Source organism: Pseudoalteromonas sp. T1lg75 (assembly GCF_002964705.1).
Taxonomy (GTDB): Bacteria; Pseudomonadota; Gammaproteobacteria; order Enterobacterales; family Alteromonadaceae; genus Pseudoalteromonas.
On sequence record NZ_PQCD01000022.1, the window covers coordinates 1 to 57,671 of the forward strand.

General features: G+C 49.4%; 47 protein-coding genes, 4 tRNA genes and 1 pseudogene (1 of these 52 running past the window's edge). 33 read left to right on the forward strand and 19 right to left on the reverse strand.

Going from position 1 to position 57,671, the window contains the following annotated elements; all coding sequences use genetic code 11:
* The first annotated feature begins 98 nt into the window (after positions 1–98).
* From C2M36_RS05400 to C2M36_RS05415, 4 genes are all read left to right on the forward strand, one after another.
* Positions 99–629 (forward strand): hypothetical protein, encoded by a 531-nt coding sequence (locus C2M36_RS05400; protein WP_158678859.1) that lies wholly within the window; start codon positions 99–101, stop codon positions 627–629.
* Positions 630–718: 89 nt separating this feature from the next.
* A complete protein-coding gene (locus C2M36_RS05405; RefSeq protein WP_105254050.1) occupies positions 719–931 on the forward strand; it encodes a hypothetical protein in 213 nt (70 codons plus the stop codon).
* Positions 932–1,097: 166 nt separating this feature from the next.
* Positions 1,098–2,102 carry a hypothetical protein gene (locus tag C2M36_RS05410; protein ID WP_105254051.1) on the forward strand — a complete coding sequence of 335 codons (1,005 nt, stop codon included), beginning with the start codon at positions 1,098–1,100 and terminating at the stop codon, positions 2,100–2,102.
* 130 nt (positions 2,103–2,232) lie between these two features.
* On the forward strand, positions 2,233–2,853 hold the full coding sequence (locus tag C2M36_RS05415; protein WP_105254052.1) for a TetR family transcriptional regulator: 621 nt from the start codon (positions 2,233–2,235) through the stop codon (positions 2,851–2,853).
* Between the two features lie 27 nt (positions 2,854–2,880).
* Here the strand turns inward: C2M36_RS05415 and C2M36_RS05420 are convergent, their stop codons facing one another.
* The 4 genes from C2M36_RS05420 to C2M36_RS05435 form a co-directional block, all read right to left on the reverse strand.
* On the reverse strand, positions 2,881–5,973 hold the full coding sequence (locus C2M36_RS05420) for an efflux RND transporter permease subunit (RefSeq protein ID WP_105254053.1): 3,093 nt from the start codon (positions 5,971–5,973) through the stop codon (positions 2,881–2,883).
* A gap of 2 nt (positions 5,974–5,975) precedes the next feature.
* Positions 5,976–7,115 carry an efflux RND transporter periplasmic adaptor subunit gene (locus C2M36_RS05425; protein ID WP_105254054.1) on the reverse strand — a complete coding sequence of 380 codons (1,140 nt, stop codon included), beginning with the start codon at positions 7,113–7,115 and terminating at the stop codon, positions 5,976–5,978.
* A gap of 214 nt (positions 7,116–7,329) precedes the next feature.
* On the reverse strand, positions 7,330–8,394 hold the full coding sequence (locus C2M36_RS05430) for a DUF3083 family protein (protein ID WP_105254055.1): 1,065 nt from the start codon (positions 8,392–8,394) through the stop codon (positions 7,330–7,332).
* Between the two features lie 82 nt (positions 8,395–8,476).
* Complete coding sequence (locus C2M36_RS05435; protein ID WP_105254056.1) at positions 8,477–8,932, reverse strand: CBS domain-containing protein; 456 nt, start codon at positions 8,930–8,932, stop codon at positions 8,477–8,479.
* Between the two features lie 90 nt (positions 8,933–9,022).
* On the opposite strand from C2M36_RS05435, the gene C2M36_RS05440 reads away from it, so the two are divergent.
* The 4 genes from C2M36_RS05440 to C2M36_RS05455 all read left to right on the forward strand — a co-directional run bounded on the left by C2M36_RS05440 (position 9,023) and on the right by C2M36_RS05455 (position 14,094).
* On the forward strand, positions 9,023–9,415 hold the full coding sequence (locus C2M36_RS05440; RefSeq protein ID WP_105254057.1) for a VOC family protein: 393 nt from the start codon (positions 9,023–9,025) through the stop codon (positions 9,413–9,415).
* Between the two features lie 346 nt (positions 9,416–9,761).
* Positions 9,762–11,429: a glutamine--tRNA ligase gene (gene glnS / locus C2M36_RS05445; protein WP_105254058.1), complete on the forward strand. Its 1,668-nt coding sequence runs from the start codon at positions 9,762–9,764 to the stop codon at positions 11,427–11,429.
* Positions 11,430–11,542: 113 nt separating this feature from the next.
* On the forward strand, positions 11,543–11,905 hold the full coding sequence (locus C2M36_RS05450; protein WP_105254059.1) for a VOC family protein: 363 nt from the start codon (positions 11,543–11,545) through the stop codon (positions 11,903–11,905).
* A 161-nt stretch (positions 11,906–12,066) separates the two neighbouring features.
* Positions 12,067–14,094, forward strand: a complete 2,028-nt coding sequence (locus tag C2M36_RS05455) for a methyl-accepting chemotaxis protein (protein ID WP_105254060.1) — start codon at positions 12,067–12,069, stop codon at positions 14,092–14,094.
* Positions 14,095–14,422: 328 nt separating this feature from the next.
* On the opposite strand, the gene C2M36_RS05460 is transcribed toward C2M36_RS05455, so the two are convergent.
* The 4 genes from C2M36_RS05460 to C2M36_RS05475 all read right to left on the reverse strand — a co-directional run bounded on the left by C2M36_RS05460 (position 14,423) and on the right by C2M36_RS05475 (position 17,307).
* Positions 14,423–14,499, reverse strand: a tRNA-Val gene (locus tag C2M36_RS05460).
* 138 nt (positions 14,500–14,637) lie between these two features.
* Positions 14,638–14,714: transfer RNA gene (locus C2M36_RS05465), tRNA-Val, on the reverse strand.
* Positions 14,715–14,957: 243 nt separating this feature from the next.
* Positions 14,958–15,980, reverse strand: a complete 1,023-nt coding sequence (locus C2M36_RS05470) for a DUF3080 family protein (protein WP_105254061.1) — start codon at positions 15,978–15,980, stop codon at positions 14,958–14,960.
* Positions 15,955–17,307 (reverse strand): MATE family efflux transporter, encoded by a 1,353-nt coding sequence (locus C2M36_RS05475; RefSeq protein ID WP_105254062.1) that lies wholly within the window; start codon positions 17,305–17,307, stop codon positions 15,955–15,957. The genes C2M36_RS05470 and C2M36_RS05475 overlap by 26 nt, the downstream gene beginning before the upstream one ends.
* A 70-nt stretch (positions 17,308–17,377) precedes the next feature.
* On the opposite strand from C2M36_RS05475, the gene C2M36_RS05480 reads away from it, so the two are divergent.
* Positions 17,378–18,001 carry a riboflavin synthase subunit alpha gene (locus C2M36_RS05480; protein WP_105254063.1) on the forward strand — a complete coding sequence of 208 codons (624 nt, stop codon included), beginning with the start codon at positions 17,378–17,380 and terminating at the stop codon, positions 17,999–18,001.
* On the opposite strand, the gene C2M36_RS05485 is transcribed toward C2M36_RS05480, so the two are convergent.
* The 3 genes from C2M36_RS05485 to C2M36_RS05495 all read right to left on the reverse strand — a co-directional run bounded on the left by C2M36_RS05485 (position 17,998) and on the right by C2M36_RS05495 (position 19,716).
* Complete coding sequence (locus C2M36_RS05485; protein ID WP_105189854.1) at positions 17,998–18,201, reverse strand: CPXCG motif-containing cysteine-rich protein; 204 nt, start codon at positions 18,199–18,201, stop codon at positions 17,998–18,000. The genes C2M36_RS05480 and C2M36_RS05485 overlap by 4 nt on opposite strands.
* A 78-nt stretch (positions 18,202–18,279) precedes the next feature.
* On the reverse strand, positions 18,280–19,161 hold the full coding sequence (locus C2M36_RS05490) for a fructosamine kinase family protein (protein ID WP_105254064.1): 882 nt from the start codon (positions 19,159–19,161) through the stop codon (positions 18,280–18,282).
* Between the two features lie 192 nt (positions 19,162–19,353).
* Positions 19,354–19,716, reverse strand: a complete 363-nt coding sequence (locus tag C2M36_RS05495) for a DUF3718 domain-containing protein (RefSeq protein ID WP_105254065.1) — start codon at positions 19,714–19,716, stop codon at positions 19,354–19,356.
* 398 nt (positions 19,717–20,114) lie between these two features.
* Between C2M36_RS05495 and C2M36_RS05500 the strand changes: the two genes are divergently transcribed.
* Both C2M36_RS05500 and C2M36_RS05505 read left to right on the forward strand, forming a co-directional pair.
* Positions 20,115–21,500: an amidohydrolase gene (locus C2M36_RS05500; protein ID WP_105254066.1), complete on the forward strand. Its 1,386-nt coding sequence runs from the start codon at positions 20,115–20,117 to the stop codon at positions 21,498–21,500.
* A 10-nt stretch (positions 21,501–21,510) separates the two neighbouring features.
* On the forward strand, positions 21,511–22,728 hold the full coding sequence (locus C2M36_RS05505; RefSeq protein WP_105254067.1) for an amidohydrolase family protein: 1,218 nt from the start codon (positions 21,511–21,513) through the stop codon (positions 22,726–22,728).
* Positions 22,729–22,783: 55 nt separating this feature from the next.
* Here the strand turns inward: C2M36_RS05505 and C2M36_RS05510 are convergent, their stop codons facing one another.
* Genes C2M36_RS05510 through C2M36_RS05530 form a run of 5 tightly spaced genes read right to left on the reverse strand, consistent with a single transcriptional unit; the run spans position 22,784 to position 24,810 of the window.
* Positions 22,784–23,113: a TusE/DsrC/DsvC family sulfur relay protein gene (locus C2M36_RS05510; RefSeq protein ID WP_105254068.1), complete on the reverse strand. Its 330-nt coding sequence runs from the start codon at positions 23,111–23,113 to the stop codon at positions 22,784–22,786.
* 2 nt (positions 23,114–23,115) lie between these two features.
* Positions 23,116–23,385, reverse strand: coding sequence for a DsrH/TusB family sulfur relay protein (locus C2M36_RS05515; RefSeq protein ID WP_105254069.1), 270 nt, complete (start codon positions 23,383–23,385; stop codon positions 23,116–23,118).
* Positions 23,382–23,738 carry a sulfurtransferase complex subunit TusC gene (gene tusC, locus C2M36_RS05520; protein ID WP_105254070.1) on the reverse strand — a complete coding sequence of 119 codons (357 nt, stop codon included), beginning with the start codon at positions 23,736–23,738 and terminating at the stop codon, positions 23,382–23,384. Before tusC ends, C2M36_RS05515 begins: the two co-directional genes overlap by 4 nt.
* Complete coding sequence (gene tusD, locus C2M36_RS05525) at positions 23,735–24,088, reverse strand: sulfurtransferase complex subunit TusD (protein WP_105254071.1); 354 nt, start codon at positions 24,086–24,088, stop codon at positions 23,735–23,737. The genes tusC and tusD overlap by 4 nt, the downstream gene beginning before the upstream one ends.
* A 56-nt stretch (positions 24,089–24,144) precedes the next feature.
* The gene (locus C2M36_RS05530; protein WP_105198872.1) at positions 24,145–24,810 is read right to left on the reverse strand and encodes a Bax inhibitor-1/YccA family protein; all 666 of its coding nucleotides are present in this window, start codon (positions 24,808–24,810) and stop codon (positions 24,145–24,147) included.
* A 223-nt stretch (positions 24,811–25,033) separates the two neighbouring features.
* Here C2M36_RS05530 and C2M36_RS05535 point away from each other — a divergent pair.
* The 21 genes and pseudogenes from C2M36_RS05535 to C2M36_RS05635 all read left to right on the forward strand — a co-directional run bounded on the left by C2M36_RS05535 (position 25,034) and on the right by C2M36_RS05635 (position 53,924).
* Positions 25,034–25,124, forward strand: a tRNA-Ser gene (locus C2M36_RS05535).
* Between the two features lie 42 nt (positions 25,125–25,166).
* Positions 25,167–25,257: transfer RNA gene (locus tag C2M36_RS05540), tRNA-Ser, on the forward strand.
* Between the two features lie 200 nt (positions 25,258–25,457).
* Entirely contained in the window at positions 25,458–25,844 is a 387-nt protein-coding gene (locus C2M36_RS05545) for a hypothetical protein (protein WP_105254072.1), read from the forward strand.
* A gap of 142 nt (positions 25,845–25,986) precedes the next feature.
* Complete coding sequence (locus C2M36_RS05550) at positions 25,987–26,448, forward strand: GAF domain-containing protein (protein WP_105254073.1); 462 nt, start codon at positions 25,987–25,989, stop codon at positions 26,446–26,448.
* Positions 26,445–26,723 carry a hypothetical protein gene (locus C2M36_RS05555; RefSeq protein ID WP_105189842.1) on the forward strand — a complete coding sequence of 93 codons (279 nt, stop codon included), beginning with the start codon at positions 26,445–26,447 and terminating at the stop codon, positions 26,721–26,723. The genes C2M36_RS05550 and C2M36_RS05555 overlap by 4 nt, the downstream gene beginning before the upstream one ends.
* A gap of 14 nt (positions 26,724–26,737) precedes the next feature.
* Positions 26,738–27,382, forward strand: a complete 645-nt coding sequence (proQ, locus tag C2M36_RS05560; protein WP_105254074.1) for an RNA chaperone ProQ — start codon at positions 26,738–26,740, stop codon at positions 27,380–27,382.
* Between the two features lie 15 nt (positions 27,383–27,397).
* Complete coding sequence (gene prc, locus C2M36_RS05565) at positions 27,398–29,428, forward strand: carboxy terminal-processing peptidase (RefSeq protein ID WP_105254075.1); 2,031 nt, start codon at positions 27,398–27,400, stop codon at positions 29,426–29,428.
* A 144-nt stretch (positions 29,429–29,572) separates the two neighbouring features.
* Positions 29,573–31,048 carry a Na+/H+ antiporter NhaC gene (nhaC, locus tag C2M36_RS05570; RefSeq protein ID WP_267894654.1) on the forward strand — a complete coding sequence of 492 codons (1,476 nt, stop codon included), beginning with the start codon at positions 29,573–29,575 and terminating at the stop codon, positions 31,046–31,048.
* A 73-nt stretch (positions 31,049–31,121) separates the two neighbouring features.
* Positions 31,122–33,739, forward strand: a pseudogene (gene pepN / locus C2M36_RS05575) (aminopeptidase N).
* On the forward strand, positions 33,736–33,960 hold the full coding sequence (locus tag C2M36_RS05580) for a DUF2835 domain-containing protein (protein ID WP_105254077.1): 225 nt from the start codon (positions 33,736–33,738) through the stop codon (positions 33,958–33,960). The pseudogene pepN and the gene C2M36_RS05580 overlap by 4 nt, the downstream one beginning before the upstream one ends.
* Positions 33,961–34,202: 242 nt before the next feature.
* The gene (locus tag C2M36_RS05585) at positions 34,203–36,293 is read left to right on the forward strand and encodes a DUF1302 domain-containing protein (RefSeq protein ID WP_105254078.1); all 2,091 of its coding nucleotides are present in this window, start codon (positions 34,203–34,205) and stop codon (positions 36,291–36,293) included.
* 12 nt (positions 36,294–36,305) lie between these two features.
* The gene (locus tag C2M36_RS05590; RefSeq protein ID WP_105254079.1) at positions 36,306–37,673 is read left to right on the forward strand and encodes a DUF1329 domain-containing protein; all 1,368 of its coding nucleotides are present in this window, start codon (positions 36,306–36,308) and stop codon (positions 37,671–37,673) included.
* 74 nt (positions 37,674–37,747) lie between these two features.
* Positions 37,748–38,746, forward strand: coding sequence for a YCF48-related protein (locus C2M36_RS05595; RefSeq protein ID WP_105254080.1), 999 nt, complete (start codon positions 37,748–37,750; stop codon positions 38,744–38,746).
* Positions 38,747–38,748: 2 nt separating this feature from the next.
* Positions 38,749–41,067 carry an efflux RND transporter permease subunit gene (locus C2M36_RS05600; RefSeq protein ID WP_105254081.1) on the forward strand — a complete coding sequence of 773 codons (2,319 nt, stop codon included), beginning with the start codon at positions 38,749–38,751 and terminating at the stop codon, positions 41,065–41,067.
* A gap of 198 nt (positions 41,068–41,265) precedes the next feature.
* Positions 41,266–46,104, forward strand: coding sequence for an NAD-glutamate dehydrogenase (locus tag C2M36_RS05605; protein WP_105254082.1), 4,839 nt, complete (start codon positions 41,266–41,268; stop codon positions 46,102–46,104).
* A 77-nt stretch (positions 46,105–46,181) separates the two neighbouring features.
* Positions 46,182–47,192, forward strand: coding sequence for a quinone-dependent dihydroorotate dehydrogenase (pyrD, locus tag C2M36_RS05610; RefSeq protein WP_105254083.1), 1,011 nt, complete (start codon positions 46,182–46,184; stop codon positions 47,190–47,192).
* 135 nt (positions 47,193–47,327) lie between these two features.
* Positions 47,328–47,855, forward strand: coding sequence for a cell division protein ZapC domain-containing protein (locus C2M36_RS05615; protein WP_105254084.1), 528 nt, complete (start codon positions 47,328–47,330; stop codon positions 47,853–47,855).
* A gap of 53 nt (positions 47,856–47,908) precedes the next feature.
* Positions 47,909–50,029, forward strand: a complete 2,121-nt coding sequence (gene rlmKL, locus C2M36_RS05620) for a bifunctional 23S rRNA (guanine(2069)-N(7))-methyltransferase RlmK/23S rRNA (guanine(2445)-N(2))-methyltransferase RlmL (protein ID WP_105254085.1) — start codon at positions 47,909–47,911, stop codon at positions 50,027–50,029.
* Entirely contained in the window at positions 50,022–50,270 is a 249-nt protein-coding gene (locus C2M36_RS05625; protein WP_105254086.1) for a glutaredoxin family protein, read from the forward strand. The genes rlmKL and C2M36_RS05625 overlap by 8 nt, the downstream gene beginning before the upstream one ends.
* Positions 50,257–52,167 (forward strand): ATP-binding cassette ATPase Uup, encoded by a 1,911-nt coding sequence (gene uup / locus C2M36_RS05630; protein ID WP_105254087.1) that lies wholly within the window; start codon positions 50,257–50,259, stop codon positions 52,165–52,167. The genes C2M36_RS05625 and uup overlap by 14 nt, the downstream gene beginning before the upstream one ends.
* A gap of 11 nt (positions 52,168–52,178) precedes the next feature.
* Positions 52,179–53,924 (forward strand): DUF3466 family protein, encoded by a 1,746-nt coding sequence (locus C2M36_RS05635; RefSeq protein ID WP_105254088.1) that lies wholly within the window; start codon positions 52,179–52,181, stop codon positions 53,922–53,924.
* 85 nt (positions 53,925–54,009) lie between these two features.
* Here the strand turns inward: C2M36_RS05635 and C2M36_RS05640 are convergent, their stop codons facing one another.
* Positions 54,010–56,385 carry a TonB-dependent receptor gene (locus tag C2M36_RS05640; protein ID WP_105254089.1) on the reverse strand — a complete coding sequence of 792 codons (2,376 nt, stop codon included), beginning with the start codon at positions 56,383–56,385 and terminating at the stop codon, positions 54,010–54,012.
* A gap of 150 nt (positions 56,386–56,535) precedes the next feature.
* On the opposite strand from C2M36_RS05640, the gene C2M36_RS05645 reads away from it, so the two are divergent.
* Complete coding sequence (locus C2M36_RS05645) at positions 56,536–57,060, forward strand: YaeQ family protein (RefSeq protein WP_105254090.1); 525 nt, start codon at positions 56,536–56,538, stop codon at positions 57,058–57,060.
* A 27-nt stretch (positions 57,061–57,087) separates the two neighbouring features.
* Here C2M36_RS05645 and yfaE read toward each other — a convergent pair whose 3' ends face one another.
* The gene (gene yfaE / locus C2M36_RS05650; RefSeq protein ID WP_105254091.1) at positions 57,088–57,357 is read right to left on the reverse strand and encodes a class I ribonucleotide reductase maintenance protein YfaE; all 270 of its coding nucleotides are present in this window, start codon (positions 57,355–57,357) and stop codon (positions 57,088–57,090) included.
* Between the two features lie 48 nt (positions 57,358–57,405).
* Positions 57,406–57,671, reverse strand: partial view of a class Ia ribonucleoside-diphosphate reductase subunit beta gene (gene nrdB, locus C2M36_RS05655; protein ID WP_105254092.1) — the 3' portion only. Its footprint extends 865 nt past the window's final position; only the last 266 of its 1,131 coding nucleotides appear in the window; the start codon falls outside the window, past its right edge — the gene reads right to left on this strand; its stop codon occupies positions 57,406–57,408.

Here is a 57,671-nt window from a genome sequence, read left to right on the forward strand (position 1 = left end):
CGACGTCACTCTGCGTTAGGCTATCTCAGCCCGCTGGAGTATGAGCAACGGTTTGCGTAATAACCTGTCTACTTTTGATGGGGAAGACCACTGTACTTATGAAAACTGATAAAACGTCTCAACTTCTGTGGATTATTTTCCTAATATTAGGTACTTGGTTTTCAATCGAAACCGTCAACAGCACCTTTTACGGCTTTGAATTAGCCTTAGGAACAGCTCTGTTTGGTTTAATCATAGGGCTTATCTTACACAAAAAGCGTAATCCATCTGAGCTTTGGGATAGTTTTGTAGATAAAAGGAATTTTTTTAGAAGTCAGCGTAGAACAACGTACATGTTCTTTTTTCTCGCGGTCATAGGTTTCTCGAACTCTTACATGTTAGTTGGTGAGCCCGCGTACTTGAACACTGAAATAACCGAAAAAAGAATTAGCAGGGGAAAATCGACTAGCTATATATTGGCTATTGCCCCAGCAGAATACGGTACGCTAGACCTAAAAGTTGGCGAAAAATTTTGGAATTCTCACTCAGTAGGCAACAAACTCATTATTGAAGTTCAAGAAAATATTTTTGGCTTACATGTAGTTACGGATTACAGTACAGCTAACAAGCCACTGAAGTTGGACTCGTAAAAGTTGGCTCGGTTTCGCTTCGCTACACATTTTAGCCAACTATTACTCGTTCCTTAATGGGGAAGACCAATATAAAAGGAATTTGAACTATGTATATCAATGCTACTCTTTTCGGACAAATGATTTTAGCGCTCGCCATCATTATGGCTATTGTTGGTTACTATCTTGGCAAAAGAAAAACTCAGACACCCTTTCTTACTTCATGCTTGGGTTTTTTTAGTGCTTTAATACCTCCCGTTGCACTGATTTTTTTGATTGTTCTTGTGTTGAAAAATGACGTGCAACCAACTCGTAGCCATTAATTTACCTATTTATCGGGCGTTGCCGATCCCCGCCTTTCGCTTACAGCCATCAGTTACTGTGCTCCTTTATGATCGACCTACACCTGTGGGGTCATGGCATGTTGCTTAATCATCCTTTTTAACTAGGCTTTAACCTTAAATACCGAGTTAAACCAAGGGGGTTAATGTGCCTGGGTTAAATGTAATTAAGCCAATTTTGAGCTTTGCTCTGGTCTGTATGTTATCTGCCTGCGAAGCGCCTCAAAGCGAGACTCAAAGTGAAATGGCGAGCAATGAGCAAGAAAATACGGCGTCACAGGCATTGCCACAGGCTGTGCCAAAGGCGTTGCCACAGGCTGAGCTAACGCCGGTCAATAAGGTGGAGGTCACCACCACAGAATACGCCATTTTGGCGCCGGATTATTTACCCACCGGGTGGACTACTTTTTCTTTTACCAACCGCGGTGGCCAGGAGCACTTTGTGGCCATGTATCGCTTGGTTGAGGGTAAGACCATAGAGGATCAGTTGCGAGAGGTAGCCCCCGCGTTTGACCCCATAATGCAGGGGCTGCGCAGCGGCGAATTAACCAAAGCGGATATAGGTCCATTTCTGGAGCAGAATGTCCCGGACTGGGGGTTGCAAATGACCTGGGTCGGGGGCGCCGGGCTCTTGTCCAATGGCCACAGCGTCGAGGCGACCTTTAATATCGATAAGCCCGGTATCTATTTGCTCGAATGCTATGTGAAAGCCCCTGACGGTCAATGGCACACGCTGATGGGGATGCTGCATCAGATACAGGTCTATCCTGGACCCACAGAGCAACAACTACCAGAGGCCACCCATAACCTGACAGTCGCCAACATGGGCATTAGCGGACCAGAGGTGGTGAAAGCGGGTAAACACACCTTTCGCATCGATATCGGTGAAAACCCGCCGAGCTTTTTACCCTATGACCTACACCTGGCCAAACTCGAAGAGGGCACGGATTTACAACAGGTGTATTTTTGGATGGACTGGACCAATGTCGGTGGCTTACGGGCGCCGGCGCCGGTGACCTTTTTAGGCGGTATTGAACAGATGGGCGCCGGTAACCATGGCTATGTCAGCGTCGATTTGGCGCCAGGCAAGTATCTGTGGGTGTCCGAGGTCAATGCCGCAAACATTAATCTGCCGTTTGTGGTGACCGAGTAATAAGTGACCTTAGGGGGCTAAATAGCCCCTTTTTTTATATGGAAATTATGCCCTAACTCCGTTCTTGCTGGTCACACTTGGTAACAAATATGTTAATATAATCAGCAAGTAAAATTATGGGACAAGCATAATGGCAAGGCGTAGTAAGGCCGATGCAGAGCAGACTCGGGCGGCAATTTTAGATGCCGCCGAACATCAGTTTTTTGAACAAGGGGTGTCCTGTACCACCTTGGCGCATATTGCCGCGGCTGCGGGGGTGACGCGCGGTGCCATTTATTGGCATTTTGCCAACAAGAATGACCTTTTTAACGCCATGCTTGAGCGCATTCGCTTGCCGTTTCGCATGATGCTCAGTGAGTTGCAGCAGGCCAATGAGCAAAGCACCCTGGCTCAGGTGAAAGATGTGATTTGCCGCTCCATGTTGCTGGTGGAGCAGCAGCCTCAATATTATCGGGTGCTCACCGTGGTGTTCCATCGCTGTGAATATGTGGAAGAGCTTAATCCCGTGGTGGCACAGCAAAAAGAATTAAATCAGGAAGTGATTGCCACATTAACCCTGGCTTTTAATCGTGCCCTGGATAATGGCGAGTTGAACCCCTGTATTCGCCCCGAAGATGCAGCCATATCGCTCAACGCCTTATTCGTCGGTTTGCTGAGCCAGTATCTACAGCACCCGGGCTGCATGAACCTGACCAAACAGGTTGAGCCGCTACTCGATACCTTATTTGTAGGCCTAAAAAAGCCGGGCTAATTTAGCCCGGCTTGCAGTGCCCGTTGGTTATTTGTTGCGTACAAAGATTTTTTGTACCACCAAATAGAACACCGGGACGAGGAAGATTGCCAGGAAGGTGGCCGTTGCCATCCCGCCTAGTACACCAATACCTATAGCGTTACGACTCGCCGAGCCCGCACCGGTACTGATCGCCAGTGGCAATACGCCCAGTGAGAAGGCCAGTGAGGTCATGATGATAGGGCGTAAACGCAGGCGGATAGCCTCAAGCGTCGCCTTAATCACATCCAGGCCTTGTTGTTGCAGATCTTTGGCAAATTCCACAATCAAGATGGCGTTTTTCGAGGCCAGACCCATGGTAGTCAATAGACCTACCTGGAAGTAGACGTCGTTCTCCAAGCCGAAGATAAAGGCTGCACCCAGGGCGCCGACGATACCTAGAGGCACCACCATGATCACCGAGAATGGAATCGACCAGCTCTCATACAGCGCCGCTAAGCACAGGAATACCACCAGGATCGACAGGGCGTACAAGAAGGGCGCCTGTGAACCAGACATCTTTTCCTGATACGAGGTGCTGGTCCACTCGAAGTCGATGCCTTCTGGTAGTTGGTCTACCAACTCGGCCACCACGGCCATCGCCGTACCCGAGCTGTATCCCGGCGCCGGTTGACCTAAGATCTCCATCGCCGAAATACCGTTATAACGCTCTAAACGTTGTGGGCCATACACCCAACGGCTGCTGGCAAAGCTGTCGAACGACACCATCTCGCCTTGGTTGTTACGCACATACCAGTGGCTTAAGTCTTCCGGAGTCATACGGAACTCCGCATCAGCCTGCACGTACACCTTCTTAACGCGGCCACGGTCTACGAAGTCGTTCACATAGGTCGAACCCCAGCCGATAGATAGGGCGTTGTTGATCTCGCTAATTGGTACACCCAAAGCTTGAGCCTTAAGTTGGTCGATGTCCACTTGCAGCTGTGCCGCATCTTCCATGCCGTTTGGACGCACTGCCATCAGCTCTGGACGCTGTGCGGCCATGCCAAGGAACTGGTTACGTGCCTGTAACAGGGCTTCGTGGCCCAGACCACCGCGGTCTTGCAAGAACATGTTAAAGCCGGTGGCCTGACCCAGCTCTACGATGGGCGGCAGGTTAAAGGCAAAAATCTGTGCTTCTTTAATGGTCGAGAACTTGCCCATGGCGCGGCCAATAATCGCTTGCACGCTTTGGCTTTCGTCACGCTCACTCCAGTCTTTCAGACGGGTGAAGGCAAGACCCACGTTTTGACCCTGACCGGCAAAACTAAAGCCACTTACGGTGAATACGGATTGCACCGCTTCTTCGCTGCCATAGTGATCCGATACTTGTGTCATGATCGCTTCGGTACGCTCCTGGCTGGCACCACTGGGTAGTTGCACCATGGTCAGGAAGATACCCTGATCTTCTTCCGGTAGGAAAGACGAGGGTAGGCGGGCAAACATCAGTGCCATTACCGCCACGATCACGCCGTACAGCGCCATAGAGCGAACAGGGCGTTTCAACAGGCCGCCTACGGCCTTACCATATTTGTCATTACCGCGGTCAAAGGTGCGGTTAAACCAGCCAAAGAAGCCGCCTTTGTTGTGATGATCGCCATGCAGTGGCTTCAAAATGGTGGCACACAGGGCCGGGGTAAAGACGATAGCGACAAGAACAGACAGCGCCATGGCCGATACTATGGTAATTGAGAATTGCTTATAGATGGCACCGGTGGCACCGCCGAAGAACGCCATGGGTACGAATACCGCCGACAATACCAGACCGATACCCACCAGGGCGCCGGTGATCTGGCCCATGGACTTACGTGTGGCTTCGACCGGGCCCAGGCCGTCTTCGCTCATTACCCGCTCAACGTTTTCTACCACGACTATGGCATCGTCCACCAAGAGGCCGATGGCCAGTACCATACCGAACATGGTCAAGGTGTTGATAGAGAAGCCCATGGCCGACATGATGCCAAAGGTACCAAGTAAGACCACGGGAATAGCCAGGGTCGGGATCAGCGTGGCGCGGAAGTTCTGCATAAACAGATACATGACTACGAATACCAGGATCACGGCTTCAAACAGGGTTTGAACTACGGCGCTGATAGACACTTCAACAAAGGGTGTCGTGTCGTATGGGATGGTGATCTTCACACCCGCCGGGAAATAGGCTTCCAGCTCGGCCAGACGTGCTTTTACCGCGTTGGCCGTGTCCAGGGCGTTGGCACCGGTGGCCAGCTCAATGGCAAAACCTGTGGCCGGCATACCGTTATAACGACCCATAACCGCATAGTTTTCACCACCGAGTTCAATACGGGCAACGTCGCTTAGCAAAACGCGAGAGCCGTCGGCATTAACGCGCAGAAGGATTTGTCCAAACTCTTCCGGGCTGCTGAGACGGCTTTGTGCCGTGATTGCAGCATTATACTGCTGACCCGGTAATGCCGGTGCACCACCTAGCTGACCTGCGGTCACCTGGTTGTTTTGCACACGAATGGCGCTGGTTACATCCGTGGGTGTTAGCTGAAACTCGTTCAGTTTGTCTGCATCCAACCAGATACGCATGGCGTATTGGCTACCGAACACGGTGAGGTTACCCACACCAGGAGTACGGCTGATTGGATCTTTAATATTAGACACTACGTAATCGGAGAGGTCTTCACGGCTCATCGAACCGTCTTCGGAAATAAAGCCGATTACCATCAGGAAGCTGCCGCTCGATTTAGCAACCGCCACCCCTTGTTGTTGCACTTCTTGTGGCAACAGTGGGATCGCACGCTGTAACTTGTTTTGTACCTGAACCTGAGCAATGTCCGGATCGGTGCCGGTTTCAAAGGTGAGGGTCAGGGTCACGTTACCCAAAGAGTCACTCTGCGCCGACATATACATTAGGTTGTCGATGCCGTTCATGGCTTGCTCGATAACCTGGGTAATGGCGTCTTCAGCGGTTTTCGCCGTTGCACCCGGGTAGCTGGCGGTGATGGTCACCGCAGGTGGCGCCACCTGCGGGTACTGCTCCACCGGCAGTTGTTTAATTGATAGCAGACCGGCCAGCATGATGACAATGGCTATCACCCATGCAAAGATTGGCCGGCTAATAAAGAAATTCGCCATGCTTATGCCTCCGATGGGTTATTGGTAACTTTAACCAGCGCCCCTGGGCGGATTTTTTGTAAACCCGAGGTCACAACCATATCGCCTGCTTTAAGGCCCTTGCTGACGAGCCAGCTTTGATCAACCTGCTGTGCCAGCTCGACCACGCGCACCTCAATGGTGTTTTCGGCATTCACCACCATCACGGTGGCTTCGCCCTTAGGCGTGCGCACTACCGACTTTTGCGGTACCAAAAGGCCGTTATCTGTATTACCTAGCTCAAGCTGGGCACGCACGAACATGCCTGGTAGCAGTTCACCATCTGGATTTGGGAATACCGCACGCATGGTGACCATGGACGTAGAAGGATCAACGCTGACCTCGGAGAATTGCAGCTCGCCGGAGTGGCCATACCAAAGCGCTTCATCAAGCTTGAGTTGTACCGCCGGGGCAACGCCTTTGTTGCTGGCGTTCGTAGTAATGGCCTGACGCAAAGACGCAAGCTTTGATGCCGCCTTGGTCATGTCCACATAGATAGGGTCTAACTGACGAATCGTGGCCAAGGCATTGCCTTGGTTGGCGGTCAGTAGGGCACCCTCGGTGACCAAAGAGCGACCGATTTGACCGCTGATCGGCGCACGAATGCCCGTGTAGTCCAGGTTAATTTGGGCGCTGAGCACCGCGGCTTTGGCGGCAGCTAAGTCAGCCTGCGCCTGAAGACGCTGGGCATCGGCATCGTCGAAATCCTGTTGGCTAACGGAGTTGGTGCCAAGCAGGCTTTTAATACGCTTAGCGCGGGCGGTGGAGTTTTTAACCGCGGCCTCGGCTTTTGCCAGGCTGGCCTTGGCACTGGCCAGGGCGGCTTCAAAAGGCGCGGGGTCGATGCGATAAAGCACATCGCCCTTTTCGACCATTTGTCCTTCTTCAAAGAGGCGAGATTGCAAAATACCACTTACCTGAGGGCGAATTTCCGCCTGACGGTAATCCACCGTGCGGCCCACCAACTCGGTGTGTTGCATCAAGGTTTGTGGTTGCAACTGATACGCTTCGATTTCCACCGCGCGTGGCGCGCTTTGGGTTTGAGCTTGAGCGCCCGACTGTTCACAGCCGCTAAGGCCAAGCGTCGCAACTATGGTTAAGGCGACCAGGGTTTTTGCTTTCATATCCTACCTTCTAAGAACAACAAATCGATCATATAGAGCGCAAATATACATACATGAACGTATGTAAGCAAGGTAAACTATTTCGTTTACACGTAACTCATTGTAACTGAAGCTAATAAACTTGGTATTAGAATGTGGTTTTTAGGTTTTTTTTGTGTCAGGGTGGCCGCCAATCCGGTTGGGAAGGCGGCGCAGAAGAGGGCAGTTTTTTGCCTTAGAGGGCGTAACTTAGGTGTTGATAGAAGCGGGTATTGATGTCTTGACGTTCGGGGTTGACGTGCAGCTCCATGCACAGGGATTTGATTACACTTTCTACCTGATTCATAAAGCGGCCATAACCCATATCATGTCGGTCTTCGGTGCCGGCGACGATAACGAAGTCGATACTTTGCACCAGCTGGCTGCCATCATAAAGCAGGTAATTCTGGGTGCTGTCGACACAAGGTAGAAAGCTCAGTTTTTCAAGCTCTTCATTGTGGGCACTGGTATCTATATCGCGGTGGCGAATAAGCGGCGTGCGGCCATTGGCCACCATGGCACGACGGGGCAGGCGCTTGGCTTCACAGGCGGTGACAAAGGCATCGGCGATTCGGGCGTAAAACGGGGCAAAGTCGGTGGCGTCGTTGTCCAATAATTGGGTTTTGACCTGCCGAGTTAGGGGCAAAGTAAAGCGCGCGTAAGTGAGATCTCTGTGTTCCGGCAGCGGACAGCCACGGGCTTCATAGCGAGAGTCCAGGGCTCTAAGCTTGTAGCCATAACTTTCTTTATAGCCTTTGGCGCGGGCAAAAATATCATAGGTTAGGTGCTGGTGATCGCGCACCCTAAATGGTTGCGCCTGATTTGGTAGCTGCTCTTGTAGTTTTGTTAACACCTTGGCGACGCGTAAATGAAAATCGGCGCTGTGGGCACGAATATCCTCGCCGGTGGCCAAAAACAGCAAGCGCACCTTGCGTGCCTTTTGTGTGTCGTCGCCATGCAGGGTATGAGCCTCGTGATAGCGCGGGTTATAGAAAAACATTTGCTGACGTTTGGTTTCTAAGCAATAAGCTTCTTCGTGGAAGCGCACGATAGGGAGCTTGTCATTGACCAATACGTGGACATTGTAAAGCTCGGCGTCGTCACACAGGGCAAAGAGCTGGCGAACTATGCGCTGATGGGCGCTGGCGTAATCGCTAAAGCAGGCATAAAAATCCTCGTCGGGTTTGAACTCGGCGAGGATGTATTGGTTAGCTCGGGCGTTGGTGGGTATATAGACCCTATGTTGATTTTGTGAAGCCATGGTTGTTCCTTATTCCTTGGTGTTTTCATTGGCTTCATTCTAGTGCTGATAAATGTCAACCATGTTGCGCTAGATTAAACTTTTATGACTTTTCCATCAGGTAAATACTGAGTCTGACAAAATCCGATGAAGTCAGTACGCCCACTAACTTTTTCGCCTCTAAAACCGGCATGCAGCCATGGCGGTTATTTAAGAAAAACTTGGCAATATCAATTAGCTGGTCGCTTGAATCCACGCTGTCAAAGCGAGTCAACATGATCTCGCTAACAGGCGTTTGCTTTTCTTTGCGCTCTAGGGCATCGGCGCCAAACACAGAGATAATCTTCATCACCTGGGCGATGATCACTTTTTGCGTTAGCATGCCCACCAAATGCTGCTTATCGTCGGTGACCGGGATATGGCGAATATTATACTCACGCATCAGTTGATGAACGTCATACAAAGAGGCATCTGCGGTTATGGTGACGGGGGAGGCGGTCATTAGATCGGCTGCACACTCCAGAGTAGGAGTTAGCTCAGGCTCGTTCGGCTTAGACATAGTGGTTCCTTATCTCTTCGAATTATGTGCTTTTAACGCTACCTTTAAATATATAAACAAGCTTAGATCTCAATCAAACAAAGGTGGCATATGCAATTACAAGGCTTAGATCACGTGGTCATTCGTACTTCAAAGGTAGAGCAGCAACTGGCGTTTTACCAGCAGGTGCTGGGGGCTACACTCGAGCGGGTGCTGGAGGATGAAGGCCTGTATCAATTGCGCGCCGGTGCGGCGTTAATAGACTTACTGAGTACCAAAGGCAGCCTAGATAGCGGGGCGCCACCGGATGTGCGTACCTCTCCCATTGCACATATTTGTTTGCAAGTGAGGGCCCCAAGCGAACAGGCGCTCATTCGCAGCCTTAAACGTAAGGGGGTAATGGAGACCTTGGTCTTTGCCACGCGCTATGGTGCCACCGGTTTTGGTCGTTCTTTATACATTCACGACCCCGACGATAACACCCTTGAATTAAAACTGGTTTGACCCTACTAAAAGCTGTATGTTAACGGCAGATTTTGTCATAATGACTCAGGGTCTGTTGACCTTTGCTGTTTGTTTCTGCAGCAGTTTGTAGTGTATTTATACAAGGCAGAGCAGGTGTAGTTATTCTACATGAGCATGCGATAACACAGTAGAAATACACTACAAGGGCTGCCCAATGGGTTCATCTAAACGCCTCCTGCTCTTTGTTGCTCGCTATGTACATAGAATGACTATGCAGCATAACGAGCGTCGTGATCAGAATGCGTTTAGATTGAACATAAAGTAAACTGCAAAGATAAACAGACCCTAGTTAAAAGCCACGTAAAATTCAGAGGAAAGTATCCCAATGGCGGAGATTGAAAATCGCCCAACGAACTTTATTCGTAATATTATCGATGCAGACTTGGCGTCGGGTAAACATCAAAAAACACACACCCGTTTTCCGCCTGAGCCCAATGGTTTCCTGCACATTGGCCACGCTAAATCAATTTGCTTAAACTTTGGTATCGCCCAAGACTACCAGGGCCTGTGCAACCTGCGTTTTGATGACACCAACCCGGAAAAAGAAGACATCAACTATGTTAACTCAATCAAAGAAGATGTGAGTTGGCTAGGTTTTCATTGGGATGGCGAGATTCAATATTCTTCAAACTATTTCGATAAACTCTATGAGTATGCGGTTGAGCTGATCACTAAGGGTTTGGCTTATGTGTGCTTCCTAACACCTGAGCAGGCACGCGAATACCGTGGTACGCTAACCGAGCCGGGTAAAAACAGCCCATACCGTGATACGCCGGTGGAAGAAAACCTGGCGTTATTCGAGAAGATGAAAAACGGTGAGTTTAAAGAAGGCGAGTGTGTGCTGCGCGCCAAGATAGATATGGCCAGCTCATTTATGGTGCTGCGCGATCCTATTATCTATCGTATTCGTTTTGCCCATCACCACCAAACCGGTGATAAGTGGTGCATTTACCCAATGTACGACTTCACCCATTGTATCAGTGATGCTTTAGAGGGCATTACCCATTCATTGTGTACTCTGGAGTTCCAAGATAACCGTCGTCTTTACGACTGGGTGCTTGATAACATCAGCATTGAATGTCATCCGCAGCAAATTGAGTTCTCACGCTTGAACCTTGAATACACCATGATGAGTAAGCGTAAGCTTAACCAACTGGTGGTTGATGGTCATGTAGACGGTTGGGACGACCCACGCATGCCGACCATTGCTGGTCTGCGTCGCCGCGGTTATACGCCGGCGTCTATTCGCGAGTTCTGTAAGCGCATCGGTGTGACTAAACAGGATAACCTGGTTGAAATGGGCATGCTTGAAGCCTGTATCCGTGACGATCTGAACGAAAACGCCGCGCGTGCCATGGCGGTACTTGACCCAGTGCGTATCGTGATTGAGAACTACCCGGAAGATCAGGTAGAAATGCTCGATGCGCCTAATCATCCTAACAAGGAAGAGATGGGCTCGCGTCAATTGCCATTTACCCGTGAAGTATTTATCGAGCGTGACGACTTCCGCGTTGAAGCGAACAAGAAATTCAAGCGTTTGGTATTGGGTAAAGAAGTGCGTTTACGTAACGCCTATGTGATCAAGGCCGAGCGTATCGAAGAAGACAACGATGGCAAGATCACCACCATCTACTGTACATACGATGCCGAAACGCTAGGTAAAAACCCGGCCGATGGTCGTAAAGTGAAGGGTGTTATTCACTGGGTGAGCGCAAGCCACTGTATCGAAGCCGAAGTGCGTCTGTACGATCGCCTGTTCAATGTGCCAAACCCAGGCTCTGCGGAAGATATTGCCGATGCTCTGAACCCTGAGTCACTGACCATTGTCAGCAATGCTAAACTTGAACCAAGCCTGGCGGATGCAAAAGCTCTTGTAGGCTATCAGTTTGAGCGTACTGGCTACTTCTGTTGTGACGATCATTTTGAGCACCTGGTATTTAACCAAACCGTGGGTTTGCGTGATTCTTGGGCCAAGATTGAGCAACAAGACTAAGCGATACGCTGAACACTTAACTAATTACTAAGTTAATTGAAAACGGATACTTTTTTAGGTATCCGTTTTTTTGTGCTAGCGTAAAAGGAGCGTAACAACTTTAAGAAACCAGCATGCCTTCAACAAGTCACGAAAAGTTTAATTACATCGAGTACCCAGCCAGGGATTTAAGCGCCACTAAAAATTTCTTTACCCAGGTCTTCAACTGGCAATTTACCGACTATGGGCCAGAGTATGCCGCCTTTAGTGGCGCTGGGTTAGACGGGGGCTTCTATGCCAGTGAGCAATGTGCCAGCACGCAAAACGGCTCGGCACTGATGGTGTTTTATTCCAGTGCACTTGAGCAAACCCAGCAAAAAATAGAAGCGGCGGGCGGGGTTATCTGTAAGCCGATATTTTCGTTTCCCGGTGGCCGGCGTTTTCATTTTATCGAGCCCAGCGGCAATGAATTTGCGGTCTGGTCTGAGCCAGAATAAGTAACATCCTCATGGCAAGGGGCCTGTAGTAAGATGAGACAGAGGCACAGCATTAGCGTGGGTTAAAAAATAACCAAACGTTCATTAAGTCGTCATATAGGGCTAGCGTCGTGGCGACGGATGTGTTTTGATGACAAGAAAACAATAATAACCTTCGTATTATGCTTAACAATCTGTCCCTTCGAAAAAAGATACTTCTATTGATTGGCGGCACCTTAAGCGTGCTTATGGTCCTGGTGGCCGCGTTTTTTATCAATCATATTGCCGACCTTTCTCGCAACAGTGTGGAGCGCGAAGCGCAGAATTATCTGCAAGCAGAGCAAATGTCCATGCGCTCTTTCTTCGCCCAGTATGGTAAGGTGGTTGAAACCTATATTACCAACCCCTCTTTAGTTGCCTTTTTTGAAGGCTATCAGCAGCGCGGCGCCAACCTGGATAGAATGCCAGGTTATAATCTTATCAATGAAGATTTTCAGCGTATTAGTGGTCGCGATAGCAACATTTTGTCGGCATTTTTTGCCTCAGCCAACACCGGCGAATATTTTAAGGAGAACGAGCGTACGTCTAGCTATGCCGATGGTCGTCCTTACTACGCCTATGAGCGTCCTTGGTGGCAAGATGCCATGGACAAGGGCAGCTTGTATGTCGGCGCCATCTCCGTGGATATCAGCACCGGTGATGTATCGGCTGTGGTGCAGCAGCCCGTATATAACGATGCGGCTCAATTAGTGGGTGTAGGCGGCGTAGACCTGCAAATTAATGCCATTAAAGAAATGGTAGAAAATATTTCCTTCCAGGGTCAGGGTTATGGTTTCTTGCTCGACAGCGACCTCAATGTGGTGCATTTATCGGAGCGTACCGAACACCAACTCTCCATCACAGATGAGAACGGCGGCAAAGATAACCTTAGTGCGCTGGAGCAGCAATTTGCCGACACCCAAGGCTTTAGTGCCCTAAATAAGGCGATGAAGGAGCAGGCAAGTGGCATTGTTGAGGTAACACTCAAGGGCGTTCAATATTATGCGCTTTTTAACGCCCTGCAGTTGGATAAGCCGATGATCGACTGGCACGTGGGTGTGCTGGTTCCGGTCAGCCTGATTGAAGAGCCGGTTAATGCCGCCGTGATGTCGGCGTCGGTGGCCGTGGTGTTGATCCTAGCGGTTATTGTGGCGATGATTTTCTGGGTTACGCATCTTGTTATCCAGCCGATCAGCTCGCTTAGTACCGTGATGCGGGATATTGCCACCGGGGAGGGCGACTTGACTCGTCGTATCGAGGTAAACAGTAATGACGAAGTGGGGCAACTTGCACGCCATGTAAATACCTTTATCGATAAGTTACGAGAGTTGATGGTGCAAACCGCGCAGCAAGCGCAGCAACTCAGTCATGCCGCGAATCACTTACAAAGTGTCTCCAGTGAAACCAACACTGAGATCCAAAAAGAAAAGGTGCAGGTCGACAGCGTCAGCACCGCGGTCACGGAAATGGCCACAACGGTAACCGAAATATCCCGCAATGCCCAGCATACCAATGCCGCCGCCGAGTCGGTGCAGGCGATCAGCGAGCAAGGAAGACAACAATCGGGCGACTCTCAAAGAGTGATGAGCGAGCTGGCCCTGCATATTGGCGCCGCCGCTGAGGTGGTTACCGGTTTGGCACGAGAAAGTAACAATATCGGCGCCGTTGTCGATGTGATCAATGGCATCGCCGAGCAAACCAATCTGCTGGCACTCAATGCCGCCATTGAAGCGGCCCGTGCCGGCGAGCAAGGTCGTGGTTTTGCCGTGGTTGCCGATGAGGTGCGTTCTTTAGCCAGCCGCACCCAGGAGTCCACCGATGATATCCGTACCATGATAGACAAGCTGCAACGCATTGCCGAGCAGGCCTCTGAGATGATGCAACAAGGGCAGGAGCGGGCGCAAAGTTCGGTGACTCAAACCGAAGCGGTGCTTGAGTCTTTGCAGCAGATCAGTGAGGCGGTAACGCATGTGCTCGATCAGAGCCATCAAATCGCCACCAGCACCGAGCAGCAAAGCATAGTTGCCGAAGACATCAATTCCAGCCTTAATGCCATCAACGAACTGGTAAACAGCACCGCCAGTCATGCGGATGTGCTCGCCCATGAAGCCAGTGAGTTAAATGCGTTAGCGAGTTCACTCAATGGCACGGTAAGCCAATTTAAACTTTAATTTTCAGCGCTTAAGCTATTAATCAAAGAACAAACCAGCCCTCGTTTTCGGGGGCTTTTTTATGTCCAGTTTTATGCCGAGAAATACACAGAGAAATTTGGTACGACCGAGTGGATTCGAATCACCGAGCCCCGATACGGGTCATAGAGAGCGGGTAGTGCGCTAACTAACTGAGCGATTTTCTTACTGAATACGAGAAATGTTTTAGAGGATTGGTACGACCGAGTGGATTCGAACCACCGAGCCTTGATACGAGCTACAAAGAGTAGGTAGTGCTCTGAAGCGCAGAGTGAGTGATTATAAAAACTCGAAAGGTATTGAAATGAATTGGTACGACCGAGTGGATTCGAACCACCGACCCCCACCATGTCAAGGTGGTGCTCTAACCAACTGAGCTACGGTCGTACTATAGAATAGTGCCAATAAATTCGTCCGTGAAGCAGTCTCCTGCCTCCACCTCGCTTGGCTGCGAAGCTTTGCTTCGGTCCAACCTCGCCCAACTGAGCTACGGTCGTACAGAATACGAAATGTATTTTTAAGAATTGGTACGACCGAGTGGATTCGAACCACCGACCCCCACCATGTCAAGGTGGTGCTCTAACCAACTGAGCTACGGTCGTACAATCTAGTTTTTAGCGCCAATAAATTCATCCATGAAGCAATGTCCTGTCGGCGTCCTGCCTCCACTTCGCTTGGCTGCGAAGCTTTGCTTCGGTCCAACCTCACCCAACTGAGCTACGGTCGTACAATCTAGTTTTCAGCGCCATAAGGTTAACCCCTGGCAACGCCGTGTAATATATAGTGTGTCTAGAGCCTTAGCAAGTGCAATTGGCTAATTTCCTGATTGTTTGCTTTTTTTTTATTCATACCGGACTAATATCGCACTGCTTGTAAAAACCTTGCCACCAGCGGACATGGTTTCTGCTCGATGCTTTAAGGCGTGCCAATAAACTTGCTTGCTCCTGGGTGCCGATAAGATATCGCCTTATATCGCTGTCACTGCCGGTAAATTGCCAGACTTGTGCCAACAGCGGCGTAAACTCTTCCAAGGAACCGGAGAGTTGTCCTTGGTACCCCTGTAATTCCTTTAAAAAGAAGAGATTAAAGATATTATGTAAGATGTTGGCCGCGTCACTGTGGCGCCCGGGTGGACACACCTGAGTGGTTAAACTAACTCCCTCCAACTGCGAGGTCAGTTGGTTATTTAACGCGATTTGCTGGCGCGCACCGGTCAGAAGTTTACGCACATAGTCATTTCCGTTTAGTTTGGCCAGCGCCGGGGTAATTGTCTTGACCTCTATCGCCTGCCAATCTTCTTTAGCCACGGCATTGGCGATATCAGCCAATGTGGTTAAGGCTTCGGCGCTAGCCGCTCGGCCCGCTTGTTCGTCATAACCCAGTTCTCGGGCGGCAAGCGTAAAAAGGCGGGTAAGCTCGGGCTCTTGGCCTATCATCAGGTTAAACGCCTGTTTGGCGTGAGTGATTTTAAAGCGTTTTTCCGCTTCCAGAGCACTGCGTAGTTCCTCCGACAGGGCGTTGCTCTGGGCGTGAGCAAGGCAGGGGCCGACCAATTGTATAAAGCGAATATGGTACTTAAAGCGTTCGGAGGCACTGGCCACCTTGCCGAGTTGATTATTGCGGGCGGCAATATGGCTCGCCAAGCGGCAATGATTTATGTCCGCCAGCGCCAGCAAACTAATGTTTTGGCTTGGGGGCAGTGGCTCGCTGTGAAGGCGCTGCCAGGGTGTTAAGCGAACCTGGCTTTGCTGATCTATAGCTAAATATTTACCAAGGCGATATTGGTATTCGGTATAGCGGGCGCTCGGGGGATCGCTGCATCCCCCAAGTATTACTAGTGTGCTAAAAATTAAAAGGAGCTTGTGCAAGGCGCCTCCGCAGCACGTAAATTAACAGTACTGCAGCACAGGATAGCCCAACTATGATGCCGAGCCAAAACCCTTGTGCGCCCATGGCGGGCACAATCAGGTCTGTGCGACCCAAAACATAGCCCAAGGCAAAGCCCACCAACCAATAGGAAATAAAGGTGATATAAGAGATGGGCGCTGTGTGTTTAATGCCGCGCAGCATGCCGCTGGTCACCACCTGCAGCGCATCCGGCAATTGATAGAAACACGCCAGAACCATAATGGCCGTGGCCAGAGCCAACACCTCCGGGTTGTCGCTGTATAAGGCGCTAATATCCTCACGCAGCAGGTAGGTTATTAGCGCAACAAATGCGGCGATGGCGATGGCGAGTATAAAGCTGGTGCTCATACAACGGCGCAAGGCTTGGTAGTCATTTTGCCCATACAGGTTGCCAAAACGAATTGCCACCGCCATGGACAGGCTATAGGGCAGCATAAACAACAAGGTGGTGACCGACGCGGCGACCTGGTGTCCGGCGACAACCACGGCGCCCAGGGATGCGATAAACAAAGGGATACAGGCGAACAGGGTGACCTCAAAGAAAATCGCCAGGGAAATGGGCACACCCAGCTTAAATTGTTGCCACATCGCCTTTGTGCTTGGGCCGGCAAAGGCGGTGATAAGGTAGCGCCCATTTATGCGCTTGCTCATCATGCTGTAGACCAACAAGGAAATGCCCATTGCACTCATGACAATCGCCGTGGCCACACCGCAGCCGGCCCCGCCGAGGGCTGGAGCGCCTAACTTGCCATGGATAAAAATATAGTTTGCGGGGATATTGACCAGCAGACCGATAATAGAAATATAAAAGGCCGGGGTGGTGTAGGCCTTGCCCTCGGCAACATTGCGAAACAAGGAGTAAATGATAAAGCCCGGCAAGCCAAATTGTACGTAGGTAATGTAATCCCCGGCCAGTGATTTTACCTTTTCACCGGTGTCGAGTAAGGCAATCACCTCATCTGCGAAATGGCCAAGGACAAAGCCGAGTAAACATAAGAGCACGGCAAGGTAGCAGGCTTGTTGGAAATGCCCGGCGATGGCCTTTTCATCGTCGGCGCCAAAGCTGTGCGCGACCAGTGAGGTCAGGGCAATTAAAATCCCAAGGAGGGCGAATACCACAGGGTTCCATAAACCGGTAGCGATAGACAAAGCCGCTAAGTCGGTGGCGCTGACTTGACCGGCCATAATGGTGTCAACGACAGACATTAATACCAGCGTCACCTGGGCAAAAAACACCGGTGCAGCAAGGCGCAACAGGCGGCTTGCTTCCCAAGTACAAAACTTCATAAGTGAAAAAACATCAGATAAGATAAAGCGCTATTCTATCTTGTTGGTTTCAACTTAAAAAGGAAATACGATGTTTACCGGTATAGTGCAATGCCAAGCTCAGGTGCAAAGTAAAACACTTACAAACGGCGTACAGCGCTTAGTCTTGGGCGTGTCGCCCAAATACCTGCAAAACCTGGAGTTGGGCGCCAGCATTGCCGTTAACGGCTGTTGTTTAACCGTGGTTGAATACACTGCCGATACCAGCCCTTTAGGGAGCGTGCAGTTTGATGTGATTGATGAAACCTTGGCGCTGACCAATTTGGGTCAACTGGAATGTGGTGATAAGGTCAATTTTGAGCGCTCCATGACCTTTGGCAGCGAATTGGGCGGGCATATTCTGTCTGGGCATATTCATTGTGTTGGCCGCCTGTTAGAGCGTATCGACACCGAGGACAACTGCCGCATGCATATTGCGTTGGATGCTAAGTGGCGTGAATATGTTCTCTATAAGGGGTTTATTAGCGTTAATGGCGCGAGCCTGACGGTAGGGGAGTTATCCGAGCAGGGGTTTTGGTTGCATCTTATTCCGGAGACCTTGGCTATCACCAATCTAGGCCAGATGACGCCCGGCGCCGCGATAAATATTGAGGTCGATCAGCAAACCTACACCATAGTGCAAACGGTGCAGCGCTATTTACGTCAGCAGCATTAAAAAATTTGTTCGTCGTCGGCATCTATTCGTAATTGCACCGTGTTAAGTGCATGGTCTATGTGCATATTGACATGAATCGGGTTGCAGCAGGCGGCGCAATCTTCATAGTAATCCTGATCGCCCGAGCTGGTATCGACGTCGACAAAAATATGGTGACCGCAATGTGGGCATCTCACCCTTTGTAAGCTGTAGTCTTTCATAACTACCTCGTGTGACAGTCTAATGACATCACTTAAAGTATAGTTATGTTTTGCCTGCGCTTTGGGAAAATTTCCACCTTAATCGTACTCTTTCATCACGCTGTCTATGGTCTCTTTGGCCTGGGTTAGGTAATGACCAGCAAAGATGTTGGCGTGATTAAGCAGATGATAGAGGTTATAGATGCGCTCCCTTTGTTCATAGCCTTCGGCTAATGGATAGACGCTTTGATAGGCATCGTAAAAGGTATCGGGAAAGGCCCCGAAAAAACGGCTCATGGCGATATCCACTTCTCGGTCGCCATAATAGCAGGCTGGGTCGTAAACGCAGGGAACGCCGCCATGAAAGCCGACATTGCCACGCCAAAAGTCGCCGTGTAATAACGAAGGTTTTATATGATGGTGGTGCAGGGTGTCTTTAACCTGGCTGACAAACTCATCTATGTCGCAAAAGTAGAAGCCTTTTTCAGCTAATAATTGTAACTGCCAGCCTATACGGTCCTCACTGAAAAATACGTCCCATTTTTTATGCCAGCGGTTAGGCTGTGCTGTGGTGCCGATAAAGTTATCCCTTTCATTACCAAACATGCCCTGTTCGTGTTTGGCGTGCAGCTGCGCCAGGTACTCGCCCATATGGACCCACCCCAGCTGCTTGGCATGGTCGGTATTGGGTTCTAAATCGAGCCACTCTAGCACATTAAAACAATACTCTAAGGTGGTGCCGGTGAGCAGGCAATCGGGCACCATAAACAAGGATTCTTTGGTCAGCAACTCTAGGTCGGCGGCTTCACATTCGAGCCGCTCAAGGGACGCTATAGGCGCCACCTTAACAAAAAACTGGTGCTGGCCATCGGAGATTTTAAACAGGTGGTCGGCGGAAGAATTCGTTAATTGCTGTTTGTGCGCCAAGGTAAAAGGGCTGTTTAGTGTCTCGCTGAGTAACTGAGTCAAGGTATTCCACATAACCGCAAACCGCTAAATTTCAGGGGTACCTCAAGTATGGCAAAGTTCTGATTCACTGCAAAAATAATCATGGCTTAGTGAGGCCGAAGTGGTGTGAGACGAAGTGATTTTATAGGGCTAACAAGCAGTAACGGGGCTCCCTAGATATAGAAGAAGCCCGCAGGTGCGGGCTTCATAGAATGCTGTGGCTATTTATTTAGAGCCAGATACCACCAAGATGGTGTCGCCATGTACTTGGGCCAAATCGTGAATAGATGTCTCGGTAAGTGGAGTTAGGCGTAGCTTTTTAAGGCTGCGTTCAAAACCATAGAGGCTTGCAAACTCACGGACGCTTAGGTCATTGCATGATAATCTTTTGTTCATAATATGACGCTGAACACGGTGTTTGGTCATTTCCCGATCCAGCTTAAAAGGATTATCCTTAGTAATTGCCATACATAGTTGCGTGCCGATTGTGTTGTCAGCAGCAACAAATTGTTCATTGGCCATAGCGTGTGATGAAAGCGCTCCAAGTATAAGGGCGCCAGCAGAGCCTAACAGAGTTGTGCGTTTCATGGAGTTTCTCCTTATTTGTGCGTTGGGTGCTGATTAAGTATGAACCGTGTTTGTTGTCATGGCATGAACAGGATAAGTCAGAATGTAAGAAGCTATTTCAATTGTGAACACCCTAACCTAACCACCTTATTTTTCTCATTTTCCCAATTGAGTTTGTTTACATTGTAGGCAAAAAAAATGCATTTTTTTTGTACACATTGTCCTTGTACCCATATATCCGAGCGCTTTTGATTTGCCTTGTAACATTTGCCCTCAAAACGGTACCAAGCTACAGCACGGAGGGGGGAGGGGCAGCAAGCCGGGACGTTTATCTCGATTTACCGTCCATTAACCTTTTTTCTTCGCAATTCGTAGCGCTATTCGATACAGTTAGGCGAAAAATAGGAGTAACAAAAACAATGCTAACTAAAACACCAAGCCTCAGCGTGTTAGCCTTAGCTATCACGCTCGCCGGGTGCCAACAAAATGAAGGCGCTCAAGGCGAAAAGGTAACCATTAATAAAAATCCTTACCCCAGCACCTACCAACCGCTACCTCGTCAATCGACGCTGATCACCAATGCCACCGTATTGACCGGTGACGGCCAGCGTATCGACGGCGGTGACGTGTTTGTGGTCGACGGTAAGATCCAACAAATTGGTACCGACCTGCAGGTAGAGGCCGATGTAACACTTGATGCTCAAGGCAAGTGGCTAACGCCGGGCCTGATTGACGTGCACTCACATTTAGGGGCCTATCCAAACCCTGCGGTGGCCTCACACCAGGATGGCAACGAAATGACCAGCCCAGTTACCGCGGAAGTCTGGGTTGAACATTCGGTATGGCCACAAGATCCTGGCTTTAACCGTGCTCGTGAAGGCGGTATTACGACCTTGCAAATCCTGCCGGGCTCAGCCAACCTGATCGGCGGCCGAGGCGTGACTTTGAAAAACGTACCTGCGCACACCATGCAGGCGATGAAGTTCCCAGAAGCACCCTATGGCTTGAAAATGGCCTGTGGCGAAAACCCTAAGCGTGTTTACGGTAGCAAAGGCGTATTGCCGTCTACTCGTATGGGTAACATGGCCGGTTATCGTAACGCTTGGATTGATGCCAGCGAATATAAGCGTGCCTGGGAAAAGTATGATGCCGACTATGCGGCCGGTAAGAATGTTGAAGCGCCCGAGCGCGACCTGACCATGGATACACTGCGCGGTGTTCTCGATGGTGACATTCTGATCCACAACCATTGCTACAAGGCAGAGGAAATGGCGATGATGATCGACCTGTCTAAAGAGTTTGGTTATCACGCGGGCACCTTCCACCATGGTATCGAAGCGTACAAGATTGCCGACTTGCTAGCAGAAAACCGCAACTGTGCGGCACTGTGGCCAGATTGGTGGGGTTTTAAGATGGAAGCCTACGACATGGTTCAGGAAAACGTTGCCATCGTTGATGCGGTGAAAAACTCTTGCGCCATTGTACACTCTGACTCAGACACCACCATTCAGCGTCTGAACCAGGAAGCGGGTAAAGTGATGTATCGCGCCAACGAAAATGGTTTTGATATTGATGAAGCCCATGCCATCAAGTGGTTGACCTCAAACGCGGCGAAGGCCCTAGGCATCGACGACAAAACCGGCTCTCTTGCCACGGGTAAACAGGCCGACATGGTGTTGTGGGATAACAATCCGTTTAGTGTTTACGCTAAAGCAGAGCAGGTATTTATCGATGGTGCCAAGGTGTATGACCGCGATGACGAGAAATACCAAGCCCAAAGTGACTTTATGTTAGGCCAACGCTAAGGAGAACAAGATGAAACTGTTTACAATGACATCGGTTGCCGCAGCCTTAGCGATGAGTGTATCCGCTGGCGCGCAAACATTGGCTATTACCAATGCCACCATTCACACCGCCACCGAGCAGGGCGTATTAAAAGACGCGTCTGTATTAGTCAAAGACGGTAAAATTGTTGCCGTTAATCCGGCGCAAATTGATGCCGATGAAGTGATTGACGCACAAGGTAAAATTTTAACACCGGGCTTTATCGGCTCACTTAACCACCTGGGTTTGGTGGAAGTGGGTGCGGTGGCTGGTTCACGTGATGGCAGCGATAAAAAAGCGTCGATTACGTTTGACCCAAGCCTTGCCTTTAATCCGCGTTCATCGCTGATCCCATACGCCCGTAAAGGCGGTATTACCCGTGACGTGATTGTGCCAGGTGGCAGCGAAGACATTTTCAACGGCTTGGCTTCTGTAGTGTCGCTTAGCGGTGAGTTCGACAGTGTGAGCCAAAAGCACGTGGCCTTGGCCATTGAGCTTGGTCAAAAGAGCAAGGGCTCACGAGCTCTATCGATGCAGACCTTGATCGAGAAGCTAGAGGGCCACAAGCAACGTGAAAAGAAAGACAGCGATGCGCATAATCGCGAAATTCAGGTGTTAGACGCCATATTCTCGAAAGAGATGCCGCTGCTTGTTGGCGTATCACGTGCCGCTGAAATGCTTGAATTGTTGAAGCTGAAAGCCAAATACGACATCAAGATGGTGTTCGCCGGTGCCCATGATGCAGTATTGATTGCCGATCAGCTGGCTGCCAGCAATACGCCGGTGATCATCAGTGCCATGGATAACCTGCCAGGCAACTTTGATTCCATGCATGCCGATCTGGCCAATGCCGGAAAGCTTGAAAAAGCCGGAGTTAAGGTGATCTTGACCATCGCCGGTGACAGCGCTCATAACCTGTATCAGCTGCGTTTTGACGCCGGTAACGCGGTGTCTTATGGCATGAGCCAGCAAGGTGCCATGGAAGCTATCAGCAGCAATGTTGCCGAGGTGTTCAACATTGATGCCGGCGCTATCAGCGCGGGCAAAGCGGCGGACCTGGTACTTTGGAGTGCCGACCCGTTTGAGCTGAACGCCAAGATTGAAAGCATTTGGATTGATGGTGAAAAGGTATCGACCGAGGCCCGTCAAGACAAGCTACGAGAGCGTTATACTACGCCTTCGGACATGCCGCGTGGTTACACTAAGTAATTGCTGATGCATAGAAAAAAGGAGCCAATGGCTCCTTTTTTACTTTAACGTGGCATTAAATGCAGCGGGCGGGTTTGGGCAGGCCGGCAATCTTCGTGGCTTGTTTCGCTGGGCCCTTAGGAAACAACTTATACAGGTATTTACTGTTACCCTTGTCTTCACCAAGCTTTTTAGCCATGGCCTTTACCAGCATGCGGATCGCCGGGCTGGTGTCGAATTCTTCGTAAAACTCACGGACAAAAAAGATAACTTCCCAATGGGCGTCGCTGAGCTCGATGTTTTCCGTTGCGGCAATAATAGGGGCTAGCTCACGGCTCCACAGGCTGCTATCAAGCAGATAACCCTCTTTGTCGGTCTCGAGTTGTTGGCCGTTAAATTCAATCATGGTTACTCACTAATACATCTTTGAAATTGAAGGGTTAATGCGACCCATTCCAGGTCATCGATCAGCTGCACCTTGCTACAACGTGACTGCGCGCCACGGGCATCCACATCCGTTTTCAGGGCATAAACGGGCACCTCAAACATACTAAAGGCCGCTGGGTTGTAGCAGGCATCGCCACGCAGCAAGAGCGCATCGTTTTTGCTGAGCTTGCTTGCTAATAAAGGCAATGAGGCAAGGGGGCGGCTGAGGATAAATAAATTGTTGTGACTCATAGTACTGCCACCTGAGTTGCCTTTGCTAACAGGGCTTGTTTATCCTGCGCTAGAGCGTTTTTTACATCCAGGATGAGTTCACTCTCATCCATACCTCGGTCGCTCAAAGACTCGCTGCACACATAAATGCTGTCGATATCGTAAAGCTCAAGCATCTTCAGGGCCTTGGTGAAGTCCTTCTGACCAAGTAGTTTGGGCTGCTGCTCGGCCAATAGCGCGAACACCGCATCGCCTTCAATCAGCCAAGACACTTCCTGGTCGATGGCGGCAAAGATAAGCAGCAAATCAAGCGCTTCCTTAAGGCTTTGCTGCTGATAGGGGGCCTGTTGGCTAATAATCACTATATGCTTCATTTAAATTGCACCCATCTGTCTGCCTGTGCCGCCTCCATGGCAAATTCTGCTAAACCGGAGACACTAAAGTGTTTGCATTGGTCCAAGTCGATGCCGCGCTTAGTGGCTGCGGTAACGCACAGATGTAATTCAATGCCTTGCTTGTGCAGGTCTTGCCATATCTTGGCCGGGTCAAATTCATCGCTGGCTAAATCAAAGCAAGGGGAGGCGTGATAGACCCCATCCTGATACAGGAAAATACAGTGAATTGTGTGCCCCTGCGCCAGCGCTGAAGTGGCAAAGCGTTGCAGGGCATTGAGCGTGTCGGTATCGCTCGGCGCACTGTGTAGTGAAAGTACGAAACTGGCCAAATTCAATCCAAAAAAAAGCCCCAATGAATGGGGCTTATTCTAACAAATTCTATTTATTAGTCATCTGTTGCGCCAAGTAGGTGCAGAAGTGACGTAAACAGGTTGTATACGTTAAGGTATAGGGCAACCGTGGCGCGGATATAGTTAGTTTCGCCACCATTGATAATACGGCTGGTATCGAACAGGATCAGACCCGACATGATAAATACCACCGCCGCGTTGATCGCCATAAAGGCAATTGAGCTGCCGATAAAGATATTAACGATACTGGCAACGATCACCACCAATAGACCGACTGTCAGAAAACCACCCATAAAAGAAAAGTCTTTTTTGGTAGTAAGTGCATAGGCAGAAAGACCAAAGAAGATTAGCGCCGTAGAACCCAAAGCTTGCATGATCAAGAACGGGCCACTTGGCATTGCCGCGTAGTGGTTAAGCAGGGGACCCAGGCCGAAACCCATAATGCCAGTAAAGGCAAATACCCACATGACGCCTGATGCTGTTTCGGCTTTCTTGTTTACAACAAAAAGCAGACCCAAACCTACTAACGAGCAAATGATCCCCGTGAAGAACGGAGGGTTAAGCGCCATAGAAATACCCGCAGTCACAGCACTGAATGCCAACGTCATCGCGAGTAAAAAGTAAGTGTTCTTTAAAACCTTATTCGTCTCAATGGTCGACATCATCGGCTTAGCCGTGCTGTACGAGTTATTAAACGCCATTGTTAAACTCCTTCAAATTAATCAATCCTCGGATGCAACTTACATCCAGGTTCAAGATTATCAAGTCTTATAAATATGGGCAAACCTTTCACTTTCAATACCGAGGAAATAGCTCCTTTTGTGTGATACTTATACAAAACAGTCAAAAATTAGGCGGTTAAACAAAAAAATGAAAATAACACTTCACAAACGCAATTCATTTATCTAATATTCGCCCCGCTGCGGAGAGATGGCTGAGCGGTTGAAAGCACCGGTCTTGAAAACCGGCATAGGTTAATAGCCTATCTAGGGTTCAAATCCCTATCTCTCCGCCACTAAATTTCACTTGGATGATACGTCGTCCGGGTACCGCGTTTGGAGAGATGGCTGAGTGGTTGAAAGCACCGGTCTTGAAAACCGGCATAGGTTAATAGCCTATCTAGGGTTCAAATCCCTATCTCTCCGCCATATAAGAAAGGGCTGCTTTATTTAAGCAGCCCTTTTTTGTGCTTGGTGCAACGGCATCGCACCGTATCCTTCGCCACGATTTCTGTCTGGTTTTACACCATGCCCAAGGTCGGTTAAAGCGATGCGACTAAGGTCGTAATTGGCAAGGGCCGCATTCTTTGCCACTCTGCATAGATGCAAAATTTAAGAATTCCCCCTCTATGAAACAACATTTGGCGAAGGCCGTACTCTATTCATTACTTGCCCCCGTGCTGGTGGGGCTGGTGCTTGGCATCTACTATGCGTTATCGGTCCAGGAAAATGGCTCGGCCGTCTTTTTCACCGTGTTGTTGTCTGCACTGGCGAACGCGCATATCGTAGGTTTGGCCATGGCGGTGCTGGTGGTCCCCGGTTACTTATTGATGTACAAATATAACAAGGTGCATTACAGCGGTATTTTGACGCTCGGCTTACTGGGAGGGGCGATGTTTAGTTTCCTTTTTGGTGCCGGAGCCGGATTCTTACTTATCGTCAATGCACTGATGGCAGCCTTGGGCAGTGGCTTATTCCTGTTCGGTTTGCGCCGTGGTCGTGCCAAAATTGCTTAACCGCTTTGTAACGAGTGATTTAAATTTAAGCAACCAACGCGTTTTCAAGTGTTCACAGCACTTTTTTCAAGATAAAAGGTTTCATTTGCCCGCTACAAAGAGTACCTTAAACACTGCGTATTCTATGTGAAGTAGTATTTAAATGAGCAAAGCGGAATTTTATCGCTCTGTGACGGAGCAGGCGCAAGCACTGATTTGTGACGAGCCCAACTTAATTGCCAATTTAGCTAACATCAGTGCCTTGTTGTATATGTCGATGGACGATATCAACTGGGCTGGTTTTTACCTATTGGAGTCGCCTGAGCAATTGGTGCTGGGGCCATTTCAGGGGAAACCCGCATGTGTGCGTATTGAAGTTGGGAAAGGGGTGTGCGGCACTGCCATCGCGGCGGATCAAACTCAGTTAGTCACAGACGTGCATCAATTCCCAGGCCATATCGCTTGTGATGCGGCATCCAATTCAGAAATTGTCCTTGTGGTTAAGAAAAACGGTGAGGCCATTGGCGTATTGGATATCGACAGCCCTACGGTTGGACGCTTTGACGAGCATGATAAGGCAGGCCTTGAGCTTTTGGTTGAGTGTTTGGAAAAGCATCTCGCATGAAAGATCTACTAAACGTACAAGACTACCTATTTTCCATAGCCGATGTAGGTGATTGGGAAGGCGATGAAGAGCTGGTGTGTGAACGCTTGAATGAGCTTATCCACCACGCTTGGGCGCGACTACCCGATGATTTAGGCTGTGAACAAATTGACAGTATTATTTCCGGAATATGGGAACATCTTCGCGGTGACCTGGCATTGGTAGATGCCGAGTTAGAAGAGTTACTTGACTGGGTTGAACACTATATTGACTCGGCTCAAGATGAGCAGATGTAATTAAAGGTTTAGAAATGGAAACCACGAACAAGCTAAAAGACATTAACGAAGTATTGGCATTCCTTTACGAGGAATTTCCAAACTGTTTTAAACAAAAAGACGGCATTAAGCCTCTTAAAGTAGGTATCTTTAAAGACATCGCTGAGCGTATTGAAGGCAATGAAAAGGTCAGCAAAACGCAGGTTCGTCAGGCGCTAAGAAAGTATACCTCGCACTGGCGCTACCTAGAGGCGGTGGTTAATAATGAATTCCGTGTTGACCTTGACGGCAACCAGGCCGAAAAGGTTGAGCAAGAGCATGTTGAGCACGCACAGACTGCACTTGAGCAAAGCCGTGCAAAAATGGCTAAGCGTAAAAAGCCAGTACGTGGTGCCAAAGAAGGTGACACAAAGGGTTACAAAAAACGCCCGCAGGGCAGTGGTAAACCTGGTGCAAAAGGCGCTAAAGTCAAAAAAGCCCCAGCCGCCGAGCCTCGTCGCAGCAATAAAGTTGAACCTTTGCCAAGCGAACAGGTCAAGGCTAATACCAAAGTTAAAGTAAAACTAGGTCAGGCATTGGTGAACGGTACCATCACGGAAGTTAATAAAGATGACATCCATGTTGAGCTGGTAACCGGCATGCAAGTTAAGACAAAAGCCGATAGCCTCTACCTGGTTTAATAAAAGGAGTTGTGCATGAGTAAGACGTTTTCACTCATCCCCCTGGTTGCTGCCCTTATCGCGGCACCGGCATTGGCCTCGTTGGACAAGGTCACCATTGCTGACTTACCTGTGTTGCAGCAAGAGTCGCAACATAGTACTGCCAGTAAGCGAGTAACCAACCTCTTTACCCGTGCACACTACAAACCGATTCGATTTAACGACGAGCTCTCGGCGCAGATGTTCGATCGTTATATCGAATCCTTGGATTTTAATCGCAGTATTTTTCTTGCTGGCGATGTCGCCCAGTTTGAGCAATACCGTGAAAAGTTCGATAACGCCCTCAAGTCAGGCAAGTTAGACTTTGCCTATGACCTATTTAACCTCAGCATGAAGCGCCGGTTTGAGCGTTATCAGTATTCTTTGTCCTTACTCGACAAGCCATTCGATTTCAGTAAAGACGATAAGTACTATTTTGATCGTGAAGATGCTCCTTATGCCAGCACCGAAGCCGAGCTTAACGAGCTATGGCGTCAAAAGGTTAAGTATGACGCGTTACGTCTGAAATTGACGGGTAAGGATTGGGATGGCATCAAAGAGGTGTTGGAAAAACGTTATACCTACACCCTGAAGCGTTTGGTGCAAACCAAAAGTGAAGATGCGTTCCAGATCATTATGAATGCCTTTGCCCGCTCTATTGAGGCGCACACCTCCTATCTTTCGCCACGTCGTGCCGAGCAATTCAAAATGGACATGGATCTTGAGCTCGAGGGCATAGGTGCGGTGCTCAGTTACGATGAAGATTATACCGTGATCCGTTCATTGGTACCCGGTGGTCCAGCAGACAAAACAGGCGCCATTAAACCGGAAGACCGTGTAATTGGTGTCGCCCAGGGCGACGATGATTTTGTTGATGTGATCGGTTGGCGTCTTGATGATGTCGTCGATCTTATCAAGGGCCCGAAAGGTACCTTGGTACGCTTACAGTACCTACGCGGTAAGGATGATCACGGCACTCCCAAAGTGGTGGAGATCACCCGTGATAAGGTACGCCTTGAAGACAGAGCGGCGAAGTCGCATGTTTTTGATGCCAGCTACTCACCAATGAGCAGCAAGATAGGCGTGATTGAAATTCCAGGCTTTTATAACAACCTCTCTGAGGATGTTAAAGGCGAACTGGTGAAGCTTAAAGAGCAAAAGGTCGACGGTATCATCATCGACTTACGTCAAAATGGCGGTGGCTCTTTGTATGAAGCAACCAAATTATCCGGCCTGTTTATCGACCAGGGCCCAGTGGTGCAAATTCACACCCTCAATGGTCGTATCGAACAGCAAAAAGACAGTGATGGCGTAACCTATTATGACGGCCCGATGACGGTACTTGTTGATCGCTACAGTGCATCGGCGTCGGAAATCTTCGCCGCAGCAATGCAAGATTATGGCCGCGCGGTGATCATCGGCGAACAAACCTTTGGTAAGGGCACGGTCCAGCAACACCGTGGTCTAGGCCGCAACTATGACCTTTACGATAACCCGCTAGGCAGTGTGCAATACACCATTGCTAAGTTTTACCGCATCGATGGCGGTAGCACGCAGCACAAAGGGGTGATCCCGGACATTAAATTGCCATCGCCTATTAATCCGGCGGAGTGGGGCGAGAGCCAAGAAGACAATGCGCTTCCTTGGGACAGCATTATTCGTGCTAAATACGCCATGGTTGATAGTTTAGGTGACACCATTGGTTACCTTAATGCCGAGCATAACAAGCGCATAGCCAAAGAGCCTGAATTCGGCTATGTAATGCAAGACATCGCCACCTATAAAGAAGAGAAAGACCGTAAGTTTATTTCGCTCAATGAAAAAGAACGCCTTAGTGAGCGTGATGAGCGTGAGCAATTGGCGCTACAACGCACGAACGAACGTTTAGCCCGATTGGGTCTGGATAAGGTGACCGATATCGATGACGCTCCTGAGGTGTTGGACGATTTTGACCCGTATCTCGAAGAAGCGGCATTAATCACCCAAGACTTTATCAAGCAAGGGCGTTTGGTAAAGAATAATAAGTAAACAATTACAAAGACAAAAGGCGCGTTAAGCGCCTTTTTTATTGATTAAGCGCTGCTAAATCTGCGCTGCTCTGGTAATCTTTGCGCTTATAATAAAAATAACCCTTGCCGCGTTGTGCTAAGAGGTGAGGGCAGGAGAGCGATTTTGACGACAACAAAACAAGCTAAATTACTCGATGCAATGATCCCCATTACGGTGTTGATTTGCTTATTGGGCGCGGCAGTGTATCTCTACGGTGATAATTCATCATCGGGTCCAAACCAAATAGCCTTACTTTTCGCTACCTTTACGGCGGCCTTGGTTGGCCTGAAAAATGGCTACACCTGGAAGACTCTTGAAGAGGCGATGATCAAGGGTATCACCATTTCTTTAGGCGCTATTTTGATCCTCCTTATGGTGGGGGCGCTAATTGGTACCTGGCTGCTTTCAGGAACCGTTCCAACCTTGATCTATTATGGTCTACAGATCATCAACCCTCATTGGTTTTATGCTGCAAGCTGTATTATCTGCGGCGTGGTTGCCATGAGTATCGGCAGCTCCTGGACTACGGCGGCGACCATAGGTGTGGCCTTGCTGGGTGTGGCCAACGGCTTGGCGCTAGACCCGGTTGTGACGGCTGGTGCGGTTATTTCGGGCGCCTACTTTGGTGATAAGCTGAGTCCGCTCTCTGAAACCACTAATCTGGCGCCTGCGGTAGCCGGTGCCGATCTCTTTACCCATATTCACCACATGCTCTGGACCACGGTACCAAGCTTTGTGATTGCCGTTATTATCTTTATTTTTATGGGCTTTAATGCCGATGTGAGCAGTGACGCGACCAGTATCGATACCATGGTAAATCTGCTGGCGGCGAATTTTAATATTAATATTCTTAATCTGGTGCCTTTACTGGTGCTGTTGGTCTTGGCAATTCGCAAGATGCCAGCATTCCCTGCTATTTCTATCGGTGCCGTGTTAGGTGCGGTATGGGCGCTGCTATTTCAAAGTGATTTACTCGCGACTCAGGTAGATGTCAGCCAGGGTCAGTTGGTCGGCTACTTTAAACTGGTGTGGGCAACCTTCTTCGATGGCTTTGCTATTAGTACCGGGGATGCGAAAATGGACGACCTGCTTTCCGGTGGTGGCATGTCGGGCATGCTCAACACCACTTGGTTAATCATGATGGCGCTGATGTTTGGTGCCATTATGGAAAAAACCGGTCTCCTTGAGGTGTTTGTTCGGAGTATCTTAAAGGTAGCCAAGTCCACCGGCTCCTTGGTGGCGGCCACCATCTGTACATGTATCGGTACCAACCTGGTGGCAGCGGACCAATATATCGCCATTGTTGTGCCCGGGCGCATGTTTAAAGAAGAATATAAAAAGCGCGGCTTACAACCGGTCAACTTGTCTCGTACCCTTGAAGATGGCGGTACCATTACCAGCCCCTTGATCCCTTGGAATACGTGTGGTGCCTATATGCAAAGCGTACTTTTGATCAATCCGTTTGATTATGCCTTGTATGCCTTCTTTAATTTAATCAATCCGGTACTTGCTGTGATCTACGCCTACCTAGGCATCAAAATTCTTCGTATTGAACCCAAGCACCTGCAGCCTGAGGTAAAAGAGCAAAGCCAGGCGTAAGCCAAACACAGCGATTAATTGTAGTTCGGGCATCAAATGATGCCCGCTTTAAGTTTCAGGAGACAGTCAACTTATGACCACGACCCAACCTCATGCCCAATATTTGCGCGATTACCAAGCGCCTGCTTTTTTTATCGATGAACTTGAGCTGGAAGTACAATTAGCGCCACTTAACACACAAGTGGTGGCCCGCTCATTGGTGCGTGCCAACGCCGACAACCCCAGCGCTCAATTGGTACTTGATGGCATAGATTTAACCTTGCTCAAGGTTCGCATTAATGAGCAAATACATTCTGCTTATCACCTAGAAGATGAGCAGCTGGTGATTGAACAACTCCCGCAGCAACCCTTTACGCTTGAAATCACCACCGAATGCGCGCCGCAAAGTAACACCTCACTGGAAGGCCTGTATTTGTCCGATGGTGCTTATTGCACTCAGTGTGAAGCGCAAGGCTTTCGTAAAATCACTTATTTCCTTGACCGCCCAGATGTGATGGCCAGCTATAAAGTGACTATCGTCGCTGACAAGGCACAATTTCCTCACCTTTTATCAAACGGTAATAAAATTGATAGCGGTGATTTAGCTGACGGCAAGCATTTCGCCACCTGGCAAGATCCATTTAAAAAACCCAGCTATCTTTTCGCCCTGGTGGCGGGGGACTTCGATGTGCTACGCGATACCTATACCACGGTCTCAGGGCGCGAGGTGGCGTTGGAGCTGTATGTTGATAAGGGCAATTTGACTAAGGCACCCCATGCTATGGCGTCATTAAAACGGGCGATGCAATGGGATGAGCAGCGCTTCGACCTCGAATATGACCTGGACGTGTATATGATAGTGGCGGTCGACTTTTTCAATATGGGCGCTATGGAGAACAAGGGCCTTAATATCTTTAACTCCAAGTGCGTATTGGCCAATAGTGACACCAGCACAGACAGAGATTTCCACCTGATCGAGTCGATTGTCGGTCATGAGTATTTCCACAACTGGACCGGCAACCGAGTAACCTGCCGTGATTGGTTTCAGCTTTCCTTAAAAGAAGGCTTAACCGTATTTCGCGATCAGGAATTCAGTAGCGATCTGGGGTCGCGGGCCCTGAACCGTATTGATGCGGTGAAGGTGATGCGCACGCATCAGTTTGCCGAAGACGCCGGTCCCATGGCGCATCCTATTCGCCCAGAAAAAGTCATCGAAATGAATAACTTTTACACCGTGACCGTGTATGACAAGGGCGCCGAAGTGATCCGCATGCTGCATACCTTGCTGGGTGAGGCGGGTTTTCAAAAGGGCATGAAGCTGTATTTTGAGCGTCATGATGGCCAAGCGGTGACCTGTGATGACTTCGTTGCGGCGATGCATGATGCCAATGACACGGATTTATCCCAGTTTTCGCGCTGGTATGGACAAGCGGGCACGCCCTTGGTGTCGGTGCAGGAAGAATATGACAGCGCGACCAAACGCTATACCCTGACTTTAACGCAAACCCATAAGCCGACCGCAGAACAGCCCCACAAGGAAAACTTGTTAATTCCGGTGGCGATCGAACTGTTGGACCAACAGGGACAGCCCATGACGCTGATGCGCGACGGCAAGGTCCTGGATAAAGTTTTGCACCTCACTGAGGAGCGTCAGGACTTCGTTTTTGAGCAAGTTGACGAACGTCCGGTAGCCGTACTTTTTGAAGACTTTTCGGCGCCGGTGCAGGTGCAGTTGATCAGGCCCTCGCGGATCAGCTTCATATTGTCCGCCATGCCAGCAGCGACTTTAGCCGTTGGGATGCGCAGCAAGCGGCATTAAGTCATTGTGTTAACCAGGCGTTGGTAAAGGGTGAAGCCAAGCCTGAGTTACCCAAGGCAGTGCTAGACACCATGAGCGAACTGTTAAATGGTGTTTTATCTGGCAGCGAAGTCGATTTGGCTCTGATTGCCGAGTTATTGTATTTACCTAGCTTTGAAACCCTAAGCAGCAGCCACAGCGAGATACCGGTCGATGCGCTCAACGCGATTATCACAGCCTTTGAAGCTGAGATAGCGACGCATTTACAACAACACTTGCAAGCGGTGTTAGTGCACTTTAACGATGATAAGCAGCAAAATGCACACAGTGCAGCGGTACGCGCCTTGCTTGGTGCTTGCATGTACTATCTAGCCCGAATTGACGGTGCCACAGACTATATTGCCGAGCAGGCCAACACCGGGTCTATGACTTTGTCGCTGGCGGCGCTAAAGGCCTTGGTATTGGCTGAACATGAGCAGCAAAATACCTTATTGGCTGCGTTTGCAACGCGCTGGGCCAATGACGTACTGGTATTGGATAAGTGGTTTAATTTGCAGGCTTTGAAGCGTGGTGAGCACGCCTTGGTTGAAATTAACGCCTTGTTTGAGCATCCACATTTCTCTTGGCAAAACCCTAACCGGGTAAGAGCCTTGTTGGGGCCATTGACCATGAGTAACCCCAGTGTTTTTCATCATAAAGATGGCCGTGGCTATGAGTTACTCGGCGATGCACTGGTGAAACTAAATGAGATCAACCCGCAAAATGCATCGCGTTTAATAACGCCGCTGTTGGCATGGCGCCGTTATGATTCGGGTCGCCAGCAACTGATGCGAGCTCAATTGCAACGTTTGATGACATTGCCGAAACTGAGCAAAGATCTCTATGAAAAGGTAGAAAAAGCGTTAGGTGAATGAGCACTAAAACCTATTACTTTACCTTATCGTTAACCTATGAGCAGTGCTTGGCCTATTACCGAGGCCAAGTCACTGCCATTCAGGTATGCGATGATAATCGTCGTCGTATCCGTTTTCCCGCCGCCAAAATATTACCGCATATGTCCCAGCTGGGCATTCGTGGTCGGTTTCGCCTTACCCTGACCCCGGAAAATAAATTCGTCGCCCTGGAGCGAATTTAAAAACAAAAACTTTTTAGATTGTTTTACGTTAATGTAAATTGCATTTGTCGTTAACGTTATTGTCATGTATAAAAATAGTGGTAGGATGTCATACCATTAGCAGATGAAACGGAAATTTAACGCCAGGTACAACACATTGATGTAGACTGTTTGTAACTGTAGCGTATCCTTTCAAATGCACAAGACTACACTAAAAACAATAACTTGATCTAAAAATTACCCGCGCTAAGGGGGAAGCAACAATGATAAGACAGCCACTATTTGCAAAGCATCGATTAGCGCTCAGCGTCGGCGCAGCGATGTTGGGCATGAGTAGCGCCGCACACAGTGCCAGCTTTACGGTTGGTGATTTCGATATCAATTTTGATTCGACTTTTTCATACGGTCAGAGCATTCGTACCGAAAACCGTGATTTCGATCAGTACGTGGGGAAGAGTAATCACCCACGTTTCGACTGGAGCAATTACAACGCAGCGCTTAATCCCATCTATAGTTCCAGCGACGTTTGGAGCCAACCCGGTGCCTATTCCAACAATGGTGACGCCGGTAACCTGAATTTCGACAAGGGCGATACGTTTTCGCAATTGTTAAAAGGGACTCATGAACTAGCGATCAATGGCGACTCTTACGGCTTATTCACCCGTTTCATGTATTTCTATGATTTTGCGCTGATGGATGGCGACTATGCCTATACCAACCCGGTATCTGGCGAAAGCGTTGACCCATGCGATTACGACGAAACCAAAGAGCAGGTGTGTGCCGACTTCCGCCTTCTTGATGCCTTTGTGTGGGCCGACTTCGATTTTAATGATGGTCAAAACCCGCTATCACTGCGTTTAGGCCAGCAGGTTGTAAACTGGGGTGAAAGTACCCTGATTTCACACGGCATCAACGTGAACCCGGTTGATATCGACCGTTTAAAAGCGCCGGGCGCTGAGTTAAAAGAAGCCTTTATCCCCGTGGGGATGTTTTGGGCCTCGCTGGGTATCACCGAAAACCTGTTCCTTGAAGGTTTCTATCAATATGAGTGGCATGAAACCCGCTTACCGGCGACGGGCAGTTATTTCTCTACCAATGATTTCGCCTCGGAAAACGGCTTTAACCAAAACGTTCAATTAGGCTTTACCTCCAACCCGGACATTGACCTGGCGTTTTTAACCGACAGGCTGAACAACCTCACTTCAGATTGGCAGGCGGCTGCGGCGGCGCAGGGCATCGACCCGACTTCTGCAGCAGGCCAGGAACTGCTTGCAAACATGTATCTGGCCTATCCAACCAAGGTGGCCCTTAAGGGCGAGGGTAAGCGCGGTAAAACAGAGCCCAGCGATGGCGGTCAATACGGTTTACGCTTAGGCATGTTTATGCCTGAATTGAACGACACCGAGCTGGCCTTGTATTACATCAATTACCACAGCCGTCGTCCGGTGATCTCAGGTCAGGTTTCTGACTTCACCGCCATTGGTGAAGACCTGGCGATGATCATGAGCACAGAGATCAATAGCGATAATGTTAACGATCTGAAGGCCTTTACCAAGGCTAAACTGGATTACCCAGAAGATATCAAACTCTATGGTTTAAGCTTTAACACTTCTATCGGCGAAACCGCGTTGGCCGGTGAATTCGCTTTCCGTGAAGACGAGCCATTCCAGGTGGATGACGTAGAGTTACTGTACGCGGGTATGCCAGAGCAATTAGCATTGGCGGGATTACGTACGGAATTTTCGGGTATTTCTCAGCTAAGCCCGGGCGATGCCACTGCGGTAGTTGGCCCAGGTGGTACGGCTCAAGGCTATATTTTGCGTAATACGGCACAAGTGCAATTTACCGCAACGCATCTGTTTGGCCCAGCACTCGGTGCCGATAGCTGGGCGGTGCTTGGTGAAATCGGTGGTGTGCGTATCAATAACATGCCGGCCTATGATGAATTACGCTTAAATGTATCCGGCACCGGTCGTAGCGGCGTTATTCAAGGTCCATTGGCGGATGATTATTCGGCGTTACATATGGCGCTGTCTAACGGTCCAGAAACTAACCCATTCCCAACGGCGTCGGCCTGGGGTTATCGTCTAGTCGCCAAAGGCGATTATTATGACTTGTTCTCCGGCGTTAACTTCTCGCCACGCTTCGTATTCTCACACGATGTCAATGGTATTACCCCAGATCCCATGTTCCTGTTTATTGAAGACAGAAAATCATTGGGAATTAATATGAATTTTAACTATCAAAATACTTGGTCTTTTGATTTAGGTTACAACTCATTCTGGGGCGGCGGCGCCACCAATACTTTTGCCGATCGTGATTTTGTTTCCTTTAATATCAAATATTCAATTTAAAAGGGTATCCGTATGTTGACTAAACCTACCCTCATTGCAGCAGCATTCTGTGGTTTATTTGCCACCACTGCAGTACAGGCTAAAATTTCGCCGGAGCAGGCGGCTCGCTTAGGCGCGGATCTGACGCCAATTGGCGCCGTAAAGGCGGGTAACGAAGATGGCTCCATTCCAGAATGGAATGGCGGTATCACCGAAGTGCCGGCAAACTACAAGCCAGGCATGCACCACCCGGATCCGTTTGCCGCAGATCAGGTGTTGTACACCATAGATAAATCAAATCTGGAGCAGTACAAGAGCCTGTTAAGCCCTGGTCAGATAGCCTTGTTTGAAGCCTATCCTGATACCTTTAAGATGCAGGTGTACCCAACTCGTCGTAGTGCCTCTTATCCGCAGTCCTTCTACGATGCAACGAAAAAGTACGCCACCCAGGCCGAGTTGATCGAAGGCGGCAACGGTATTAAGAATACCGCTATTGGTATTCCATTCCCAATACCCTCAAATGGCCTTGAGGCTATTTGGAACCACCTGCTGCGCTATCGTGGTCAGTCGATTTCGCGTTTTGGTGGTCAGGCAATGCCTACCGCTTCCGGTGCCTATAACCTGATCGGTTTCGACGAGCAGCTACTGATTAAATACGCCGATAACGATGCCACGCCAGAGCAATTGGAAGAGTCTAATATCCTCTTCAAATTTAAGCAGCGTGTTACCGAGCCGGCACGTCTTGCAGGCACCGCCTTGTTGGTGCATGAAACCATGGACCAAATTCTGACGCCACGTCAGGCATGGACTTACAATACGGGTCAGCGCCGTGTACGTCGCGCGCCTAATGTAGCTTATGATGCTCCGGGAACAGCGTCGGATAACCTGCGTACTACCGATGACTTCGATATGTTCAACGGCTCACCAAACCGTTACAACTGGGAGCTAAAGGGTAAACAAGAGTTGTTGATCCCTTACAACAGCTACAAGCTGCACAGCGACTCACTCAGCTATGATGACATCATCAAACCGGGTCACGTAAATCCAGAGCATGTACGCTACGAAAAGCACCGTGTATGGGTTGTAGAAGCAACATTGAAAGAGGGTACACGCCATACCTATAAAAAACGTACCTTCTACATTGACGAAGACAGCTGGCAGATCTCGGTTGCCGACTTGTACGACAATCGCGACCAACTTTACCGTGTCGCTATGGCCCATGGTCTAAACTATTACGAAGTGCCAACTCAATGGAGTACGCTTGAGGTTTACCATGATCTTAACTCGCGTCGTTACCTGGCCATTGGCCTAGATAACCAAGAAGAGATGTATGACTTCTCACAGTCGTTCAATGACAACGAGTTTACATCTAACGCCCTTCGTCGCGAAGGCCGTCGTTAATCCTCGCACTTCGCTAGGCTCACTTCTGTGAGCCTAGCTTCTTGATTCAATCTCTCTTTTGGGCGCAAATTTATATGAAGTACTTGCTTAGTTGGGCAACGTTGCTTTTGTCGCTGCACAGTGTGGCTCAAACAACACCTCAGCCCGCTTATCATGCCGAGCAGGCGACGCAAACGCTTTTCACCGATATCACCGCCACCGACGAGCGGGTCGTTGCCGTTGGTCAACATGGCACCATAGTTATCAGTGATGATACTCAGCAATGGCACCAAGCGCAGTCTCCGGTCGATGTATTGCTAACCTCAGTCTATTTTATCGATAACAACAAAGGCTGGGCCTGTGGTCACGACGCCACCATTTTAAATACCCAAGATGGCGGCCAAAGTTGGCAGATTCAGCAGTTTTTACCCCAGCTTGATAAGCCCTGTTTGGACATCACCTTTATGGATGCGAAACAGGGCATAGCCGTGGGAGCATATGGCATGTATTTTGTCACCGAGGACGGTGGCCAAAGTTGGCAGAAGCGATTCCTTGATACTCTGTTATTTGCCGAGGACCGCGATTACTTAAACGACCTTAAGGCCGAAGACCCGGAGGGGTATGAAATAGAAACCGCTTCAATTTTGCCGCACTTTAACCGTATTGCCAGCACCAGTAAGGGCTTATATATAGTCGGTGAAATGGGATTGATTGCGCACAGCGCTGATGGCGGCCAAAACTGGCAGCGTGAAGAAGAAATTTATCATGGTTCCTTTTTCGACATCACCGAAATGGCTGGCAACCTGTATGTCGCGGGATTACGTGGTAATGCATTTCGTTACAGCGATGAAGGCGGTTGGGAACAATTGATGGCCAACGAGCAAGCAACCATGAACAGCATAATGACAACGGCCGATGAGCAGTTATACATATTCGCTAATTCGGCGGTGATCTATCACCTTGATGACGCCAGCGGCACGCAACTGCAAAGTGAGCAACTCAGCGATGGTAAGGCTATCTTGAACGGTGTGCTGTTCAAGGACAAATTGATATTGGCCACTGAAGCCGGGATCCAAAGCAAGGAGTTTAACTAATCATGCATATTATAGTGGAAGCATTAGAACGCAGCTTATTCCGCCATCGCATGTGGGTGATAGCGGCCTTTGCTCTGGCCACCGTGGCCCTGGCTTTTCAAGCTACCCAGCTTAAGCTCGATGCGTCATTTAATAAGAACATTCCCCTTAACCACGAATATATGAAGGTGTACACCAAACATGAAAAGCAGTTTGGTGGCGCCAACAGTATTTTAATTTCGGTCTGTGACGCCGAGGGTGACATCTTTAATGAAGAATTTTTCACTCAGTTAAAGTCGGTGCACGATCAGCTTTACTTTATTCCTGGCGTGAATAGGCCTTTAGTTAACTCCATCTTCTCACCAAGCGCACGCTTTGTTGAGGTGGTTGAAGACGGCTTTAGCGGCGGCCCAATCATTCCCGCCAATTTTCGCCCGGACGAGCGTGGCTTAGCTCGGGTTAAAGAGAATATCGAAAAGGCCAAGGTAGTAGGGCGCATGATTGCCTCCGACTATTCCTGTGCCATGGTCAGCGCTCAATTGATGGAGTTTGACCCGCAAACAGGTGAAAAGCTTGATACCTTGGCCATCGCCGAACAGCTAGAGAGCAAAATTCGCGATGATTTGAGTACTGACAAGGTCAGCATCCATATTATCGGTTTTGCGAAAATGGCCGGTGATATTGCCAATGGCGCCAAAGACGTGCTCTTGTTCTTTGCTATTGCCATAGTGATCACCTTTATTATGGTGTGGTTATTCTGTAAGAGCTTTAAGCTTACCCTTTTGCCCATTGTCTGCTCTTTTATTGCCGTGGTCTGGCAACTTGGTTTGCTCTCGACACTGGGTTTTGGCCTCGACCCCATGTCAATTTTGGTGCCGTTTTTGGTGTTTGCCATCGGCGTCAGCCACGGCGTGCAAATGATCAACGATATCGCCAAAAAAGTACAACTGGGCAGTAGTGCTAAAAATGCCGCAGAGTCCAGCTTTAAGGCCCTGATGATCCCAGGTGGCATCGCCTTGCTATCGGACACAGTGGGCTTCTTGACTCTGCTTGCCATCGATATCGGCATTATTCGCGAGCTGGCGATCACTGCGAGTTTGGGCGTGGCGGTGATCATCTTCACCAACCTGGTCTTGTTACCCGTGGTTGCGTCCTATTTAGAAGTGAAGAAGTTGCGAGTGCTTTCCGCGGACAACAGAAACAAGGATGCTTTGTTTAAGGTCCGTGAGTTACTGGTTTGCGCCACCGATAGAAAATATGCGGCCATCATATTGGTGTGCACGGCCTTGCTGTTTGCTTTTGGTTTTTGGCAATCGCAGAAAATGCACATAGGCGACCTGCACGCAGGTGCGCCAGCGCTGCATGAGGATGCACGTTATAACCAGGATACCTTCTTGATCTCCGACAGATACGAGATCTCCTCGGATATCCTTAAGGTGATAGTGGAAGCCTATCCAGCGGCCTGTACCGAACATGATGTGATGGAACGTATTCGCCAATTCCAATGGCGTATTGAAAACGTCCCCGGGGTGCAAAGCAGTGTGTCTCTTGCCAGCGTGGCGCAAGCGGTGAACGCCGGTTACAACGAAGGCAACTTAAAATGGCAAACCCTGCCGCGTAATACCGCTTCACTGGTGCAGGCGTCATCGCGTGTTGAAACCAGCTCAGGCCTGCTCAATGGCGATTGCTCGGTGATGCCGGTGATCATCTTTATGGCAGACCATAAAGCACAAAGCATCGATAGTGTGGTAGCTGCGGTGAAGGAAGTGGGCGCCGAGTTTGGCACCGATAAATTGAAATTCCGTTTGGCTTCTGGGCCAATCGGCGTAATGGCCGCCACCAATGAGTCGGTATCGGCGGCGCAAACACCTATGATGCTGTATGTATACGGCGCGGTTATTGCCTTGTGTCTGGTCAGCTTCCGCTCGTTGCGCGCAACCATTGCCGTGGTGTTGCCATTGTATATCGTCTCGACCTTGGCTCAGGCCTTGATGGTGGCCTTGGAAATCGGTCTGACGGTGTCAACCCTGCCGGTGATTGCCTTAGGTGTGGGCATAGGTGTCGATTACGGCATTTATATCCTATCCTCTAAGATGATCCAGCTCAACCAAGGGGTCAGCTTAAGCCAGGCTTATCGTAATGCCTTGGTCGAACGGGGCAGTGCGGTACTATTTACCGGTATCACGTTAGCGGTGGGTGTGAGCACCTGGATTTTCTCGGCACTGAAGTTTCAGGTCGATATGGGCATCTTGTTGACCTTTATGTTCCTGGTGAACATGATTGGTGCATTGCTCATAATTCCAGCAATCAGTGCTTTCCTGTGGTCGGACCAGAAAAAATAATGTGAATGTGTGTTAACGGAAATGGCCGGGAACGGCCATTTCTATCTATATTTTGTGAATAGTTAGCCAAGACGCTGAAATCATTGGTCTGATTTCAACGAAAAGGCTGTTTATTAGCTGTAAAAGCGTTAGAATTTAGCCCGACTCCACGCTATTCAGTCACCCGTTCACAAGGCGGTATAGATTAAGGAACACACAATGACACAAAATGACGGTCACGCTAGCGTTATTCTGAATAACGTCAGCAAGCTTATTAAGAGCAAAGTTAATCCAGACAAGGTGTCACTGGTCGACAAATTCGCCCACGCGTTATACAGCAATATGTCGGCTGAGGACCTAGTACACAGAAATGACAGTGACCTCTACGGGGCCGCACTTAGCCTTTGGAATTCCCTAGAAGGAAACCTGGGCGATGAGGCGGTGATCCGTGTAATTAACCCTGAAGTAGCAAAACACGGTTGGCAATCCTCTCACACCATCGTTGAAATCATCGCTAAGGACATGCCATTTTTGGTGGACTCGGTGCGCATGTCACTGAACCGTGCCAACATCGCATCACACCTGTTGTTACATACGCCGTTAAAAATTCAGCGCGATAACGATGGCGCCATCATCAATCTTTCGAACCTAAAAGCCGAGCAAGAGTCGAACTCGACGAAAACCGTGTTCTTTATTGAGATTGACCGTCAAACCGACGAAGCCGAAATTAACGCTTTCAAAGCAGAGCTTGAGTCGGTACTCAACGATGTAAGGCTTGCAGTCGAAGACTGGCAGCCTATTCGTAGCAAGTTGCTCGAAGTGATCAAAGACCTACCTAAGCGTCCTAACAATGTGGATGAGGTTGACCTCAACGAAACCATGGAGTTTCTAGAGTGGCTGGCAAGCGACAACTTTACCTTCATGGGTTACCGTCAATACCAACTGACTCCGGTAAAAGGCGACCACCAGTTGAAGGGTGTAGAAGGCACCAGCCTGGGTCTGATGAAGAACTCGGACGAAGGCCAGATCCGTTTACTATCGACCATGCCGGAAACAGCTCGTAAAGAAGCACGCAGTAACAACTTATTGGTATTAACTAAAACCAACTCGGTTTCTCGTGTTCACCGTCCGGCGCACACCGATTACATCGGTATCAAGCGTTTTGATAAAGACGGTAACGTGGTCGGTGAAGACCGCTTTATCGGTTTGTTCTCGTCAAGCTTCTATAATAACAGCGCTGCCGATGTGCCGGTGTTGAAGTCGAAGATCCGCCGCGTCCTGGAAATGAGTGATTTCGCTGTGGGTACACACGCCTATAAAGCGGTGCTGAATATCCTTGAAACCTATCCCCGTGATGAGCTGGTTCAAGCACGTGAAAGTGAGCTGCTTGATGTGGCCATGGGCGTATTGCATATCCAAGAGCGTGATATGTGTCGCCTGTTTGTGCGCAAAGACACCTATGGTCGTTTCTTCTCGTGCATGGTGTATGTACCGCGTGAGCGTTATAACACTGCGCTGCGCCGTGAAACCCAGCAAATTCTTGCGGAAGCCTTTGGCTCGAACGACAAAGTGGCCTTTACCACTTACTTCTCAGAATCAAACCTTGCTCGTACCCACTACATAGTGCGCGTGCAAGAAGACAACGTAGATTACGACGTGAAAGAAATCGAAAGCAATTTAGTAGAAGCGGCCCGCACTTGGGAAGACAAACTGCAATCGGCCTTACTTGGTAACAACGGCGAAGCCCGTGGTAATGAACTCAACCGCAAATACGCCAACGCGTTTGCCAGCGCCTATAAAGATCAGGTATTGCCGAGCGCTGCCGTGGTTGATATTGAAAAGTTAGAGCTACTTGATGACGACAACAAGCTGGAAATGCTGTTTTACCGTCCGCAAGAAGAAGTGAGCTCAAACATAGTGCGTTTATCTTTGTTCCACAAAGACGAACCAATCCACCTATCTGACGTGATGCCGATGTTGGAAAACTTTGGTCTGCGCGTTATCGGTGAAACGCCCTACGCGGTGAAAACTTCCGACGGCCAGGTAAATTGGATCATGGACTTCTCAATGTTGCTAAGCAGCAAAGAAGTGGCTGATTTTGACAAGGTATCAGCACGTTTCCAAAAAGCCCTAACGGACGTATGGAACAATCGCCTGGAAGACGATGGTTTTAACCGCTTGGTATTGGTTGGCGGCCTAACGGGTCGTGAAGCCTCAATCCTGCGCGCTTATGCCAAGTATATGCGTCAAATCGGTGTGACTTTCTCGCAAAGTTACATTGAAAGCACCTTTGCCAACTATCCGGACATCGCCACGCAGATCGTTAAACTGTTTGCCAAGAAGTTCTCGGTTAAGGCTCCAGGCACAGACAAGGCGCTAGAAAAGCTGGCTGCACAAATTTATGAAGCCCTTGAAAACGTTGCCAACCTGGATGATGACCGCATCATTCGTTTGTACGTTGATATGATCAAGGCAACATTGCGCACCAACTATTATCAGAAAGCAGACGATGGCCTGTTTAAGTCGTACATCTCATTCAAGGTCAAACCAAGCCTGCTCCCGGATGTACCACTGCCGCTGCCTGCGTTTGAAATCTTTGTTTATTCACCGCGCGTAGAAGGTGTGCACCTACGTGGTGGTAAGGTTGCCCGTGGTGGTCTACGTTGGTCAGACCGTCGTGAAGACTTCCGTACCGAGGTACTGGGCCTGGTTAAGGCGCAGCAGGTTAAGAATACGGTTATCGTTCCTGTGGGCTCTAAAGGCGGTTTCGTTTGTAAGCAGCTTCCTAGCGAGCGCGAAGCCTTCTTCAAAGAAGGACAAGAGTGCTACAAGATCTTCATCCGCGGTTTACTTGATATCACCGACAACATTGTTCATGGCGAAATCAAAGCGCCTGACAATGTAACTCGTCATGACGAAGATGACCCGTACCTGGTTGTAGCCGCCGATAAGGGCACCGCGACCTTCTCAGATATCGCCAACGGTATCGCTCAAGAGTACGGTTTCTGGCTAGGCGATGCCTTTGCCTCGGGTGGCTCTATCGGTTACGACCACAAGAAGATGGGCATCACGGCTAAAGGTGCGTGGGAGTCTGTTAAGCGTCACTTCCGTGAAATCGGTATTGACTGCCAGAACACTGACTTTACCGCCATTGCCATCGGCGACATGGCTGGTGACGTATTCGGTAACGGTATGTTGCTTTCTAAGCACACCCGTTTACAAGCGGCATTTAACCATATGCACATCTTTATCGACCCGAATCCGGATGCGGCCACGTCGTGGGAAGAGCGCAAGCGTTTATTCGAGCTGCCGCGTTCAAGCTGGGAAGATTACAACAGCGACTTGATCTCACAAGGCGGTGGTATCTTTAATCGTAGTGCCAAGTCAATCACCTTGACTCCTGAGATCAAGAAGATGATTGGCACTAAGAAAGCGGCGATGACGCCAAACGAGCTGATCAAAGCACTACTGATGATGCCGGTAGACCTACTGTGGAACGGCGGTATTGGTACCTACATCAAGGCTAAGTCAGAAACCGACACAGACGTGGGCGACCGTGCCAACGACGCACTGCGCATTAACGGCGGCGAGCTGGGTGCGAAAATCTTCGGTGAAGGCGGTAACCTAGGTGCCACGCAACTGGGTCGTATCGAGTTTGCGGCCAAAGGTGGTCGTATCAACACCGACTTTATCGACAACGTGGGCGGTGTAGCCTGTTCGGATAACGAAGTTAACATCAAGATCTTGCTTAACTCTTTAGTGGGTGAAGGCGATCTGACCAAGAAGCAGCGTGATGAATTGCTCTATGCGATGACGGATGAAGTATCTGAGTTGGTACTGAAAGACTGTTACCGTCAAACGCAGACCATTTCTGTGACGCAATCTAAAGGCACATCAACGCTTAAAGAGAAGATCCGCTTTATCCACGCCCTTGAAAAAGAAGGCAAGCTGGATCGCGTTATCGAATTCTTACCGAGCGATGAAGAGCTGGCAGAGCGCGCTGCGGCAGGTAAAGACCTGACCCGTCCAGAGCTATCTGTGTTGGTGTCGTACGCGAAAATGGTGCTTAAAGAAACACTGGTAACAGACGAAGTATCGGAAAATCCATACTACCGTCAGCTATTGGTGCAATCATTCCCTGTGCCACTACGTGAGCGCTTTAATGCAGCCATGGATAACCACCCGCTGCGCAGTGAAATCATTGCCACCAAGTTGGCCAACAACATTGTCAATGACATGGGCCTTAACTTCATGGTGCGCATGCACGAAGAAACCGGTGCTTCGGATGCCGAAATCGCCCTGTGTTACAGCATGGCTCGTGAAATCTTCGCCTTGCCGACGACCTGGAGCGAGATCAGTGCATTAGACAACCAGGTTGATGCGGCGGTACAAACAGAGATGTTGTATCAGCTTCGTCGTACCGTACGTCGTGCTACACGTTGGTTCCTGCGTCATCGCAATAAAGCCTTGACCATTGAGCAGAGCATCGAACACTTTGCCCCTTGCTTTAAAGATCTAACCGACAATCTGCACAGCTACATGGTGAGCACAGAGAGCGAGCAGATCCGTAAAAATGCAACGGCCCTGGCTGACAAAGGTGTACCGGCGCAGCTGGCAATGCGTATCGTATCGCTTTCAAGCCTGTTCTCAGCAATGGATCTGGCGGAAGTGGCGACACAAAGCAAACGTTCAACGGCGATCGTTTCGAGCACTTACTTCAAGTTGGGTGCGCGTATGGGCCTACACTGGTTCCTTACACAGATCACCAATCAGCCGGTACAAAACCACTGGCAAGCGCTTGCCCGTGCCTCTTACCGTGAAGAGTTGGATTGGCAGCAGCGTACCCTAACCGATGTGGTACTACGCAGCTTCGATGACAAGGAACAGGATGTTGATGCCCAAATCGACGCCTGGATGGATGAGCATGAAGCCTTATTGCACCGCTGGCAGCAGATGCTAAGCGAATTCAAGACCTCACAAAGTCATGATTTTGCGAAGTTCTCCGTCGCGCTGCGTGAGTTGATGTTACTTGCACATAACTGTGATCAACGTAACTAAGCTCTCTGTTAATAAGCAGTAAAACTCTGTAGAATACCCCAGCTTTTGGCTGGGGTATTTTTTTTCTAGGGGGATCCATGTTTTACGAATTAGCACGCCGTTTTATGTTTACCAAGGACGCGGAATGGGCGCATGACTTTGCGCTAAACAACCTGCGTCGCTTTGCTAACACGCCATTGTCCGTGGCCTGGTCGCAAAACGTGGCGGATAAGCCAACCGAGTTTCTTGGTTTGGAATTTAAAAACCCAGTGGGTTTGGCCGCCGGCCTGGATAAAAATGCCGAGTGCATCGATGCCTTTGCGCAAATGGGCTTTGGTTTTATCGAAGTAGGGACGGTCACGCCTCGTCCGCAGGCGGGTAACGACAAGCCGCGTATTTTCCGTTTGCCAGAGCAGCATGCGGTGATCAACCGTATGGGCTTTAACAACAAGGGCGTGGATAACCTGGTTGCCAATGTTAAAGCGTCTAACTATCGCGGTATTTTGGGCATTAATATTGGTAAGAACAAGGATACGCCGAACGAGCAGGGCAAGGATGATTACATCCATTGTATTCGTAAGGTGTTCGAGCACGCCTCTTATATAACGGTCAATATTTCTTCACCCAACACGCCGGGTCTGCGTGACTTACAGTACGGCGAAGCGCTGGACGATCTTTTGTCTAGCCTGAAAAATGAGCAGCTGGATCTAGTCGCCAAGCACAATAAGCAGGTACCCATGCTGGTGAAGGTGGCGCCGGATCTCGATCAGGTGCAGGTAGAGCAGGTTACGCAATCACTGCTGAATAACAAGATAGACGGAGTTATCGCCACTAATACGACCTTAGACCGCACCGCCGTCCAGGGCTTGCAGTATGCCGATGAGGCCGGTGGCTTATCCGGTCGTCCGGTGCGCGCCAAGTCCTTAGAAGTGATCAAGGAGATCAAGCGAATTTCCAATGGTCAATTGCCGATTATCGGTGTTGGTGGTATCGACAGCGCCGAGTCTGCCAAGGAGAAACTCAATGCTGGTGCGGATCTGGTACAGATTTATACCGGATTTATCTACGAAGGACCGGCGCTGGTAAAACGGATCATTAACGGCTTATAAGGATCCGTTATTGATATGGACGATCCCTAGTAAAATGTTATTAGAATTTATTTTACAGGGGATCGCCAAGCGCTATAATCCAAAGTTATAAGCATTGATTTTATTGACTTTAATTTAGGTTAAATCGAGGAAGGGATGTTACAGGCACAGCAAGATTGGCAATGGCAAGTATGCGACGAACGCAATACACTGTTACTCGACATGGGTGACATGCAGTTTTGCACGCCATATAAAAGCCGTCAGCTGATTGATGAAGCCTTTACCCAGCCAAAGTTTAATCTGCGTGATGCCGAGTTCTATCAGCAGGTATGTCAGTACCTCAGCGGTTTCTCGCTGTGGAGTGATGCGCATATCTGCCAAATTGCCCTCAATGCCACCGCGGTCAAGCACTACCTCAAGCCCATGCTGGCTAAAAGTTGGTTTTTCGCCCCCTACAGTGGCGACCAGGTTAATCATGAAGCCGTGGTTCAACTCACCTCTTCTAAGCAGAGTGGGCAATTCCTAATCGTCGACTGTGCCGAGCACGCCAGCGTGTGTTTATGCCTCGAGTCCAGCTTTGCCTTGGATGAAAACCTAGAGCTGCAACAGTTTGCCGTGATCAAGGTGCTAAACGACCGTATTACCCCGATTTTCTCTGCCCAGGGACAACAAAAAAGCGCCTAACGGATAGGGGCTGTGATACAATCTCGGGGAATTTACGAGATAGGAAAGTCACCTTGCAATTTGTCGCTTCTACATCCATTGGCATTGAACAACTGCTACAACAAGAACTCACCGAACTAGGTGCTGAAGTCAATAAACAGCGAGTCGGCGCCGTCGAGTTCACCGCCGATAGTTTGACCGCGCAAAAGATTTGCCTGTGCACCCGTTTGGCCACCCGCATCATGCTGGTGTTGCAACAAGGCAGCGACATCGAAGATAAAACCTCCCTGTATAATTTTGCCCGCTTTCAGCCATGGCAAGAGTTTTTCGGTCCGGATCAATCCTTTGCGGTGGAATTCAGCGGTACCAATCGTCAGTTGAAAAACACTCAGTTCGGTGCCTTGGTGATCAAAGACGCCATTTGTGACTATTTCTATGACCTCTATGAGCGCCGTCCTAGCGTTAGCAAAGAAACGCCGGACGTACGCATGGTTGCCAAACTTAATCGCGATAAGCTCACCCTGTATATCGACTATTCCGGCCCGCGCCTGTCGCAGCGTGGTTATCGTAGTGCCCAGGGTAAGGCACCGTTAAAAGAACACCTGGCCGCCGCATTAGTAATGCGCAGCGGTTGGCTGGAAGACACCAGCAAGCCCTTATTCGACCCAACCTGTGGTTCGGGTACCTTGCTTATCGAAGCGGCGCTGATGGCCCAAAACAAGGCACCAGGGCTATCGCGCGAAGGTTTTGCGTTTGAGCGTCTGCCGAGCTTCCGTATCGCTAAATTCAAAGAGCTAAAACAAAGCATTAAAGACCAGGTTAGCTTGGATGTAAAACCTTGGCTTATCGGTCGTGATATTAACCCTCAGGTGATTAAAAAGGCGCAAGAGAATGCCGCTAACGCCGGGGTGAGCGAATGTATCGATTTTGCCGTTGGTGACCTTGCCGATATGAAGGCACCGGCGAAGCGCCCTGGGGTGTTGTTGGCGAACTTGCCTTATGGTGAGCGTCTTGGCTCCATGGCGGAAATCGTCGCCCTGTATCGCCAGATGGGTCATCAGTTGAAGCAGCACTTTTGTCACTGGCGCGCCGCACTCTTGATCAGCGAGCCAGAAATGCTCAAGCTGTTTAAACTGGTAAAGCATAAGCAATACAAATTTAAGAATGGCCCACTCGATACCTTGTTGGCCCTGTATGACATCACAGAGCAACAGACACAAGGACAGAGCGAAAGCAAAACGCCCTTGCATTTTGAAGAGTCGGTGGCCTTTGCCAATCGCCTGAAGAAAAATCGCCAGGCCCTGAAGAAATGGCTCAAAAGCGATGAAATCACCGCCTATCGCCTCTACGATGCGGATATCCCGGAATACAACGTCGCCGTTGATGTTTACCAAAACAGCGCGGTGATTTACGAATACGCGGCGCCAAAGAATATCGACCCCAATGTCGCGCAAAAGCGCCTGCAGGATGTGCTTATGCTCACCTGTGAGACCTTGGAGATTGCTCCGGGACAGGTTGCACTAAAGGAGCGCCGTAAGCAAAAGGGCGACAGTCAGTATCAAACTCAAGGCTCTCAAGGCAAGACCATGGTGATCACTGAGTATGGCGCTAAATTTGAGGTGAACCTGTTTGACTACCTGGATACCGGTATCTTCTTGGATCATCGCCTTGCCCGTAAGCTGGTTCGCGAGCTGAGCCAGGGCAAACGCGTGCTTAACCTGTTTGCCTATACCGGTACCGCATCGGTGCAGGCGGCGCTTGGTGGTGCTAAGTCGGTAACCACGGTGGATATGTCAAAAACCTATTTGCAATGGGCACAGCGCAACTTTGCCCTCAATAACCTTAAAAGCCCGCGCTACCGATTTGAACAGGGCGATTGTATTGAGTGGCTAAAACGCACCCGCGGCGAGTATGATCTGATCTTCTTGGATCCGCCGACGTTTTCAAACTCGAAACGCATGCGCGATAGCTTTGACGTTCAGCGAGACCATGTGACGCTGATCAAGGATGCGGCAAAGCTACTTGCCAAGCAGGGGACCTTGCTATTTTCCAACAATAAGCGTGGTTTCAAGATGGATGTGGATGCCTTGGCATTACAAGGTTTGCAGTGCGAGAACATTACCGAGCAGACTCAGTCTCCTGACTTTGCTCGCAACAAACATATTCACAATGCCTGGGTGATCCGACATGGCTAAGGTGGTGCTCTATCATACCGATGGTTGCCACCTGTGTGAGCAGGCGCATGCCTTAGTGCAACAGCACCCGGATATCGACGCCATTGAGTTGCGTGATATTATCGACCAGCCACAGTGGCTCGAAGCGTATCAGGTACGTATTCCAGTGCTGGCTTTGGCACAAGACCCACAGGCCGAGCTGGGGTGGCCTTTCGACCAGCAGGCAATCAGCGAATTGATTAAGCAGTATGGACCTAATTAGAATAACAAACGGGCAACTAGCCTATGGTACGCATCCCTTACTAGATGGCGCCAATGCCGTTATCGAGCAAGGTGAGCGAGTGTGTGTGGTTGGCCGTAACGGCGCCGGTAAATCGACGTTTTTAAAGGTACTTAGTGGCGATGTATTGCTCGATGATGGCGATATCAACCAGGTGGGCGAGCTTAAAATTGCGCGCTTAGAGCAAGATCCCCCTCGCGATAGTGACGGCACCGTATTTGATTACGTAGCCGACGGTTTACCGGCCTTGGCGCGTTTGCTTAAAGAGTTTCACAATCTCAACGCCGCCTTAGCAGACAATGCCGAGGATGAAAAAGCCTTGGCGCGTCTCGCGACGATTTCTGCTGAAATCGAAGCCAAAGATGGCTGGCGTTTTGAGTCTAAAATTAAGTTGGTACTGGGGCAATTGCAACTGGAGGCCGATGCCATGCTGGCCACCTTATCCGGTGGTTGGCTGCGCAAAGTTGCACTGGCCAAGGCACTGGTCGGTGAGCCTGATTTACTGCTTCTTGATGAGCCTACCAACCACCTGGATGTGGCCTCGGTGCAGTGGTTAGAGCAATTTTTAAAAGAGTTTAAGGGCGCTATCGTTTTTATTTCCCACGACCGTGCCTTTATTCGTGCCTTGGCAACCCGTATTCTCGACTTAGACCGTGGTCTACTGGTCTCATACCCCGGCGACTATGCCACCTACTTAGAGCGTAAAGCTCATGATTTAAAGGTGGAAGAGCAGCAAAACGCCGAGTTTGATAAAAAGCTCGCCGAAGAAGAAGCCTGGATACGCCAGGGGATTAAAGCCCGTCGTACCCGTAACGAAGGGCGAGTACGGGCGCTCAAATCATTGCGCCAAGAGCGCAAGCAGCGTATCGAGCAGGTCGGTAAGGTGGACTTAAACATCGAAACCGCCGCTCGTTCCGGTAAACTGGTGGCTGAGGCTCAGCACCTGTGCCACGCCTTTGGCGATAAGGTGATTGTGGATGACTTCTCGACCTTACTAATGCGCGGTGACCGAGTGGGCTTGGTCGGCCCCAATGGTGTCGGTAAAACCACCTTGTTAAAGCTGTTGTTTGGTCAGTTACAACCAATTAGCGGTAAGCTTAAGCAGGGGGTAAACCTCGAAATTGCTTATTTCGATCAGTATCGCGCCAAGCTTGATGAAGAAGCCAGTGTTCAAGACAATGTGGCCGATGGTAAGCAAGAAGTACAAATCGGCGGACGTAGCCGTCATGTGCTGGGCTATTTACAAGACTTTTTATTCCCACCCAAACGCGCTAGAACCCCGGTTAAAGCGCTCTCCGGTGGTGAGAAAAACCGCTTGTTATTGGCTAAGATCTTCTTAAAGCCTTCCAATGTATTAGTGCTGGACGAGCCGACGAACGACCTGGATATCGAAACCCTTGAGCTATTAGAAGAAATCGTTAACCAGTATCAGGGTACCGTGCTGATCGTCAGTCACGACCGGGAATTTATCGACAACACCTGTTCGAGCGTGTGGGGCTTCGATGGTAATGGCAAAATTACCGAGGTCATCGGTGGTTACAGCGATTACGAAGTGTATAGACAGCAGGTAATCGCCGCACAAGAGGCGGCCAAAAAGCAAGCACAAAAAGCTGCCGTTGATACGCCTAAGGCAGTGAAGCAAAAATCGGCCAATAAATTGTCTTATAAGCACAAACGCGAGTTAGAACAATTGCCTAACCAGGTGGAAGAACTCGAAGAAGCTATTGACAGCTTGCAGCAAGAGGTCAATAGTAGTGACTTTTTTAAGCAAGACAATGAAATAACCAATGCCAAATTGAACCTATTGGCAGAGCTTGAGTCGAAGCTTGAAGCTGCGTTCGCCCGTTGGGAAGAACTCGAAGAATTACAAAATCAGTAGTAGGGAAGAAGATGAAAAAATCCTTAGTTGCATTGAGCATAGTTGCCGGCCTCAGTGCCAGCGCCCAAGCCGCGGTATATCAACTAGAAGAACTCAGTACCTTAGCAGGCGCAAAACACCACTACATTGTTGATGCCAATAATAATGGCGAAGTTATTGGTCTAGCCCGTGGTATTTATAATCTGCCCATCGATGTCAGTTATATTGATTTTACCGAGGGCGCTATTACGCGCGCCTATGACAGCTGGGAAACGCTGCAATTTGAAGCCATCGACAAGGAAATCACCTTTACCCTGGATGATATTGCCGGGGGTGATTTAAATGCCGACGCCTTAACCTTTATGCTGAACTTTTTGGCAAATGCCAATGGTGATGAAAACTGGCAGAAAATAGCTGATGTGGCCGCCGTAAACTTTACTCCGAGCCCGGCGGTTGAGCAGGTATTACTGGATAAGCCTTCTTCCGATTACGAAGGCTATACTCGCAGTGTTAGCAATTTATATAATGCTATTAGCGATGATGGTGTGCGCGTCGGCAGTGGCTCGGCACCTTATGAAAAAATCGAGTTTACGCCCCAGGGTGATGACGAGCCGGAAACTTACTTTGTTCGAGATTATCGCTCGCGTGGTGTAGTGGTTTCCCCTAGCGGCGAAGTAAGCACGCTGCAACCCATCTCGGACCTTTATGGTGGCACCAGCACGGCTTCCGATATAGTGCAACGCCCGGATGGGGGTTACTATGTTGCAGGTAGCGCGTCCATTGGCGTTCCTGTTGATCGCCAGGAAGACTATGATGATCGCTGTGACGATGAAGATGAGCCTATTGCCGTGTGTGTATGGCGTTTAGAGAACCTAGCGTCAAGTAACACTCTAAATGGTATGTATGACCGCAGAGCAGTAATTTGGACGCTAGATGCCGATTTGAACACGGTTGAAACCAAGGATCTTGGCCTTGGCCTGGTGCCGGACGAAGATGATGGTAATGCGTTCGTTTCAGTGGCTTTGGCTGTAAATAGCCAAGGGATTGCCGTGGGTTATTCTCATGTTCGTAAATTTGATAATGAGAACTCCATACGCACAATGCCAGTATTGTATAAAGACGGTCAGGTATTAGAGCTTTTGAATCAAGAGGATGATTGGTTCTCTGGTAAGGCAGTGGCGATTAATGATGAAGGTATCATCACTGGGTTTGGTACTAAGCGGGTCGAAGGACGTACCACCACCAAGTTTTTCTACCATGATGTCAATACGGGTCAAACCGTGTTCCCAAGCGATTACTTCGTTAGTTCCAGCTCGGTGGCTCGTGCCATCAATGCCAATGGCGTGATCATAGGTGAAGGTGAAGTTGATGTAGTGAACTCATCGAGTCGTCGTCGCGAAGGCTTTATCTATAGCATTGGCGATGACAAGATTGCCAATATCAATGACTTGCTTCCTTGCTATGATATCGATGGCGAAAGTAACTACCCTTATAACTTTGCCGAAGCCACCGCCATTGATGATGACGGCATTATTTACGGTGTTGCCACTAAAACCAAAGAAAAGCTGAATGCCCGTGGCGAAGTTGAAGTGGATGACTCGGGTAAGATACTGTACGAAAGTGTGGCCACGCCAGTGAAACTGAGCCCGATTGCCGGTGGCGAAATTGAAGAATGTCCACCAGAAGCGGCAGAAACCTATGAGCGCCAAAGTGGCTCGCTCGGTTGGTTAGCTTTATTGGCGCTGCCTTTATTGGCTCTGAGACGCCGATTTAAGTAATCGCGTATAAATATAAAGGCCCTGTTTTGACAGGGCCTTTTTGTTATTACTCTTATACCACCCGCTTTGGCGGTGGTGAGCCTAGTTAGAAGTAGGCTCTGATCCCTAGACGGAAGTTGCGCCCGGGTAATGGAGCCTCATCCTTAATAAAGGAGGTATGCACAAAGCCGAGCTCATCTCCAAGGTTTTGTGCCTGTAAGTAGGCAACACCATCGAACTGGCCTAGGCTAAAGTTATAGTTCACCTTAAAGTCGACCAGGGTGTAAGCGTCTGTTTCGGTTTCAAACGCACTGATGTCGTTTTGTTTCAGGTAATGAGTAGCTATCAGGGCGAAGTCCCAATCTTCAAAACCATAACTTAACTGAGAGCCGATTTTTGCCGCAGGGATACGCGGCAGGTGGTCGCCATCTTTGAGTTTGGCCGTAACCGAGTCGGCAAAGCCCTTAATTTGCCAGTTTGCCGATAAGGCATAGTGGGCGTCGAACTCAAAACCGTATAGCTCGGCATCACCACTGCGATACTGGTACACGGCAAGGGCATCATCGTCGGCAAGACCCGCATCGATAAAACCACCGTCATGGTCGAACACTAATCCAGTGTTTTCTTGGTAGTAGAAATTGTCTACATCGTTATAGAAGGCACTGAAGTTAAAGCCAAAGTCGCCAACGAATTTACGCCAGCTAAAATCGATGTTGGTCGCGGTTTCCTGGGCGATATCGTCGCCTTCAAAATGGGCTTCTCCATCTTCGATATGATACGCCAGACCTAGTTCATAGGTGCCGGTCGCAATATGGGTGCCGTTGGCAAGAAGTTCGCCGGTTAGAGGAGCTCGCTCGGAACGCGACAGGCTTAAGGCTAGGGCATAACCGTCCTGGTAATTCCAAATCCCACCAAGTGATAGGCTTAAGTTAGTATCGCTGTACTCATAGGCGGTCGTTGACTCTTCATGGCCCACTTCTTCTTCATGGTCGTGGTGACCGGCTTCGTCGTTTATCTCACTGTCTAACTGGTAATCTTCGATGCGAGCACCTAATTCCAGAGTCCAGCGTGCAAATTCACGCTCTTCTAGTAGATACAGGGCATGCACCTTGGTTTTTGTTGCTGGAGTGAAAGCTTCTTCACCATCGGCGCGATAATCGGAATCACTGTAATGATAGCCAAGGGTACCATGCCACTGACCAAGGCGATGTTTGGCATTTAATCGAGCCTCGCGGCTGGTATTGCTAAACAGCGTGCCTACATTCGCGCCTTCGATTTCACCATGCTCATAATCACTGTATCCGGCGCGCAGGGTTAGCGCTTCAATAAAGCTATCATGGAAGGAGTAGCTCGCCAGGGCCTGCCAACGATCTTGCTGCATGCGGGCAAATACTTTTTCTTCGCCTTCATGCTCTCCTTCATCATGGCCATCAAGCTCACCTTCATGGGCGTGCTCGTCTTCGTGGCCGTGATCATGGCCGTGAGCGGGGATCCCATAATCGCTCTCGATAGTCCCGTAGGATAAACCCAGGGTCCAATGCTCGGTGACATAGCTGCTACCGATATTTACCGTGGCGCTATCGATAAAGGTGTTGGCAACGCGGTCATGGCGCTCTAGTTCGCCATCTTCTTCAAGGGTGAAGGTTGGCGTTTCATAGTCATGGCCAACGCGATCGCTGCCATCAACATGGAAATTAAAGCCATCATAGCCTGAGGTAAATTTACCGGCATAGGTATTGGTGTTGGAAACCGTATCATGGCTGTATTCGGCCGCACCTTGATAGCCTTCGATGCGATCCGTAGGAATGCGGTTATCAACCACATTGACGACACCGCCAATGGCACCCGAGCCATAGAGTAGGGTAGCGGGGCCGCGTAATACTTCTATCTGCTCGGCTACGATGGACTCGGTCGCCACCGCATGATCCGGACCAACCCGAGAGGCATCGCCGCTATCAAGACCATTCTGCGTAATTTTAACGCGAGGTCCGTCTAGACCACGGATCACCGGGCTTGATGAGACCGGTCCGAAATAGCTGGCATTAATGCCAGGCAAGCCTTTTAAGGTTTCACCTAGGGTCGGCTGCGCTCTATCACGTAGCTCATCACCACCGAGTACGGAAACAGGTGACACCATGTCGAGATTGTTTTTGTCCAAACCGGATGCATAGATGACCACGGTTTCAATCGCGGAGGCGCTGAGCATGATATCCAGTTGTTGCGCTTGTGCGCTGACATCCATGCGTTTATCTATGTAGTTTTCTTTACTGAAATGCAATTGCCCAGCTTGGTCGAGTTCTATGGTGAATCGGCCTTGCTCGTCGCTGCGTACACTATGTTGCTTGCCATGATAGTGAATGACGACGTCACTTAAGGGTTGCTGTTGTTCGTCGACGATGCGGCCTGAAACAACGCCGGCAAAGGCGTTCGCCGAGCTCAATAGGGCAGCAACGGCACAGGATAATGCGGCTGGTTTAAACATAAATAAAATCCGTTAACTAACAATAGTGATACTATAACATTATAAAATAACGCAACACAATAATGTTATAGTATAACTTAATTAAAAAATGATTTAGCGAGATTACACTATAATTAATGCTATTGAATAGCCAGCGTAAGCAGCTTCACCATGAGCGACAGAGGACGGGTATTTAAAGCACATTTTGCGATTGTCGATAATGTCCATCATTGCCAGCTTAACGAGCACTTTACTACCGCCCGCAGAGATGAAGAGCTGCTTGATCACTTCATCCTGCGTTTAATCGGTTTTTGCTTGTTCGCCTATCGTCATGATTTGGTGTTGTGCGAGAGCAAACAAAAGCCGCAAATAGACATTGTCGCCTATGATCTCCATGACGATTATGAACTGGTGATTGAAGTTTTTAATGACAATTGCGATGAATTAACCAAAATTTATAACCGTGCGCAAACCCTGTACGTGATCACCACTATTCCCATTTCAAATGAACTCAATGCCTGGCAAGTAAGCCACGGCAGTGCGGAGATTATTGCTTTGGAGCTGGGTTTTGTGAGTGCGCTTGAAGCGGTACTAGCGCGATCTTTGCATTGGGACGTGTGTGTCGAGCGTGATCAGCTGAGCATCACCACATCGGACTGCTATGTGAGCTCACAAGTGTTGATCAGCTGGCCTTAGCTGTGCTTAACAGGTGCTTTCTTTGAGTCAGTCGTCGCTGGCAATCACGACATCGCCATCTGGGATACTGCAACACAGGAGGATTTCGCCGTCGCGAACAAAGGCCAATGGCTCGTGACTATATTGCACTGCGCCTTGCTTTAAGGTTGCCCGACAGGCACCACAAAAGCCCTCGCGGCATTGATAGGCAGGGGTTTCACCTTGGCGCTCCAAGCTGTGCAAGATAGACGGGCTATCGGGGCTATGGCTGAGCGTTTTGCCGTTAAAGGTAATGTTAGAGGCGATTGTTTTGCACACGAGTTTATAGATATGAGGAAAATGGGCTCGTAATGAGCCCAGATGTGTTTACAGGTCAAAATCGCCAAAGTCGTTGGCATCAACCTCGGAATCAATTTGACCGACCAGGTAAGAGCTGATCTCGGCCTCCTGGGGTGCGACCTGAACGTTATCAGACACCAACCACGAGTTGATCCACGGAATAGGGTTACTCTGAGTGGCAAACTTTGCCGGTAAGCCCACCGCGCTCATGCGCACATTGGTGATGTATTCCACATATTGGCAAAGAATGTCTTTGTTAAGACCTATCATTGAGCCATCCTTAAACAGGTATT

Coding starts and splice junctions, on each gene's coding strand:
- C2M36_RS05600 (WP_105254081.1), top strand. CDS start 38,749: ATGCATATTATAGTGGAAGCATTAGAACGCAGCTTATTCCGCCATCGC.
- C2M36_RS05615 (WP_105254084.1), top strand. CDS start 47,328: ATGTTACAGGCACAGCAAGATTGGCAATGGCAAGTATGCGACGAACGC.
- C2M36_RS05490 (WP_105254064.1), bottom strand. CDS start 19,161: ATGTGGAATACCTTGACTCAGTTACTCAGCGAGACACTAAACAGCCCT.
- C2M36_RS05420 (WP_105254053.1), bottom strand. CDS start 5,973: ATGGCGAATTTCTTTATTAGCCGGCCAATCTTTGCATGGGTGATAGCC.
- C2M36_RS05590 (WP_105254079.1), top strand. CDS start 36,306: ATGTTGACTAAACCTACCCTCATTGCAGCAGCATTCTGTGGTTTATTT.
- C2M36_RS05530 (WP_105198872.1), bottom strand. CDS start 24,810: ATGGCGTTTAATAACTCGTACAGCACGGCTAAGCCGATGATGTCGACC.
- C2M36_RS05585 (WP_105254078.1), top strand. CDS start 34,203: ATGATAAGACAGCCACTATTTGCAAAGCATCGATTAGCGCTCAGCGTC.
- C2M36_RS05625 (WP_105254086.1), top strand. CDS start 50,022: ATGGCTAAGGTGGTGCTCTATCATACCGATGGTTGCCACCTGTGTGAG.
- C2M36_RS05400 (WP_158678859.1), top strand. CDS start 99: ATGAAAACTGATAAAACGTCTCAACTTCTGTGGATTATTTTCCTAATA.
- C2M36_RS05640 (WP_105254089.1), bottom strand. CDS start 56,385: ATGTTTAAACCAGCCGCATTATCCTGTGCCGTTGCTGCCCTATTGAGC.
- prc (WP_105254075.1), top strand. CDS start 27,398: ATGAGTAAGACGTTTTCACTCATCCCCCTGGTTGCTGCCCTTATCGCG.
- C2M36_RS05645 (WP_105254090.1), top strand. CDS start 56,536: ATGAGCGACAGAGGACGGGTATTTAAAGCACATTTTGCGATTGTCGAT.
- C2M36_RS05550 (WP_105254073.1), top strand. CDS start 25,987: ATGAGCAAAGCGGAATTTTATCGCTCTGTGACGGAGCAGGCGCAAGCA.
- C2M36_RS05435 (WP_105254056.1), bottom strand. CDS start 8,932: ATGTCTAAGCCGAACGAGCCTGAGCTAACTCCTACTCTGGAGTGTGCA.
- C2M36_RS05405 (WP_105254050.1), top strand. CDS start 719: ATGTATATCAATGCTACTCTTTTCGGACAAATGATTTTAGCGCTCGCC.
- C2M36_RS05580 (WP_105254077.1), top strand. CDS start 33,736: ATGAGCACTAAAACCTATTACTTTACCTTATCGTTAACCTATGAGCAG.
- C2M36_RS05455 (WP_105254060.1), top strand. CDS start 12,067: ATGCTTAACAATCTGTCCCTTCGAAAAAAGATACTTCTATTGATTGGC.
- glnS (WP_105254058.1), top strand. CDS start 9,762: ATGGCGGAGATTGAAAATCGCCCAACGAACTTTATTCGTAATATTATC.
- C2M36_RS05415 (WP_105254052.1), top strand. CDS start 2,233: ATGGCAAGGCGTAGTAAGGCCGATGCAGAGCAGACTCGGGCGGCAATT.
- C2M36_RS05515 (WP_105254069.1), bottom strand. CDS start 23,385: ATGAGTCACAACAATTTATTTATCCTCAGCCGCCCCCTTGCCTCATTG.
- C2M36_RS05635 (WP_105254088.1), top strand. CDS start 52,179: ATGAAAAAATCCTTAGTTGCATTGAGCATAGTTGCCGGCCTCAGTGCC.
- C2M36_RS05500 (WP_105254066.1), top strand. CDS start 20,115: ATGCTAACTAAAACACCAAGCCTCAGCGTGTTAGCCTTAGCTATCACG.
- C2M36_RS05475 (WP_105254062.1), bottom strand. CDS start 17,307: ATGAAGTTTTGTACTTGGGAAGCAAGCCGCCTGTTGCGCCTTGCTGCA.
- tusC (WP_105254070.1), bottom strand. CDS start 23,738: ATGAAGCATATAGTGATTATTAGCCAACAGGCCCCCTATCAGCAGCAA.
- uup (WP_105254087.1), top strand. CDS start 50,257: ATGGACCTAATTAGAATAACAAACGGGCAACTAGCCTATGGTACGCAT.
- proQ (WP_105254074.1), top strand. CDS start 26,738: ATGGAAACCACGAACAAGCTAAAAGACATTAACGAAGTATTGGCATTC.
- C2M36_RS05505 (WP_105254067.1), top strand. CDS start 21,511: ATGAAACTGTTTACAATGACATCGGTTGCCGCAGCCTTAGCGATGAGT.
- pyrD (WP_105254083.1), top strand. CDS start 46,182: ATGTTTTACGAATTAGCACGCCGTTTTATGTTTACCAAGGACGCGGAA.
- C2M36_RS05510 (WP_105254068.1), bottom strand. CDS start 23,113: ATGATTGAATTTAACGGCCAACAACTCGAGACCGACAAAGAGGGTTAT.
- C2M36_RS05555 (WP_105189842.1), top strand. CDS start 26,445: ATGAAAGATCTACTAAACGTACAAGACTACCTATTTTCCATAGCCGAT.
- C2M36_RS05485 (WP_105189854.1), bottom strand. CDS start 18,201: ATGAAAGACTACAGCTTACAAAGGGTGAGATGCCCACATTGCGGTCAC.
- C2M36_RS05480 (WP_105254063.1), top strand. CDS start 17,378: ATGTTTACCGGTATAGTGCAATGCCAAGCTCAGGTGCAAAGTAAAACA.
- C2M36_RS05545 (WP_105254072.1), top strand. CDS start 25,458: ATGAAACAACATTTGGCGAAGGCCGTACTCTATTCATTACTTGCCCCC.
- C2M36_RS05425 (WP_105254054.1), bottom strand. CDS start 7,115: ATGAAAGCAAAAACCCTGGTCGCCTTAACCATAGTTGCGACGCTTGGC.
- C2M36_RS05430 (WP_105254055.1), bottom strand. CDS start 8,394: ATGGCTTCACAAAATCAACATAGGGTCTATATACCCACCAACGCCCGA.
- C2M36_RS05595 (WP_105254080.1), top strand. CDS start 37,748: ATGAAGTACTTGCTTAGTTGGGCAACGTTGCTTTTGTCGCTGCACAGT.
- C2M36_RS05605 (WP_105254082.1), top strand. CDS start 41,266: ATGACACAAAATGACGGTCACGCTAGCGTTATTCTGAATAACGTCAGC.
- C2M36_RS05440 (WP_105254057.1), top strand. CDS start 9,023: ATGCAATTACAAGGCTTAGATCACGTGGTCATTCGTACTTCAAAGGTA.
- C2M36_RS05495 (WP_105254065.1), bottom strand. CDS start 19,716: ATGAAACGCACAACTCTGTTAGGCTCTGCTGGCGCCCTTATACTTGGA.
- C2M36_RS05450 (WP_105254059.1), top strand. CDS start 11,543: ATGCCTTCAACAAGTCACGAAAAGTTTAATTACATCGAGTACCCAGCC.